Raw genomic sequence first — 56,193 nt, forward strand, 5'->3', positions numbered from 1 at the left:
CGCCCACGGCCAGAAGGTGCAGACGGCAGGCAACAACATGTCGTCCACCGACTCCGCCGTCGGCTCCAGCTGGGCCTAACCCCAAACAACGCCAACACCGTTGGCGTTCAACATTATTCGAGGCGCCGGTAGCGCCCGCACCCTGCGGGCCTGCTGGCGTTTTCGTGTGCCGCCACCGCGATGTGGTCACAAATCGTAAAAAGGGATGTCGCCTCACGCGGTGGCCCGCACGCGGGCGGTACCAGTGGTACCGGCTAATCTGAAGGGCAACCCCGCGACAAGGAGCGTGCATGGAAGGCTTTGCCGGAAAAGTTGCCACCGTGACCGGCGCCGGCTCGGGAATCGGCCGCGCGCTGGCCCTCGAACTCGGCCGCTCGGGCGCCTCGCTGGCGATCAGCGACGTCGACCTCGACGGGCTGGCCACCACCGAAGAGCAACTCAAGGCGATCGGCGCTCCGGTCCGTAGCGACCGCCTCGACGTCACCGAGCGCGAGGCCTTCCAGATCTACGCCGACACCATCAAGGACCACTACGGCAAGGTCAACCAGATCTACAACAACGCCGGCATCGCGTTCTTCGGCGACATCGAGGTCACTCAGTTCAAAGAGATCGAACGGGTGATGGACGTCGACTTCTGGGGAGTTGTCAACGGCACCAAGGCTTTTCTGCCGCACTTGATCGCTTCCGGCGACGGCCACGTCGTCAACATCTCCAGCCTGTTCGGCCTGCTGTCGATAGCCGGCCAGGGCGCCTACAACTCGGCCAAATTCGCCGTGCGCGGTTTCACCGAAGCCCTGTGCCAGGAGATGCTGATCAACCGCCACCCGGTGAAGGTCACATCGGTGCACCCCGGCGGCATCAAGACCGCGATTGCCCGCAACGGCACCGCCGCCGAAGGGGTAGACCCCGAGAAAACGGCCAATCTGTTCGACAAGAGACTGGCCAGCACCACCCCGCAGCGCGCGGCCGAGATCATCTTGGACGGCGTCCGCAAGAACAAGCCGCGGGTGCTGGTCGGCCAGGACGCCGTGGTGCTGGACGCGATCGTGCGACTTACCGGCGGTGGCTACCAACGGTTCTTCGCGCCCGTCGTCGGGCGGATCAAGCCGCCGTCGCGCTAACGGCCGAGCGGGTGTTCGCTCAGCCAGGCGTCGGCCACCGCCTGCGGATCAGCTCCCGCGCCCACCTGGCGTCGCATGTCGACCAATGCGGCGGTGTCCAGCACGCCGGCCACCTCGTTGACCGCCAGTAACTGTCGAGTCGTCAACTCGTTGCGCCGGTAGAGCGGCACCACATTCTCGGCTTGCACCAGCGCCGACTTGCCGTCGGTGAGCACCACCAGGTCGCCGGGCACGTTCGGGTCGGCCGTGGTGGTCCAGGCCGCCGTCACCTCCCCCGATTTCACGGCCGCGAAAAGCGTTGCATCGTCTGCGAATTCACGACTCTGGGGTAGCCGGCAGTCGCCGACCGCCGACGGCGTCACCGCACCGGCCACCGACCCGACCGTCAGGCCGTCGCAGTGTTTGGTCAGCACGCCGAGTTCGCTTGCGCCCCAATCCTTCGACGTGGATCCCGCGATCGCCAACGCCGGCTTGTCCTCGGCGGCGGTGGTGTAGTCGCCGGCGGCGATGCCCTCCGGCAGTGCGCCGATCATCGCCTTGTACACCTGCGCATCGGACCGCACGGTGGCTCCGGGCTGGAACGTGCGCAGCACCCGGCCGGTGAGGCTGGGGACGACGACAAACGCCCCGGAGTCCAACTTGGACAACGGGTCTGGCGCTTGCTCGGTGCGAGCCGGAAAACCGTAGGATCGCAGCGCGCCGGTGTAGACATCAGCCAGCAGCGTCGACTCGACCCCGGCTCTGGATCCGACCACCAGCTCGGCCGGGCGCTGCGCGTGGTGACCGCATCCCGCCGCCGCCAGCGCGGCGGTCAGCGCCAGCGCCGCGAAGCGGCCGGTGTTCACTCCGCGTTATCTGCAGCGGCCGCGACGGCGGCGGCGACCGCCGGCTCGACCCGCGGATCCAGCGGGCTCGGAACGATCCGGTCCCGCGCCAAGTCGTCGACGGCGACGGAGTAAATCGCTTCGGCCGCAGCCATTTTCATCTCTTCGGTGATTCGGCGAGCGTGAGCGTCCAGTGCGCCACGGAACACGCCGGGGAAGGCCAGCACGTTGTTGATCTGGTTCGCGAAATCGCTGCGCCCGGTGGCGACAATCGCCGCATGCCGCGCCGCCACATCCGGGTGGACTTCCGGGTCGGGATTCGACAGCGCGAACACGATGCTCTTGGGCGCCATCGTCGCGATCAGTTCCTCCGGAACCACGCCGCCCGAGACACCGACGAAGACGTCCGCACCTTCGAGCGCCTCGACCATGCCGCCGACGCGCTCGAGCGGGTTGGTGCGTGCCGCGAGTTCGGCTTTGACCCCGTTCATGCCGGCCCGGTCGCGATGCAGAATGCCCTGCGAGTCGAGCACGATGATGTCCGAAATACCCTTGGCCTGAAGCAGATTGGCGCACGCAATGCCAGCCGCCCCGGCGCCGGAGACGACGACCCGCAGCTTGGTCATGTCGCGGTTGAGCACGGTCGCGGCGCCCATCAGCGCGGACAGCACCACGATCGCGGTGCCGTGCTGGTCGTCGTGCATCACCGGGCAGTCCAGCGCTTCGCTGACGCGGCGTTCGATCTCGAAACAGCGCGGCGCGGAGATGTCCTCGAGATTCACCGCACCGAACGTCGGGCGCAGCCGTATCAGCGTCTCGACGATCTCGTCGGGGTCTTTGGTGTCCAACACGATCGGGATGGCGTCCAGGCCGGCGAACTCCTTGAACAGCCCACACTTGCCTTCCATCACCGGCAGCGACGCGGCCGGCCCGATGTCGCCCAGCCCCAGCACCGCGCTGCCGTCGCTGACCACCGCCACCAGCCGCCCCGACCAGGTGTAGCGCGCGGCCAGCGTGTGATCGGCGGCGATCGCGCGGCTCACCTGTGCCACGCCCGGCGTGTACGCGATCGACAGCGCGCGCTGGCTGTCCAGCGACGTCGTCAGGCCGACGGAAAGCTTGCCCCCAGAGTGCGCGTCGAAGATCTCCGCATCGGTGATCGCGTCGTCATCCATGTGGGTCTGTATCGATTCAATCAACTCAGACACAGTGCCCAGCGTACTGACTACTCATTAGTAGCCCTAATCGACGATTGCCGCTGGACGGTTCAGATCAGGCCCAGCTCGGTGACCGCGCTGCGCTCGTCGGCGAGCTCGGCGGTCGACTTGTCGATCCGGCTGCGGGAGAAGTCGTTGATCTCCAGGCCTTGCACGATGCTCCAGTCGCCGCCCTTGGTGGTCACCGGGAACGACGAGATGAGGCCCTCGGGCACGCCGTAGGAGCCGTCGGAGTAGACGGCCATCGAGACCCAGTCGTCCTTGGGCGTGCCCAGCAGCCAGTCACGGGCCGCGTCGACGGTGGCCGACGCTGCCGAGGCGGCCGACGAGCTACCGCGGGCGTCGATGATCGCCGCGCCGCGCTTGGCGACGGTGGGGATGAACTCGTCGGCGATCCACTTCTCGTCGCCGACGACCTCCGCGGCGTTCTTGCCGTTGATCTCGGCGTGGAAGATGTCCGGGTACTGGGTGGCCGAGTGGTTGCCCCAGATGGTGACCTTCTTGATGTCGGTGACCTTGGCTCCGGTCTTCTTGGCCAGCTGCGAGATGGCCCGGTTATGGTCCAGGCGGGTCAGCGCGGAGAACCGCTCCTTGGGGATGTCGGGCGCGTTGTTCAGCGCGATCAGCGCGTTGGTGTTGGCCGGGTTACCAGTGACGCCGATGCGGATGTCGTCGGCGGCGACGGAGTTCAGCGCCTTGCCCTGCGCGGTGAAGATCGCGCCGTTGGCCTCCAGCAGGTCGCCGCGCTCCATGCCCGGTCCGCGCGGGCGGGCGCCGACGAGCAGCGCCAGGTTCACGCCGTCGAAGATCTTGTTCGGGTCGGCGCCGATCTGCACGCCCGACAACAGCGGGAACGCGCCGTCGTCAAGCTCCATCACCACACCCTCGAGGGCCTTCAGCGCGGGCTCGATCTCCAGCAGCCGCAGCTCGATCGGGCGGTCGGGGCCCAGCAGCGAGCCGCTGGCCAGGCGAAACAGCAGGCTGTAGCCGATCTGGCCGGCGGCACCGGTGACGGCAACCTTCAGGGGTGTAGTGCTCACGTCGTTGGCTCCTTAAGTGGAGTGTGGGGCAGCTTGATGCGCTATGCGTCGGGTCGAAACTAGCGCACCGCCGCAGGCGGAAAATCCCTACCCCGCCTCGGTGTGAGCTGCGCCATCCGCTGCCAGGCGCTCGCCATTTAACGCGCGTAGCATGACCGAGGCTTTATCGGATTCTCGCTGCAGATGGGAGGTTACGGATGCCTTCGTTTCGAGAACTACGCGATATCCCCGAGACACTGCGTCCACTGGCACGGCCCCAGCGGGACGAGCCTCCGCATCCGCAGCCCCCGCAGGAGGGTCTGACTGCCGACCAGGCGGTCGTGGACTGTGGGATCTACGTCAACGGCGAGCGGGTGCCCGGGACGTTCAGCTACGCCGAGGCTCGCGCGAAGGTCAGCGAGCTCCAGCTCAGCGGCCTGGGAGCCTTCGCCTGGATCGGCCTGCACGCACCGACCGAGCATCAGATGCAGGAGGTCGGCGAGGCGTTCGGCATGCATGAGCTGGCCATCGAGGACGCGGTCTGCGCCCACCAGCGGCCCAAGCTGGAGCGCTACGACGAGTCGCTGTTCCTGGTGCTCAAGACGCTGAACTACCTGCCGCACGAGTCCGCTCTGTCGGCCCCTGAAATCGTCGAGACCGGCGAAATCATGATCTTCGTCAATCGGGACGTGGTGGTGACCGTCCGCCACGGCGACCACGGGCGGCTGACAGACGTTCGTAAGCGAATGGACGCCGACCCCGAGCACATGCAGCTGGGGCCGTTCGCGGTGATGCACGCGATCGCCGACACGGTGGTGGACCACTACCTTGAGGTCACCGAGTCGATGGAACGCGACATCGACGCGATCGAGGAGGAGGCGTTCGCCCCCGAACACCGCACCCGGATCGAGCCGATCTATCAGATGAAGCGCGAGGTGGTCGAGCTACGTCGATCGGTCAACCCGCTGTCGGTGCCGTTCGCCCGGCTGCAGACCGAACACAAGGACCTGATCTCCAAGGAAGTGCGGCGCTATCTGCGTGACGTCGGCGACCACCACACCCACGCCGCCGACCAGATCGCCAGCTACGACGAGAACCTCAGCTCGCTGGTGCAGGCGGCGCTGGCCCGGGTCGAGATGCAGCAGAACACCGACATGCGCAAGATGTCGGCGTGGGCGGCGCTGCTGGCGATTCCGACGATGGTGGCAGGCATCTACGGGATGAACTTCGAGTACATGCCCGGGCTGAAGTGGCACTGGGGCTACCCGACGACCATCTTCGGCACCGCGGCGATCTGCATGCTGCTGTATCGCAACTTCCGGCGTAACGGCTGGTTGTAGCGCCTAACGCGGTTGCGCGGCAGGGCGATTGGGGTCCAGGACATCGACCCCGTCGCTGCGCCATGCCTCACGCATCGCGTCGGCGCCCTTCAACCGGACCCAGGCGGCCTCGGTCGCGGTGATCGGCGTCGCGGACAAAAAGCGCACCGGATCGCGGGGCGGGTCCAGCGGCAGGTCGGCAATGTCGCTCTCGCCCAACAGCACCGCGGTGAACGGTACCCGCGCGGAAGGATGCATCCAGAGCGGGCCGCCGAGGTCGACCAGCGCGTCGGTGGTCAGCACCACGCCCTCGACCGCCGGCGACGCCGCGACGATAGCCAGGCTGCGGGCCAACCCGGTGATCGCCTGCGTATTGCATAGGCGCAGAACGACTTCGGCACGTGGGCCTAGTTCGGGATCGGCGACCATGGCGGTCGGGTCGACCATCGGATGCCGCGAGCAACCCAGCGAGACGTAGCTCACGGTGTCGTCGACGCGGTAGCGCAGCACGTCGACCGGCTCGGTGCCCAGAAACGTCACGCTGGCGACGTCGGGTTCGGCGTCGTCGAAATGCCTGTCCAGATGCGCTCGGACTCGGTCCAGCGGGCCGGTCACTTGTCGGGCGTCGCAGCGACCGTCAGGTTCACCCCGGTCTCGGGGTCGAACACCGCGATCTGCGTCGTGTCGAAAGCCAATTCGAGTTTCGCGCCCTTCGCGGCCTTGGATGCAGCCGGCACCCGGGCGACGAATTCGTGCTCCGCGGAACCGGATTCGGCGTCCAGCTCATCCAGCTCGGACAGTTGCTCGGAATGCACCGGGGGGCCTTCGGCGGTGAAGTAGACGTATTTGTCGGCGCCCAGGGACTCGACCATGTCGACGTTCACCTCGAAATTCAGCGCGCTGATGCGCTGGTAGGCGTCGATCAGCGTCGCGTCGTTCAGGTGTTCGGGGCGCACACCGACGATGACGTTCTCCGGTGCCGAGTGGGCGGCCAAGTGGTCGAGGACGGGCTGGGTCAACGTCACCTCGCCGAACGCCAGGCTCAGTCCGGTGGCGGTCAGCCGCGCCGGAAAGAAGTTCATCGCCGGCGATCCGATGAAGCCCGCCACGAACAGGTTCGCCGGCCGCTCGTACAGCTCGTCGGGGCGCCCGATCTGTTGCACCACACCGCCGCGCATCACCACCACGCGGTCGCCGAGCGTCATGGCCTCGGTCTGGTCGTGGGTGACGTAGACGGTGGTGGTACCCAGCCGTCGCTGCAGCCGGGCGATCTCGCCCCGCATCTGCACCCGCAGCTTCGCATCGAGATTGGACAGCGGCTCGTCCATCAGAAATGCCTTGGGCTGCCGCACAATTGCCCGACCCATCGCGACCCGTTGGCGTTGCCCGCCGGACAATTGCGCGGGCTTGCGGTCCAGCACCTCGACCAGGTCGAGGATCTTCGCGGTCTCCTCGACCTTCTTGCTGATCTCCGCCTTCTTCATCTTCGCCAAGGTCAGCGGGAAGGCGATGTTCTGGCGCACAGTCATGTGCGGGTAGAGCGCGTAAGACTGAAACACCATGGCGATGTCGCGGTCCTTCGGAGCTCGCTCGTTCACCCGTTCGCCGCCGATCCGCAGCTCCCCCGACGAGATATCCTCAAGGCCGGCAATCATATTCAGCGTGGTCGATTTGCCGCAGCCGGACGGGCCGACCAGGATGATGAACTCGCCCTCGGCGATGGTGAGGCTGAGCTCCTGCACGGCCTGCGCGCCGTCGGGATAACTCTTGGTCACCCGGTCCAACACAATCTCGGCCATCGCGCTACCCCTTCACCGCACCCGACGTCAACCCCGCGACAATCCGTCGTTGGAAGACTAGAACAAAAACGATAATCGGCACCGTGATGACCATTGCGCCCGCAGCGATCGACCCGGTCGGCTCCTCGAATTGCGAACTGCCGGTGAAGTTCGCGATCGCCACCGGCGCGGTGATCGCCGCGTCGGTGGCGGTCAGCGACAACGCCAGCAGCAGATCGTTCCACGCGAAGATGAAGACCAGGATGGCCGTGGTCACGATTCCCGGCGCCGCCAGCGGAGCGATCACCTTGCGGAACGCCTGGGCCGGTGTCGCGCCGTCCATCGTGGCCGCCTTCTCCAAGTCCCACGGGATCTCCCGGAAGAACGCCGACAGCGTGTAGATCGACAGCGGCAACGCGAACGTGATGTACGGGATGATCAGCCCGGCCCAGGTGTCGAACAGCCCGATCCGGCGTTCGATGTTGAACAGCGGGGTGACCAGCGAGATGGCCGGGAACATCGAAATCAACAGCACGGCACCGATCAACACTCGCTTGCCGGGAAACTCCAGGCGCGCGACCGCATACGCCGCCATCGCGCCGACCAACACCGCGATCACCGTGGTGAGCACGCCGATCCCGACCGAGTTGATCAGCGCCGAGCTGAAGAAATTACCCCGAAAGATTCCGCGGTAGTTGTCGAGCGTCGGCGACGACGGAATCAGCCTGCCGTCCTTGACCGTTGACGTCGGCTTGAGTGAGAGGCTGAGAATCCACAGCACGGGGACCAGTGCGTAGCTCAGGACCAGGGCGTCGACGACCACCCAGCCGGCGGCGCGCCTAGCGCCCATCGCCACCTCCCGGGGCCGCCGCGCCGAAGACCTTGACGAACAGTAAGGCGATCAGGGTCGCACAGCAGAAGATCAACACCGAAATCGCCGATCCGAGGCCGACATTGAAGCCCTTGAACAGATTGTCGTAGCCGAGGATCGACACCGAGCCGGTGTTGCCGGTGCCACCGGTGAGCACGTAGATGTTGTCGAAGATCCGGAAAGCGTCCAGCGTGCGGAACAGCAGCGCGACCAGGATCGCCGGCTTGATCAGCGGCAGGGTGATCGACATCAGCCGCCGCCACGCGCCGGCGCCGTCGACTTCGGCGGCCTTCAGCAGATCGGTCGGCACCAGCGCCAGCCCGGCCAGCAGCAGCAACGACATGAACGGGGTGGTCTTCCACACCTCGGCGATCACCACCACGCCCAACGACGAAAACTGGTGTGTCAGAGGCGCACTGCCGTGCGGCAGCAGGTTGGCCAGATAACCGGTGCCCGGCGTCCAGGCGTAGTACCAGCTGTAGGACGCGACCACGGTCACGATGCCGTACGGGATCAGTACCGCGGTGCGCACCAGGCCCTTGCCGACCAGAGTGCGGTGCATCGCCAGCGCGAGCGCCAGGCCGAGCACGAACTCCATCGACACCGACGCAACCGTGATCGCCAGCGTCACCGCGAGCGCCATCCACCAGTAGCGGTCGGTCAGGATCGTCTGATAGTTGCCGAGCCCGATGAACCGGGTGTCGTCCGGCGCGGTCAAGTTGTTGCGCTGCAGGCTCAGCCACACCGCGTAGCCGATCGGGTACGCGGTGACGGCCAGCATCAGCAACGCGGCGGGCGCGACCAAGACGAAGGCGAGTCGGCGCTCGCTCATGGCGCCGCTCACGGCAGTAAACCCTTGCCGTCGACCGCTTTTCGCACTTGCGTCGCGAGTTCGTCGGCCGTGCGCTCCGGATCGATCCGGGTGATCGGTGCCAGCGTGGCGGCGATCCGGGTCGACACCGACTGGTAGGCCGGCGTCGCCAACCGGACCGCGGGGTCGGTGAGTTGGCTGCGGATGATCTCGTACATCGGATATTTCGCCTGGAATTGCGGGTCGGCGTACAGCGAGGTACGCACGGCCGGCAGGCCGCCAGCCAGCGAGACGTACTTCTGGTTGACCGGGTTGCGCAGGCACCGGATCGCAAGGTAGGCCTCGGCTTTGTGGCGGCTGGCCGCCGATACCGCGAGGTTGAGCCCGCCGATCGTCACCTTGGCAGGCTCGCCCGGCTGCACACGCGGGTAGGGCGCGAAGCCGAAGACCTGTCGGCTGGCGTCGTATGCCTCGCGGAACTGCCGCTCGGTGGGGGTGAACGAGCCGACGCCGTTGATGCTGCCGGCCAGGTCGGGTCGACGGTTCAGCGGCAGAAACGGCACGCCGCCCTTCACCGCGTTCTCCAGCATCGACGCCAGCGCGTAGGGCCAGTTGACCTCGAGCGCGGAGCGGCCCTGCTCGAAGGCCAGCCGCGCGGTGCCGGCGTCGCTGCGGGTCACCGACGGGTCGGCGCCCGGCGCGGTGGCCACCGATTTCATGATCTGCAGCGCCTTGACGGTGGCGGCGCGGTGTTGCGGCGTATCGGTGAGCGTGACGATGCGGCCGTCGTCGGAAAGCACCTGTCCCCCAGCGCTTTCCAACAACGTGTTGAACCACACCACGACGGCCTCGTTCTGGTTGGCCTGCACCCCGATCCAGCTGGGCCCACCGGCGGCATGCAACCGGGTGGCCTCGCCGACCATGCCGTCCCACGTCGCCGGTGGCTTCTCCATCAAATCCGGCCGGTACCACAGCAATTGGGTGTTGGTGGTGACGGGCGCGGCGTACAGCCGGTGCCGCCACGTCGCGGTGGACAGCGGCCCCGCCAATGTGTCGGCGGTGGCGTCGGCCTCCGCGCGGTGCGCCGGATCGTCGGACAGCGGCAGCACCCAGCCCGCGTCGGCGAACTCGGCGGTCCAGATCACGTCCATCGCGATGATGTCTATCGCGTGGTCGCCGGCGCTGAGCCGACGGGCCAGCTGGATGCGCTGGTCGTCGGTCGACCGCGGCAGGCTGAAATGCCGGATGCTGAACCGGCCGCCGAACTCCTCAGAGCAGCGCTGCGCCAGCGTCGTGAACGTCGCGGCGTCGCCGGCCGGGGTATAGAAGCTGATGATCCGACCGTCGTCGCGGGCACAGCCGGGTAGCACCGAGGCGGCCGACAGCACCGCCAGCGCGACCGCGCCCAACCGGCGACGCACGGCTCAGATGGCCAGGCGGGCCAGCAGATCCCGGGCGTGCTCGGCGTTTTGCGGGTCGCAGAGCACGTCGTATCGGCCGGCCACCAGTTGCAGCGTCGAGCTGAAGTCCCGGGTGCCGCGCGCCATCGAATACGGAATCGCGGAGGTGATCAGGCCGAAGAACACGCCTGCCACCAGACCGGTGGTCAACGCCTGCAACGGATGCGGGCTGGAGAACAGCAAGCTGAGCATCAGCCCGATGAACAGGCCCAGCCAGGCCCCGCTGAGGACACCGCCGCCCAAGACTTTCGGCCACGTCAGCCGCCCGGTCACCCGTTCCACCTGCATCAGGTCGACGCCGACGATGGTGACCTGCTGCACCGGGAACTGCTGATCGGACAGGTAGTCGACCGCGCGCTGCGCCTCGGCGTAGGTGGGGTACGACCCGACCGGCCAGCCTTTCGGCGGCGTCGGCAATCCGGGAGCGCGCCGACTCCCGGCCGGGGTGCCGGGCCCGGCACCGGGAACCTGTCCTGGCTGAAATGGGCTGCTCATGGGTTTCATTGTGCTCTGTCTTGCTCCACCGGGGGTGGCCCGTGTCGACGAACGTGCGGCTAGCTTCACGCTCGGCAACCACCGTGCGGCTAGCTTCACGCTCGTGCGCAGCGAAGTTGTCACCGTCGAAACCCGGCCCTGCCAGCTGCGCGAACGCCTGCCAAGCCGGTCGCCACGCTAGGTTGAACACCATGACAGCTCCGGGCGGCGGTGAGCCCTACCGCGATCAGCCGGGCCCTTGGCAGCCGTACCAGCATCCGCCGGTCGACCCGCAGGCGCCGGTGAACTACCCGGAGTACCCCTACCCGTCGCCGTATGGGAGCTATCCCGCACCACCGCCGTACCCGGGCCCGCCTGGTTACCCGAGCCCTCCGCCGTACCCGGGCGCCTACGACCCGTATCTGGGTTACCAGACGCAGCAGACCAACGGCCTGGCCGTCGCGTCGCTGGTCACCTCGATCGCGGGCGTCGTCTTCGGGATTCCGCTGGCCATCTTCTGCTACATCGGGTGGTTGATTCCCGTCGTCGGCGCGGTGCTCGGCGGCATTGCGCTTGGCCAGATCAAACAGCGCGGTCAGCAGGGCCGCGGGATGGCCATCGCGGGGATCGCGATCGGCTCGGCCACCGCGGCGCTACTGGTGCTGTTCATGGTCGTCGCCGCGGCCGCGGCGTTCCATGCGCCGATGTTCGGGGTCGTCTAACCGGCTCAGCCGGCCGGCGGCTCGAACTTCTCGCCCTGCCGTTGCATGCCCGCCGCGCGTCCCTTTGCGGCAATCACCAGAGCCATCTTGCGGCTGGCCTCGTCGAGCATCTCGTCGCCGAGCATCACCGCGCCGCGGGCGCCGCCGGCCGCCGAGGTGTGCCACTCGTAGGCCTCCAGGATCAATTCCGCGTGATCGTAATCGGCCTGCCGCGGGCTGAAGATCTCGTTGCCCGCGGCGATCTGGTCCGGATGCAGCACCCACTTGCCGTCGTAGCCCAACGCCGCCGATCGCCCGGCCACCCGCCGGAATGCTTCGGTGTCACGCACTTTCAGATACGGCCCGTCGATGGCGGCCTTCCCGTGCGCACGGGCGGCCACCAGGATCGTCATCAGCACGTGGTGGTACGCGTCGCCCTCGGTGTAACCCTCGGGCTGCTCGCCGACCACCAGGGTGCGGGTGTTCAGGTTCGCCATCAGGTCCGCCGGTCCCAGCACCAACGCATGCACCCGCGGCACCGCGGCGATCGCGTTGATGTTCGTCAGACCGCGGGCGTCTTCGATCTGCGCGTCGATGCCGATCTCACCGACCGGCAGCCCGTGCACCGTCTCCAATTGGGTCAGCAACAGGTCGAGCGCCTGAACATGCGACACGTCAGACACTTTCGGCAGCACCACCACGTCGAGCCTGGCGTCGGGCGCCGCGCCGACGGCGGAGACCACCTCGATCAGGTCGGCGTGCGTCCACGGCGACGTCCAGTCGTTGACCCGCACCCCGCGCAACTGCTCAGCCCAGCCGGGCGCGGCGAGCGCGGCGGCCACCCGGCCGCGGGCCTCGGCCTTGGCGTCCGGCGCGACGGCGTCCTCGAGGTCGAGGAAGACCTCGTCGGCCGGAAGGCCTTTGGACTTGTCGATCATCTTCTGGCTACTACCTGGCACGGACAGACACGTGCGACGGGGCCGGTACGCGTTGTTCACACCTCACTCCTACCCTTTGAACCATGGCCTCGATCAACAGGGTGTACGCCGCGCGGCTGGCGCGAATGCAGGTCCTGGGCCCAATGGGCGAGGCCCTCGGCCGAGTTCGCGACGTCGTGGTCAGCATCAGCATCGTTCGCCAGCAGCCTCGCGTTCTCGGACTTGTCGTCGAAATGGCCTCGCGCCGAAGGATTTTCGTACCGATACTGCGGGTCTCGGCCATCGAGCCGAACGCGGTGACACTCAACACCAACAACGTCTCGATGCTGCGGTTCGAGCAGCGTCCCGGCGAAGTCCTGGTGCTGGGCCAGATCGTCGACACCAAGGTGCGGGTCACCGACCCCGAACTGCCCGAGCTGGCCGACACCGACGTCGTCGTCACCGACCTCGGTCTCGAGCAGGCCCGGACCCGCGACTGGATGGTCACCCGGGTGTCGGTGCGGGTGCCCCGACGGCTCGGGCGGCGTAGCACCACCCACATCGTCGGCTGGCGCAACGTGCAGGGGCTGACCCCGTCGGCGCTGGCCATGCCCGGCCAGGCCGTCGCGCAGCTGCTGCATCAATTCGAGAAGTGGCGGCCGATCGAGGTGGCCGACGCGGTGCGCGAGCTGCCGGCGAAACGGCGCCACGAGGTGATCGCGGCGCTCGACAACGACCGGCTGGCCGACATCCTGCAGGAGCTGCCCGAGGACGAGCAGGCCGAGCTGCTGATGCAGTTGGGTGACGAACGGGCGGCCGACGTCCTCGAGGAGATGGATCCCGACGACGCCGCCGACCTGCTCGGCACGATGACGCCGACGCTGGCCGAGCGGCTGCTGCGGCAGATGGACCCTGAAGACTCCGACCCGGTGCGACGGCTGTTGAAGCACTCCCCCGACACCGCGGGCGGGCTGATGACCTCCGAGCCGGTGGTGTTGACGCCGGACACGTCGGTCGCCGAGGCGCTGGCCCGCGTTCGCGATCCCGACCTGACGCCGGCGTTGGCGTCGCTGGTGCTAGTGGTCCGGCCGCCGACGGCGACCCCGACCGGCCAGTACCTGGGTTGCGTGGCGATCCAGCGGCTGCTGCGTGAACCGCCGTCGATGCTGGTCGGCGGCATCGTCGACGCCGACCTGCCGTGGCTGGAGCCCGACACGTCGCTGGCCATGCTCACCCGCTACTTCGCCGCCTACAACCTGGTCTGCGGGCCTGTGGTCGACGCGCAGCACCATCTGCTGGGCGCGGTGACCGTGGACGACGTGCTCGACCATCTGCTGCCGCACGATTGGCGCGACACCACCGAAGAACCGGCGCTGGGCACCGCGGGAGGCCAGGCATGAGCAAGTCCGCGCCACCGCGCTCGCGGCTCTACGAGCCACGCATCTCGCGGCTGTCGGCGCCGCGGCTGGACTCCGAAGCCGTCGGCCAGTTCACCGAGTCGATTGCCCGCTTCTTCGGCACCGGCAGCTACCTGCTGATCCAGACGATTGTGGTGGCGGTGTGGATCATGCTCAACGTCTTCGCGGTGGGCCTGCGCTGGGATCCGTACCCGTTTATCCTGCTCAACCTGGCGTTTTCGACGCAGGCCGCCTACGCCGCGCCGCTGATTTTGCTGGCCCAGAACCGCCAGGAGAACCGCGACCGGGTCGCGCTGGAGCAAGACCGGCGACGCGCCGAGGAAACCAAGGCCGACACCGAATACCTGGCCCGCGAACTCGCCGCGCTGCGGCTGGCGATCGGCGACGTCGCAAAGACGCGCGAACACCTGCGCCGCGAGCTGGAAGACCTGCACGGACTGCTGGAAGGGCGACTGCCCGAAGGGTCCGGTAGCCGCGCCGACATCGACGGCGACTCAGAAAGACGCGCCGCCTCGTCTAATTGACACATATGCGCTGACGCGGTGTTTTCACAGGCAGAGACTCCGCCATTGTTGTCACCGGAGCCACCGGCGTTATGTATGGTGACCTAGTTCACGAGGCTCACGCGGTAATCGCGGGCCCCACAACGCTCGAGGACGAGGCGGGTCGAGTGCGGGTAGGGGAACGCTCGGGCGTACGGCCAGCCCTTGCAACCATGCGGCAGCGGGTACTCCGTGCGCCAAAAGCCCCGAAAATGCCTGCCGCCGTTGCCAATACGGCGTCAAGCGTGCGCGACGCCGCGGTTCGCGCAGCGGAGGCCGTCAGGATTCCGGTGGCACTGGCCGCCATCGCGGCAACCTCGCAGTCCGTCAGCGCGTCCGTCCAGCAAACTCTGACGCGCACCGGAAAGTCGCCGGCGTTCGGCGTGGCGATGATCGCCTGCCTGATCTACCCCAGCGTCGACGGCGCCGGCGCCCCGCCGTTTCCGTTGGCCAAATCGACAGTGCACGACGCCGCGATCACCCCGGTCGCGGCCGTCGCGCGGGCCTCGACCGATCCGACCGGCCCGCTGGTGGTTGCCGTCGAGCACCCGAAGATCGGCTTCCATATCGGCGAAGCCGCCGCATCCGCTCCCCCGCCGACGCTCGTGGTCAATAGCCCAGGTGCGCTGGGCATTCCCGCGGTCGCGTTGACCGCGTACCGCAACGCCGAGCGGATGATGGCCGTCACGGACCCGGGTTGTGGCATCAGCTGGAACCTGCTTGCCGGAATCGGTCGCATCGAGTCGGGGCACGCCAGCGGTGGCGCCACCGACGCCCGTGGCACCGCGGTCCGGCCTATCTACGGGCCGACCCTGGACGGCACGCTGCCCGGCAACGAGGTGGTGGTCCAAAGCACCACCGCCGGACGCGTCGCCTACGCCCGCGCGATGGGGCCGATGCAGTTCCTGCCGGGCACCTGGGCGCGCTACGCCTCCGACGGTGACGGCGACGGGGTGGCCGATCCGCAGAACCTGTACGACGCCACCTTGGCCGCCGCCCGCTACCTGTGCAGCGGCAACCTGAACCTGCGCGACCAGCAGCAGGTGCTGGCGTCGATCCTGCGCTACAACAACTCGATGCCGTACGCCCAAAACGTGCTGGGCTGGGCGGCGGCCTACGCCACCGGCGTCATCCCGGTCGACCTGCCGCCGATCACCGGGCCGCCGCCACCGCTGGGCGACGCCCACCTGGAGAACGCCGAAGGCCTCGGGCCGAACCTGCCGCTGAACATGCACGGCCTGTCACCGGCTGACCCGATGGCGCGGACACCGCTGATCGACCTCAGCGGCAACCCCGGCAACGGTCAGCCATGGTCGGCGCAGGGGCCGGTCGGCTACGGCCCATCCTGCACGGTGATCTGCATCGGCGACCAAGGTCCCGGTCCCATCCAGAGTTTCAACACCCCGCCGCTTAACGCTTTGGCGCCGCAAGGCCCGCCCGGTCTGGTGCCGCCGCAGGTCGCGCCCGCGTTCTTGCCGCCGCAGGCGCCCGCGTTCTTGCCGCCACAGGCGCCTGCGCCCATCGCCGCGCCTCCGCCTCCTGCCGTGGTGCCGCCAGTCGCGCCCCCGCCTGCCGCTTCTGAATTACCGCCGCCGACCGGCCGACCGCCCGGCCCCCCGGCCTGACCGGCCGTTTCTGCCCGTCACACGCGTCGCCGTTGCTGATGGTGCCGCTCCGCAGCGGGCCGTCTCGGCCCGCGTCGTCACAGCACTAGACTCGGCGGTGATGTCTGATTCGACCGCAAGCATTCGCGCCGCGCTGGCCAAGGTGATCGATCCCGAGCTGCGCCGTCCCATCACCGAGCTCGGGATGGTCAAAAGCATCGAGGTGGACCCCGGCGGCGACGTGCACGTCGAGATCTACCTGACCACGGCCGCGTGTCCGAAGAAGACCGAAATCAGCGACCGGGTGCGCCAAGCCGTCGCCGACGTACCGGGCACCGGCGCCGTCAAGGTCAGCCTCGACGTGATGAACGACGAGCAGCGCACCGAGTTGCGCAAGCAGTTGCGCGGCGACTCGCGCGAGCCGGTCATCCCGTTCGCCCAGCCCGGATCGCTGACCCGGGTGTACGCGATCGCCTCCGGCAAAGGCGGCGTCGGCAAGTCGACGGTGACGGTCAACCTGGCCGCGGCGATGGCCGCGCGCGGGATCTCGGTCGGCCTGCTCGACGCCGACATCCACGGCCACTCGATCCCACGAATGATGGGCACCACCGACCGACCCACCCAGGTGGAGTCGATGATCCTGCCGCCGATCGCGCACGAGGTGAAGGTCATCTCCATCGCGCAGTTCACCAAGGAAAACACCCCGGTGGTGTGGCGCGGGCCGATGCTGCACCGGGCGCTGCAGCAGTTCCTGGCCGACGTGTACTGGGGCGATCTGGACGTGCTGTTGCTCGACCTGCCGCCGGGCACCGGCGACATCGCGATCTCGGTCGCCCAGCTGATCCCGAACGCCGAAATCATCGTTGTGACAACGCCGCAAGTTGCCGCGGCCGAAGTCGCCGAGCGGGCCGGCAGCATCGCGCTGCAGACCAAACAGCGCGTGGTCGGCGTGGTGGAGAACATGTCCGGGCTGTTGCTGCCGGACGGTTCGACGATGCAGGTGTTTGGCGAGGGCGGCGGCGCTCAGGTCGCCGAACGACTGACCCGCGCGATGGGCGCCGATGTGCCGCTGCTGGGCCAGATTCCGCTGGACCCGGCGCTGGTGGCCGCGGGCGACGCCGGAGTGCCGGTGGTGCTCAGCGCGCCGGACTCGCCGGTCGGCAAGGAGTTGCAGAGCGTGGCCGACGGCTTGTCGGCTCGGCGCCGCGGCTTGGCCGGCATGTCACTGGGATTGGACACCAGCCGACACTGAGCTCAGGCGACTATGTCCGGCTCCTCCTCATCGCTGCGCTCTGCATCGGTCACCGGACTAGGTCGCGTCGGTGTCGAACGGCGCCGGCCCACTGACCGGCTGCGTCGACGGCGGTGGCGTAACCGGTTGCTGCGCAATGTGTTCCGCGGGGCCGCCGATCGGCCGGTCGAACGCCCTGAACAGAGAGTCGTCGCCGTCCAGCAGATGCTTGGTCAGCGCCGCCCGCGGCGTCATGCTGCGCAGCTTCTGCAACTCCGAGAGCGGCTCGCGCAGGTCGTCGAACTCCGGGCCCATGTCCTCGCGCAGTTGGGTCGTCATGCCGCTGAGGTAGTCGCGGGCCTGCCGCAGTGCGGTGGACGTCCACCGGATCGCGCCGGGCAGGCGTTCGGGGCCGAGCACCACCAGGCCGACCACGATGAGGACCAGGATCTCACCCCAGCCGACATTGGCGAACACTAGCCGCCGTCCGGCCCCGGGGTCACGGTGAGCGTGACGTGGCGACCGTCGCGGACCACCTCGACCGGCGCCGGCTGCCCAACGGTCAACTGCCGCACGGCAACTACGAACTCGTCGGCGTCGGCGACTCCGCGGTTGCCGACCTTGACCACCACGTCGTTCTCCTTGATCCCACCCTTTTCGGCGGGGCCGCCGGCCTTGACGTTGGCGACCTGTGCGCCCTTGGCGATGGCGTTGCTCACCGACCGGGCGCTCAGGCCCAGTGTCGGGTGGACGATCTTGCCGTCCTTGATCAGCGTCTGCGCAACGACTTTCGCCTCATCGATCGGGATCGCGAAGCCCAGCCCGCTGGCGCTGTCGGACAGCGACTTGCCGGCGGTGTTGATGCCGATCACCTGAGAGTCCATGTCGATCAACGGGCCACCGGAGTTTCCGTGGTTGATCGACGCGTCGGTCTGAATTCCGTCGATCACGGTGTCGGTGTCAGAACCCTCCCCCGACAACGGAATCGGGCGATGCAGCGCGCTGACGATGCCGTGTGTGACGGTGCTGCGCAGACCCAGCGGCGCACCGGCGGCCAGCACTTCGTCGCCGACCCGCACCTTGTCGGAGTCACCCAGTTTCGCAACCGAGAGGTTGTTGACATTGTCGACCTTGAGCACCGCCAGGTCGGTCTTGGGGTCGCGGCCGACCAGGTTGGCGGGAACTTCCTTGCCGTCGTTGAACACCACGGTGGTCTTGAACTGGCTCGGGTTGTTGGCCGCTTCGGAGATCACGTGGTTGTTGGTGACGATGTATCCGCGTCCGTCGACCACGAAGCCCGAACCCTGCATGCCCTCCTGGTCGCTGACCGACTGGATCGTGACCACTGAATCCGCCACTGCCGCTGCAACTTTGGCGAAGCGACCGGCAGGTGACTCGCTGTTGTGATTCGTCGAGAGGGTCACCTTGGAGGTGGTGAACGCCTCGACGACCTCGGCCGTCTTGCGTCCGACCACACCGCCGACCAAACCGATCAGCAAGGCGAGAACCGCGAGCACCAACAACGCCAGGTATGAGACCCGGCCGCCGAACAGCACGTCACGCACCCCGAGCACGTCGCGGACGGCTTCGGAGCGCTGGGTTGACGGCATAACCGCGGGCTCACCCAGCGCCGCGGCGGCGCCCGGGTCACGCCAGGGGTCTTCGGGATCCTCGAGTTCGTACTTTGCTTTGCCGTCGTCGAGTGCGCCGGCGTCGGCTGGGTGGCGCTGCAGCGACTCGACTCCCGGGAAGGGACGACCGAACGCCTCGGTCAGAACCGGGTCGGCGGGCTGAGTGTGGGGGGTGAACTCTGCGGAGTCGCGGAACTTCGACGGACGCACCCGGTCGGCGACGAACGAGCCCTGCACGCCGTCGGGGCGGCCGAAGGCCTGTCGTGATGCGGCGTCGACCGGCGGACGGGACACGGGACGCGGCGCCAGCCGAGGGGCGCCGTTGTTGTCTTGATCGGAGCTCACGTCATCCTCTTCCGAGCGCTAAACACACGAGCGCTATGGATTCGAGCACGGCGCCGCGCACCGGCTTGGGCAAACTGGTAACCACCCTACCGAGGCTCTGGGCGATCGCGCCTGCTGCCGTCGGAGAATCGATCGCGCATCGTGGGCGGTTCCCCACGGTGCGGCGGCGGGCCGCTGTTGCCTCGTGTGCCGGGGTCGCGCTGCCCGGATTCCGTTTCGTCCTCGGGCGCGCAGTGCGGGATCTGGGACAGCAATCCCAGCAGCGCGTTGGGGACCCGGATCGGGTGTGAGTCGCGCAGTGCGGCGCGGGCCCGCCGGTGGCCGTCTACTTCGGCGGCGCACTCCGGGCACAGCGAGATGTGGTGCGCGGCGCGCAGGTGCGCGTTCATCCGCAACTCGCCGTCGACGAACGCGGAGATGGCCTCGATCGACAGATGCTCGGTGGAGCCGAATTGCCGGGGCGCGCCCACCGGCGCATCGCTCTGCGAGGCGAACTGGGTGGGTAGCCAGGAGAAGGCTCGGCGGAACACGTGTCCCCGCTCGACCATCACCAGCTCCTCTCGGTATCGCGTCAGGTGTCGCGGCACTACCTCGAATGTAGCGCGCCGACCGATACCGAACACCAATGAACAGCCGTTGAGGCTGCGTGTCTTTTAGCTCTCAGCAGCCACGGAGCTGTCCGAGTGCGCGGCCAGATAGTCGCGCAGCGCTTGGCGCCCGCGGTGGATCCGGCTACGCACGGTTCCCAGCTTGACGCCCAGCGTGGCGCCGATTTCCTCGTAAGACAGCCCTTCGATGTCACACAGGACGACCGCGGCACGGAATTCCGGCGGTAGCGAGTCCAGCGCCGCCTGCAGGTCAGGACCCAGCCGCGCGTCGTGGTAGATCTCTTCCGGGTTGGGCTCGTCGGCCGGCACCCGGTCGTAGTCGTCGGGCAGCGCTTCCATCCGCACACGGCCGCGACGCCGCACCATGTCCAGAAACAGGTTGGTGGTGATGCGGTGCAGCCAGCCTTCGAAGGTGCCCGGTTGGTAGTTCTGCACCGAACGGAACACTCGAATGAAGGTTTCCTGGGTCAAGTCTTCGGCGTCGTGCTGATTGCCGGAGAGGCGGTAGGCCAGCCGGTAGACTCGGTCGGCGTGCTGGCGAACCAGCTCGTCCCACGACGGCATCGCCGTCTTGTCGCCGGTCGCGTCGAACACCGCGGTGCCGTACGGCTCGTCGGCGGGCTCGACCCAGTCAGCGTCGCGGTACTGCTCGGGGTGCGACATGCTGGACGGGCTCATCAGGGTGGTGATGTTGAAATCCTCCGGGTTCAGACTGCCGTCGAAACTAGGCAATTCATCACCGCGCGCAACGCGAAATTTGCGGGATGTATTCCCGGACCAGCGGCCTCCACGCTCCATGGGAGATACCGTCGTCCATCGGCGTGTGTGCGGTATGTGATCGCACTGAGCTTTGGCTAAGAACTGCTCCGGCACCCGCGTTGCGCTGCGCATATCGATCACATCACGTTTCGATCACACCGATTCGTTGAGCGTGTCGCGGGCCCGCCTGAGCGCCCCGGGCGGCCGTTGGACTTACGCTCACGCCATGGCCACGACCGACCACACGCCCGGCCCGCCGGCGAAGAGTCTGGCCGAGTCCCTCTCGGAGCACGCCGAAGGTTCGATTTCCGAAGACGCCGTGCTGCAGGCCGCCCGCGACCGCGCCGCCGACATCGGCGCCGGCGCCATCACACCGGCCGTTGGGGCGCTGCTCAGCCTGCTGGCCAAGCTCAGCGGCGGTAAGGCCGTCGTCGAGGTAGGCACCGGCGCCGGGGTGAGCGGCCTGTGGTTGATCTCCGGCATGAGCGACGACGGCGTGCTGACCACGATCGACATCGAGCCCGAGCACCAGCGGATCGCCAAAGAGGCGTTCGCCGACGGCGGCATCGGCCCGTCGCGGACCCGGTTGATCAGCGGCCGCGCCCAGGAAGTCCTGACCCGGCTGGCCGACGACTCCTACGACCTGGTGTTCATCGACGCCGACCCGCTCGACCAGCCCGACTACGTGGTCGAGGGGGTGCGACTGCTGCGTTCGGGCGGCGTGATCGTCGTGCACGGGGCGGCGGCAGGCGGACGGGCCGGCGACCCGGCAGCCCACGACGCCGAGGTGGCCGCGGTGCGCGAGGCGGCACGGCTGATCGCCGAGAACGAGCTGCTCACCCCGGCATTGGTGCCGCTCGGCAACGGCCTGCTGGCCGCCGTGCGCGACTAGGTTCGCAACCCCTCTCAGAAATTGGAGACGCATTCGTGCGGGATGGATGCTTGACGTTCGCCTGAACGAGTGTTTAGTCTTCTGAACATGCGTTCAGCTGACGATCTCACCGCGGTGGCCCGGATCCGCGACGCGGCGATCCAGCGGTTCGGTGAGCAGGGTTTTGGGGTCGGCCTGCGATCGATCGCCGAGGCCGCCGGCGTGAGCGCGGCACTCGTGATCCACCACTTCGGATCCAAGGACAGGTTGCGTAAGGCCTGCGACGACTACGTTGCCGAGGAGATCCGCAGCACCAAGTCCGAGGCGATGAACTCCAGCGACCCGGCGACCTGGTTCGCGCAGTTGGCCGAGATCGAGGAATTCGCACCGATCACGGCCTACCTGGTGCGCAGCATGCAAGACGGCGGCGAGCTAGCGAAGACGTTCTTTCGCACGATGATTGACAACACCGCGGGCTATCTGGACGAGGGCGTCCGCAGCGGGCTCTTGAAGCCCAGCCGGGATCCGGCGGCCCGGGCCAAGTACATGGCGATCACCGGCGGCGGTGGCTTCTTTCTCTATATCCAAATGCATGAGACCCCAACCGATCTGCGGACCGTGCTGCGCGACTACGCCAACGACATGATGTTGCCGGCGCTCGAGCTGTACACCAACGGTCTGATGACCGACAGCCACATGTACGACGCATTTCTGGCTCAAGCCGAAGAAGGAGATGGTGATGCACCCGATTGAGATTCACGACCTGACAAAGGCTTTCGGCAAGGCCCGGGCGCTGGACGGCCTGGAGCTGACCGTGCGCGAGGGCGAAGTGCACGGCTTTCTCGGGCCCAACGGCGCCGGGAAGTCGACCACGATCCGGATCCTGCTGGGCGTGGTCAAAGCCGACGGCGGCACCGTGCGCCTCCTCGGTGCCGACCCCTGGGCCGACGCCGTCGACCTGCACCGCCACCTCGCCTATGTGCCGGGCGACGTCACGCTGTGGCCCAACCTGACCGGTGGCGAGACCATCGACCTGTTGGCCCGTATGCGCGGCGGCATCGACGAGAAGCGGCGCGCCGAGCTGATCGAGCGCTTCGAACTCGACCCGCACAAGAAGGCCCGCACCTACTCCAAGGGCAATCGGCAGAAGGTCTCGCTGATCTCGGCCTTCTCGTCGCGGGCCCGGCTGCTGCTGCTCGACGAGCCGAGCAGCGGGCTGGACCCGTTGATGGAGAACATCTTTCAGCAGTGTGTCGCCGAGGCCCGCGATCGCGGCGCCACGGTGCTGCTGTCGAGCCACATCCTGGCCGAGACCGAGCGGCTGTGCCAGCGCGTGACGATCATCCGCGCCGGCCGGACGGTCGAAAGCGGAACCCTGGAATCGATGCGACACCTCAGCCGCACGACCATCACCGCCGACTTGCTGCGCGACCCGGGCGACCTCACCCACATCCGCGGTGTCGAGGACGTCAGCTACGACGGGACCGTGCTGCACGCCCATGTCGACGGCGAGGGCCTGCGTGAGCTCATCCGGGTACTCGGTCACACCGGCGTGCGCAGCCTGGTCAGCCAGCCGCCCACGCTCGAAGAACTCTTCATGCGGCACTACGGCGCCGACGGTCAGCGTGAATTGGCGCGCTCATGACCACCACGCTGGAACGACCGCCCGCGCCGGCGCCGGCACACCGCTCGTCGTTCACCGGCACTCTCGGGATGCAACGGCTCTATCTTCGCCGCGACCGAATCGTGTTGCCGCTCTGGGTGTTACTGCTGTCGATGCCGCTGGCCACCGTGTACGTCGGCAGCATCGAAAAGGTCTACCCCGACCAGGCGGCCCGGGCCGGCTTCGCCGCGATGATCATGGCCAGCCCGGCCCAGCGGGCGCTGTACGGAAACATCTACAACGACAGCCTCGGCGCGACCGGCATCTGGAAGGCCGGCATGTTCCATCTGCTGATCGGCGTGGCGGTGATCCTCACTGTCATCCGGCACACCCGTGCCGACGAGGAAACCGGCCGCGCCGAACTGATCGATTCGACCGTGGTGGGCCGCTATGCGAGCCTCACCGCCGCCCTGCTGCTGTCGTTCGGGGCATCGCTGCTCACCGGCGTGATCGGGGCAGCGGGCCTACTCGGCACCAACGTTCCCGCGGCCGGGTCGCTGGCCTTCGGCGCCGCGCTGGCCTGCTCGGGCTTGGTGTTCACCGCGGTAGCCGCTGTGGCAGCACAGCTTTCGACGAGCGCGCGATTCTCGCGCGGGGCCGCCTTCGCCGCTCTGGCCGCCGCTTTCACGCTGCGCGCCGCCGGCGACGCCGGGTCCGGAGCGCTGTCGTGGTTCTCGCCGCTGGGCTGGTCACTGCAGGTTCGTCCGTACGCCGGCGACCGGTGGTGGGTGCTGCTGCTACACCTCGCGACTACGGCGCTACTGACCGCGCTGGCCTACCGACTGCTCGCCGGGCGCGACGTCGGTGCGGGCCTGATCGCCGAGCGACCCGGTCCTGGCGGCGCAACGGCGTTGCTGCGCAACGCTTTCGGTTTGTCCTGGCGATTGGACCGCGGCGCGCTGCTGCTGTGGGCCGTCGGGCTCTGCCTGTACGGGCTGCTGATCGGCAGCATCGTGCACGGCATCGGCGACGAACTCGGTGGCAACACCGCGCGTGACATCGTCGTCCGGATGGGCGGCAGCCAGGTCGTGGAGGAGGCGTTCGTCGCCGCGGCGTTCGGCATGCTGGGCATGATGGCAGCCGCGTTCGCCGTCTCGCTGACGCTGCGACTCCATCAGGAAGAAGCCGGTCAACGCGCCGAGACGCTGTTGAGCGGATCGGTGAGCCGAAGCCGTTGGCTGACCGGGCATCTGGTGCTCGCGCTGGCCGGCTCGGCGCTGGCGATCGTGCTCGCCGGCGCGGTCGCCGGGCTGACCTACGGCATCGCCGCCCACGACGTCGGCGGGAAGCTGCTGATGGTCGTGGGCACCGCCCTGGTCCAGTTGCCGGCGGTGTGGCTGCCCGCCGCGGTGGCCGTCGCGCTGTTCGGGTTGGCGCCTCGACTCAGTCCGCTGTCTTGGGGCGTGCTGGTCGGGTTCGTCGCGCTGTATCTGATCGGAGAGCTGGCGGGCCTTCCGCAGTGGGTGCTCGACCTGGAGCCGTTCGCCCACATCCCGTCGGTGTACGGGCATGCCTTCACCGCGGTTCCTCTGGTCTCGCTGTTGGCGATCGACGCCGGGTTGATCGCCGTGGGATTGGCGGCTTTCCGCCGCCGGGATGTGCAAGCGTAATGGAAGTCACGATGAAAACTGTTGTCAAAGGCCTGCTTTCGGCCACGCTCGGCCTGACCGCTTTCGGGTTGCTGCTGTTCGTGCCGGCCGGCACCACGCACTACTGGCAGGGCTGGGTGTTCCTCGCGGTGTTCGCGCTGTCCACCTGGATCCCCACGGTGTATCTGCTACGCACGAACCCGGCCGCACTCGAACGGCGGATGCAGGTTGGGCCAAAAGCGGAAACCCGGCCGCTGCAAAGGATTCTCATCACCGTCATCTTCATCGCGTTTCCGGCGACATTCGTCGTCAGCGCCCTGGACTGGCGCTACGGATGGTCGATGGTACCGGTGCCGGTGTCGGTGATCGGCGACGTGCTGGTCGCGATCGGGCTCGCGGTGGCGATGCTGGTGATCATCCAAAACGGCTACGCGGCAGCCAATGTCCGTGTCGAGGAAGGCCAGACGCTGGCCTCGACCGGCCTGTACGGGTTGGTGCGCCATCCGATGTACACCGGAAACGTGGCGCTGCTGCTCGGCGTCCCGCTGGCCCTCGGCTCGTACTGGGGATTGTTCCTGCTGGCTCTCGGCGTACCGGTGCTGGTGCTGCGTATTCGCGACGAGGAAGAGCTACTGACCGAGGAACTCAGTGGGTATCGCGAGTACACCGAGCGAGTGCGCTACCGGTTGCTGCCTTACGTGTGGTGACGCGTCGCGGAGCTAAATCCAGATGCCCTTGCCCACGGCGACCACGCCGCCGGCGCTGATCGCGAAGCGCTCACGGTCCTTCTCCAGATCGACCCCGACCATTTCGCCGGGCCCGATCACGACGTTCTTGTCCAGGATGGCGTGCCGGACCACGGCGCCGCGGCCGACCCGCGCGCCCGGCATGATCACGCTGCCCTCCACGATCGCGCCGTCGTCGACCACGACGTTCGACGACAGCACCGAGTTGCGCACCGACGCGGCCGAGATGATGCTGCCCGCGCCCACGACCGACTCCTGGGCCGAGCCGCCGTTGACGAATTTGGCCGGCGCCAGGTTCTCCGAAGCGCCCAGGATCGGCCAGCGCCGGTTGTAGAGGTTGAACACCGGATGCACCGACACCAGGTCCATGTGGGCGTCGTAGAACGCGTCTAGCGTCCCGACGTCGCGCCAGTAACCGCGGTCGCGGTCGGTGGCACCCGGCACGTCGTTGTCGTTGAAGTCGTAGACGGCGGCCCGGCCGTCGGCGACGAGCCGCGGGATGATGTCGCCGCCCATGTCGTGATCGGAGTGATCCTCGTCGGCGTCGGCGCGGATCGCGTCGATGAGCACCTTGGTGGTGAAAATGTAGTTGCCCATCGAGACGTACGTGGCGTCCGGATCGTCGGGAGTGCCCGGCGGATCGGCGGGCTTCTCGATGAAGCCGCGGATGCGCCCGAACTCGTCGGCGTCGATGCAGCCGAACGCGCTCGCCTCCGCGCGCGGCACCCGGATGCCGGCCACCGTCGCGCCGGCCCCGCTCTCCACGTGGAAGCGGAGCATCTGCTCGGGGTCCATCCGGTAGACGTGGTCGGCGCCGAAAACCACGATGTAGTCGGGATCCTCGTCGTAGATCAGGTTGAGCGACTGATAGATCGCGTCAGCCGAACCGGTGTACCAGCGCGGACCGAGTCGCTGCTGAGCAGGGACCGGCGTGATGTACTCACCCGCCAGGCCCGACAGCCGCCAGTTCTGCGAGATATGACGGTCCAGTGAATGCGACTTGTACTGCGTGAGAACGCAGATCCTCAGATAGCGGGCGTTCACGAGGTTGGACAACACGAAGTCGATCAAGCGATACGCACCGCCGAAGGGAACGGCCGGCTTGGCCCGGTCGGCGGTCAACGGGTACAGCCGCTTACCCTCACCCCCGGCCAGGACAATGCCCAGCACGTGCGGCGCTTCCCTCATGCGTCAAACCTAACGGCCGTCGTGAACCCCTGCCAGATCAAACCCAGGAATACCCACGCTGAGGGACTGTCCATCAACCAATTTGGATCGTTGCGACGAGACGGTACTCACATGTCGGCGAGGGGTCGGCCCCTGCGGTGTTCGGTGGCGACTACTACGGTGCCGGATATGCGCGTGGCGATGATGACTCGGGAGTATCCGCCGGAGGTCTACGGCGGAGCCGGGGTACACGTGACCCAGCTCGTCGCGCACCTACGCAACCTGTGCCGCGTCGACGTGCACTGCCAGGGCGCGCCGCGACCCGCGGCGTTCGCCTATCAGCCCGACCCCCAACTCCGCGGAGCGAACCCGGCGATGTCGACGCTGTCGACCGATCTGGCGATGGCCAGTGCCGCCGCGGACGCCAACGTCGTCCACTCCCACACCTGGTACGCCGGGATGGCCGGGCATCTGGCGTCGCTGCTGCACGGCGTGCCGCACGTACTGACGGCGCACTCGCTGGAGCCGCTGCGGCCATGGAAGGCCGAGCAACTCGGCGGCGGCTACCGGATCTCGTCCTGGGTCGAGCACACCGCGGTCAACGCCGCCGATGCGGTGATCGCCGTCAGCTCGGGCATGCGGGACGACGTCTTGCGCGTGTACCCGACGGTCGATCCGGGCCGAGTTCACGTCGTACGCAACGGAATCGACACCGACGTCTGGTATCCCGTCGAGCCGGCCGCGGGTGCGTCGGTGCTGACCGACCTCGGCGTCGATCGCAGCCGACCGATCGTCGCGTTCGTCGGGCGGATCACCCGGCAGAAGGGCGTCTCGCACCTGCTAGCCGCGGCCCACCAATTCGATCCGGGCGTGCAGTTGGTGCTGTGCGCGGGGGCGCCCGACACACCGGAAATCGCCGCCGAAGTGCGCCAGGGAGTCGCCGCGCTGGCCGATGCGCGCTCCGGGGTGTTCTGGGTCCGGGAAATGTTGCCGATCGCCAAGATTCGCGAAATACTCTCGGCGGCAGCGGTTTTCGTCTGCCCGTCGGTGTACGAGCCGCTGGGGATCGTGAACCTCGAGGCGATGGCATGTGGTACGGCGGTGGTCGCGTCCGACGTCGGCGGCATACCCGAGGTGGTCGATGACGGGGTGACGGGTTCGCTGGTGCACTACGACGCGGGTGATGCGGCGGGCTACCAGAGCCGGATCGCGCAGGCGGTCAACGCGGTGGTCGCCGACCGGCAACTCGCGGAGCGCTACGGCCATGCGGGACGGCAGCGCTGCATCGCGGAGTTCTCCTGGGCGCAGATCGCACAGCAGACCTTCGAGATCTACCAGAAAGTGTGCACATAACGCCGGGCGTCACGTGCAAGTGATGCGGCGGGCTGCTAGCTCGTGACGCCTTTGAGTTCGTCGCCCAGTGCAGCGGCTTCATCTGGTGTCAGCTCGACGACGAGTCGGCCACCGCCTTCTAGCGGTACCCGCATCACGATGCCGCGCCCCTCCTTCGTCGCTTCCAGTGGACCGTCACCGGTCCGGGGCTTCATCGCCGCCATCGAGCGCTCCCTCCGAATTCGAGCTGGCCCGTCAACTGCACATTCACCACTCCATTGTTCCCTATCCGCGTGGATTGCTGAACATGACCTCCGGCTCGGCGTTTCAGGCAGCCGTCGGAGGCACCCAGCATGACCGCACGTGATCATCGACCATCCCGGTCGCCTGCATCAGTGCGTAGGCGGTTGTGGGGCCGACGAAGCGGAACCCCCGGCGCTTCAATTCGCGTGCCATTGCGGTGGATTCCGGCGTAACGGCCGGGACGTCGGACAGCGTCGCGGGCCGGACTCGACGCGCTGGAGCGAATGACCACAGCAACTCCGACAAGTCGCCTACCTCCGCGACGGCGCGGGCGTTGGCGATTGTCGCCTCGATCTTGGCCCGGTTGCGGACGATGCCTTCGTCGGCCATCAGTCGGGCCACGTCTTTGTCGGTGAACCGCGCGACCTTCTCGGGCTTGAAACCGGCGAACGCCTTCCGGAAATTGTCCCGTTTCCGCAGGATGATCAGCCAGGACAGGCCGCTCTGGAAAGCCTCCAGGCTCATCCGCTCGAACAGCGGGATCTGGCCGCGCAGCGGCCGACCCCATTCGTTGTCGTGGTAGTCGAGGTAGAGCTGGAAGTCGGCGCTGCCGGGCTTGCCGACCGCCCAGTCGCACCGGATCAGGCCGTCGTCACTCATGGTCACCGTCGTCCGCGTCTTGGGGCGCTGCGTCGGTGGCGGCCGCGGCATGCACGGACGACAGCTGGCCGCGCAGCAGGTCGAGCTCTTGGCCGAGCCTTTCCAGCACCCAGTCCACCTCGCTGGTCTTGTATCCGCGCAGCGTCTGGGTGAACTTCACCGCCTCGACGTCGGAGCGGGTGACACCGGAGGCCGGCAGCACCGTCGGCGTGGTCCCGCGGGGCAGCGGCGGCAGCGGCTCGCCGCGGCCGAACAGCAGGCTGGCCACGCCGAACAGCACGATCGCGATCAGGACCAAGACCACCACGTACAGCAACACCAACGCCACGGCACCGATATTGCCCTATGGGTCCGACGACGGAGTGCAGACCTGTTAGCGGCGGGGTCGACCGGGCCTATCGGTGGCGACCCGCCACGCTGTTCATCGGCGGCCGGTCGGCCAGCGACACCGCCGAGGTGCGCGGCGTATATCCGTCACCGTCGACGAAGAACTGGGTCAGCCCGACGCCGGAGTCGGGGATGCCGCAGCGCGACAGCAGCGTCGCGACGACCTGCCGGCTCATCGGACCCAGCTCGGCCAGCGGACGGTTGCGGTGTGCCCGCACGCCGAGGTTGACCTGGGCGATGGCGTCGAGCCCCAACCGGTCGTAGGTGTCGACCAGCAGGCCGATCTCGACGCCGTAACCGGGCGCGAACGGCACCGATGTCAGTAGCTCGCGAGTGGCCGCGTATTCGCCGCCCAGCGGTTGCAATACGCAGCCCAGCTCGGGGCGCAGCGCCGCCAGCAGCGGACGCGCGACCAGTTCGGTGACCCGGCCGCCGCCGGTGGCGCCCTCGCGGCCGCTGGGAGCGTCCCCGATGTTCAAAGGCCGCCGATAAAAGCTCTTGACGAGGTGAATGCCGTCCTCGGTGAGCAGCGGGCCCAGCAGCCCCGGCACGAACATCGGGTGCGGCTCGATCAGGTCCGAATCGACGAAGACGACGATGTCCCCGCTGGTGGCCGCCAGCGAACGCCACAACACCTCGCCCTTGCCCGGCCGGGGCGCGATCTCGGGCAACGCCTGCTCGCGGGTGACGACGCGGGCTCCGGCGGCGATCGCCCGGATCTCGGTGTCGTCGGTGGATCCCGAATCGAGCACGATCAGCTCGTCGACGAGCCCGCCGACCAGCGGTGAGATGCTCTCGATCACCGATTCGACGGTGTCTTCCTCGTTGAGGGCGGGCAGCACCACGGAAACGGTTCGGCCGGCCTTGGCCAGTTCCAGCTCCTCGACCGTCCACTGCGGACGGGTCCAGCTCCGGTCGGCCAGCCAGATGTCGCCGGGCGCCGCCGCGAGCGCTCCCTCGGCGGCGAGATCGACCAGCTCAGATGCCGTCATGCCAGTCCTCTCACCGTGCGCGCCGGCGGGCGTTGCCCGTGTATCGACGCCACCATCTCCAACACCCGTCGGGTGGGCCCGACCTCGTGCACCCGGAACATCCGGGCCCCCGCCGCAGCGGCCAGCGCGGTCGCGGCCAGAGTTCCCTCCAGCCGTTCGGTCAGCTCCACCCCAAGAGTCTCCCCGACGAAATCTTTGTTGCTCAACGCCATCAACACCGGCCACCCGGTGTTAACGACATCTTCCATGTGCCGCAACAGCGCCAACCCGTGGAAGGTGTTCTTGCCGAAATCGTGCGTCGGGTCGATCAGAATGCGATCGCGAGCCACCCCGGCGGCGACAGCCCGCTGCGCCGCCGCGCTGACCTCACCGATCACGTCGTCGACCACCCCGCGGGTGCTGGTTCCGTAGCTGACCCGGAACGGACGTGTCCGCGGCCGCGCACCGCCGGTGTGCGAACACACCAGTCCGGCGCCGAATTCGGCCGCTACCTCGGGCATCGCGGGATCATAGCCGCCCCAGCTGTCGTTGATCAGATCCGCGCCCGCCCGGCACGCGAGCCGGGCCACCTCCGACCGCCAGGTGTCGATGCTGACCAGTTGGTCGGGATAGGCGTCGCGCAGCCACTCGATGAACGGCACCACGCGGGCGATTTCGGCCTGCGCGTCGATGCGCTCCCCCGGGCCCGCCTTCACGCCGCCGACATCGACCACGTCGGCGCCCTCGGCGATGAAGCGGTGCACGGCCGCCCGGGCGGCGTCGTCGGCGAAGTTGGCGCCGCGGTCGTAAAACGAGTCCGGGGTGCGGTTGACGATTGCCATGATCAGCGCGCGCTGGCCGCTCACCGGGCGACCGCACAGGGTGGACTGCACTAGACCATGGTGCCTGCTGGCATCAACGAGCGCTCAGCAGCCTCACGCGCCGCCGTGATATCGCATGCGATCACGATTTCAAAGAAGAGTGGCACCCAGGAGAAGGTGCTCGAGTGACTTCTGGTGCCTAGCCCTGCGGCCGCTTGCCGCCCGCGACATCGTCGGGATAGTCGGGGTAAAACGGCACATAGCCCTCGTCGCGGCCGGCCAGCACGTACAGCGGGTCCTCGACGTCGGCGCCGTAGCCCTGCTCGCGCAGGTCGACCTTGCGGCTCTTGAACGTGGTGGTGTGTTCCATCGAATCCACCAGTCGCACGAACAGCGGCATGGCGTACGCCGGCAATTCCTTGTAGACGGTCTCGGCCATGGCCTTGCCGTCGAAGTCGCTGCCCTCGCGCAGCTTGACCGCCGCCATTCCGGCGCGGCCACCGGTGCGGGGGATCTCCACACCGAAGACGGTGCATTCCTCGACGGCCTTGTTGGACGCCAGCGCCCGCTCCACCTCGGTGGTGGCGACGTTTTCGCCCTTCCACCGGAAGGTGTCGCCGAGGCGGTCGACGAACGCGGCGTGGCCCATGCCCTGCGGGCTCATCACGTCGCCGGTGTTGAACCAGCAATCCCCATCGCGGAAAGCGTTGCGCACCAACTTCTTTTCGCTCGCGCTCGGGTCGGTGTAACCGTCGAACGGCTGCAGCCGGGTGACCGGGCTGAGCAGCAGACCGGGTTGACCGGTGGGCACCCGCTGCACGCGACCGTCGGCGCCGCGCAGCGGCGCGCCGGTGTCGGTGTCGTACTGCACGTAGGCCGTCGGCATCGGCGCACACCCGGCCGACTTCGGCACGTTGAACATGTTGATAAAGGCCGTGTTTCCCTCGCTGGCGGCGTAGAACTCACACACCCGGGCGATGCTGAACCGCGAGGTGAACTCGTCCCAGATCTCCGGCCGTAGCCCGTTGCCGGCGATCAGCCGCACCTTGTGCGACCGGTCGGTCGGCTTTTCCGGTTGGTTGAGCAGGTAGCGGCAGATCTCGCCGATGTAGATGAAAGCCGTTGCTTCACTGGCGATTACCTCGTCCCAGAACCGCGACGCCGAGAACGACTTGCCCAGCGCCAAGGTCCCGCCCGCATTGATCACCGATCCGACCGCGACGGTCAAAGCGTTGTTGTGGTACAGCGGAAGACAGCTGTACAGGGTGTCAGAACCCTTGAGCCGCAAGCCAAGTCCGCCGAATGCGGCCAGCGCCGCCAGCCATCGCTTGTGGGTCATCACGCTGGCCTTCGGGTGGCCGGTGGTGCCCGACGTGAAGATGTAGAACGCAGTGTCCTTGGCCAGCACGGCCGACGCCGACGGCGGGTTGGTGGTCGGCGCGGTGGCCGCCAGCCGCTCCATCTCCTCGATGGTGGTCGGTTCGATCTCCAGGCCGCCGCACTCGTCCACCGCTTCGATGAGATCGGCTTCGGCGACAAGCACTTTGGCGTTCAGCAGGCCCAGGCTGTGGGCCAGCACGTCACCACGCTGATGGTAGTTGAGCATCCCGGCGATCGCACCGCACTTGACCACGGCCAACATCATCAGCACCGCGTTGGGCGAGTTGCGCAGCATGACGCCGACGACGTCGCCGCGGCCGACGCCGCGAGCCGCCAGCACGGCCGCGTAGCGGTTGACGGTTTCATTGGCCTCGCGGTAGGACAGCTGCTGGTCGCCGAACCGGAGGAACACCTTGTCGCCCAACTTGGCGGCCCGGTCCTGGAACACCTTGCCGATCGACGTCTTGGACGTCGGCCGCGCCAGCAGCCCGGTAACCACCCCGCGGACGATCACTGGGGTGTCGGCCAGCAGACTCGGGAGCTGGGTTGCGATGTCGAGCAGCCCGACCGACTTGTGGGCACCCGAGTTGTGTTCCGGCATGGCGGCCAGCCTAGCGATGCGCAGCAAATGCCCTCAGCGGGGTGTGCAGGCCGCCACGGCCGCCGCGACCTTGTCGACGACCGCCAGCCGATCCATCGCGATCTGCGACACGTATCCGGAGTCGACGAGCCCGGCCAACCACGCGAGCAGGACGTCGTAATGGCCACCGGGATCCAGCATCACCAGCGGCTTGTCGTGTACGCCGAGGTACCCCCCGGTCCAGGCCTCGAAGAACTCCTCGAGCGTGCCGATGCCACCGGGCAACGTGATGAACGCGTCGGCGCGGTCCTCCATGATCTGTTTGCGCTCGCGCATGGTGTCGGTGACGATCAGCTCGTCGGCGTCGTGGTCGGCGACCTCGCGCCGGACCAGCATCTTGGGAATGACACCGACGGTCCAGCCGCCACGTGCGCGGGCGGCGGTGGCCAGCGCGCCCATCGCCGAGACATTGCCGCCACCCCAGACCAGGGTCCAGCCGCGGTCGGCGATCGCCTCGCCGAGTTCGGCGGCCAGCGCCAGCAACTCCGGATGCGTGGGCCCGGAGGCGCAGTACACGCAGACCGCCCATGGACGAGACACACACGAAACGTAGACCACCCTTGCCGCCAAGCGCATTTGGGCCTAACCGCATGCGGCCCGGTGTGCGCGCCATAAAATCCGGCCGTGCCAAGTGCTTGGGCTGCCGCGCCGCCAGAGGCCGTACTGCGCGACGTCGTCGCCGCCCTGGACGATCCGCAGCGGGCCGGCGTGGTGATCCTCGGCGCCGACGGCGTCGGCAAAACCGTCCTCGCCCGCCGCGCCGCCTCGCCCGCCGCCCGCTGGGTGGTCGGCACCGCCACCGAGCACGCCATTCCCTTCGGCGCCTTTCGCGCGCTGCTGGCCGGCATCGACGTCAGCGGTACCGCCCGACCGGCCGAATTGCTACGGGCCGCGCAGGACAGGCTTACCGGAGAGCAGAGCCTCTTCGTCGTCGACGACGCCCATTACCTCGACCGGCTGTCCGCGACGCTGGTCTACCAGCTGGCGTTGAGCGGGTCGGCGCGGCTGATCGTCACGGTCCGATCCGGTGCCGAGGTGCCCGAAGCGGTCGAGGCGTTGTGGGCCGACGGGTTGTTGAACCGGGTCGAGGTCGGCGCGCCGGACGAGGCGGCAGCACTGCCGGGCCGGGTCGACGACTACCTGGCCGGACTGCCCGCGGCCGCGCGCACGACGCTGGACTTCCTGGCGCTGGCCGAGCCGCTGCGGCGCGACGACCTGACGGCGTTGGCCGGCGAGGACGCCGTCGGGCAGGCCGAAGCCACCGGTGCGGTGATGGTCGACGACGCCGCGATGGTCTACGCCGCCCATCCGCTCTACACGGCCCGCGCGCGGGCGGCGCTGGCGCCCGACACGGCGCGGGCGGTGCGGACGTCACTGGTCGAGCGGCTCGCGGCGGGCCCGTGTGATCACGTCGGCGATCAGCTGCGGCTCGCGGCGCTGGCCGTCGGCACCGACGCTCCCGGCGACACCCCCGACATCGAGCTGGTCAGCGCGGCCCAGCAAGCGCTGCGCTTCGGCGAACTCACGCTGGCGGAACACCTCGCACGGGCGGCACTGGATCGCTCCGAGGGGCTGGCCGCACGGTTGGCGCTCGGCTACGCGCTGGCCTGGCAGGGCCGCGGACGTGAAGCCGATGCCGCGCTGAGTGCCGTCGACCCCGACCAGCTGTCGCCGCCCGAGCTGATGGCGTGGGCTTTGCCGCGGGCGGCCAACCAGTTCTGGATGCTCGGCGAACCAGCGCAGGCGACCGCGTTTCTGCAAACCACCCGCAACCGGGTCGACTCGCTGGGCGCTCAAGCGACGCTCGACGCGCTGACGGCGACGTTCGCGATGAACTCCGGCACGCCGCTGCGGACCCTGCGCATCGCCAACGAGGTGCTGGCGTCACCGCACGCCGACGGGGTTGCCATCGGATGGGCGGCCTCGGCGGCGGCGCTGAGCTCGGCCCGCACCGGCCAATTCGACGACGTCGAGGCGCTGGCCCGCCGGGCGACCGCCGCCGACCATCCCGGGCTACTCCGGTTCACCAGCGGCTTCGGCCGGATCACCGCGCTGATGATGGCAGGCCGGCTGGCCGAGGCCCGCACGCTGGCCCAGCGCTACACCGACTTCGCCGAGCTGCAGCAGCCGGGCCGGGCGATCGGCGAGACGCTGGTGGGCTATGTCGCGATCGCGCAGGGTGATTTCGACGCCGCGGTGACGCTGCTGAGCCGGGCCGCCGGCCCGCTGGCCCGCACCGGATATTCCTGGGGCCCGCTGTCGCTGATGCTGCTGGCCCAGGCGTTCGGCCAGCAGGGCGAACAACAGCGCGCCGCAATGGCTTTCAGCCGGGCCGAGTCGCTGCACGGGCTCAAGTCGTCGCTGTTCGCTCCCGAGTTGGCGTTGGCCAAGGCGTGGTCGAAGGCGGCGCACGGCGACACCGCGGGCGCGATCGAAGCCGCGCGCGAAGCGATCCAGACCGCCGAGCGCGGCGGACAGTCGGCGATCGCGTTGCGTGCGTTGCAGGACGCGACGCGCCTCGGCGATGTCCGCGCCGTGCAGCGGGCCGGTCGGCTGGCCGGCGAAGTGGACTGCGTGCTGGGACGACTGACGCTGGCACACGCCCGGGCGCTGGCCGCCGGTGACGCCGCGGCGCTAGCCGACGTGGCGGCCGACCTGGCCGATCGGGGCCTGCATCCCGCGGCCGCCGATGCCAGAGTCCAGGCGCAGCGCGGTTAGCTGCTCAGGTAGGCCCGAAGCATGGTCACGGCATCGGTGATCTGGTGGATGGGCACCGACTCGTCGCGGGTGTGCGCAAGGTTGGGGTCACCGGGTCCGTAGTTGACCGCGGCGATGCCGCGGGCCGCGAACCGGGACACGTCGGTCCAGCCGTACTTCGCCCGCACCTGCCCGCCGGCCGCCTCGACCAGGCCTTTAGCCGCCGGGTTGGACAGGCCCGGCAGCGCTCCGGCAGCGGAGTCGGTCTGCTCAATCCGCACGTCGAGGCCGTCGAACACGTCGTGGACGTGTTGCAGCGCGGCCTGCGCCGACCGGTCCGGCGCGAAACGGAAGTTCACTGTGACCGACGCGGCATCGGGTATCACGTTGCCGGCCACCCCGCCGTCGATGCGTACCGCCGACAGCCCCTCGCGGTAGACACATCCGTCGATGTCGACATCGCGGGGCCGGTAACTCTCGAGGCGCTGTAGCACCGCCCCCAGCTTGTGAATCGCGTTGTCCCCCAGCCATGCTCGCGCGGAGTGTGCGCGAGTTCCATTGGCGCTCACCACAACTCGCAGTGTGCCCTGACAACCCGCTTCGATGTAGCCGCCGGTCGGCTCGCCCAGGATCGCCACGTCCGCGGCAAGCCATTCGGGTAATTCGCGTTCGATGCGACCCAAACCGTTTGCCGAGGACTCGATCTCCTCGCAGTCGTAGAACACCAGGGTCAGGTCGTGCGCCGGCTCGGTGACGGTCGCGGCCAGATGCAGGAAGACCGCGTCACCCGACTTCATGTCGGTGGTGCCGCAACCGTGCAGCGACTCGGCGTCGCGGCGGCTGGGCAGGTTGCCGGCCACCGGGACGGTGTCGAGGTGACCGGCCAACAACACCCGGGTGGGGCGGCCCAGCGCGGTTCGGGCCAGCACCGCGTTGCCGTTGCGTAGGATCTCCCAGCCCACAGAAGGGGGAGTTTGGGTCCGGAGGGCGGCCTCGACCTCGGCGGCGATGCGCTCTTCGTGCCGCGACTCGCTGGGAATATCGACCAGAGCAGCCGTCAGCTCGACCGGGTCACCGTGTAGGTCCAGCACGGTCTCAGCGTAGTGGGTGGGTAGCGTGGGACCCGTGACTGCAGCTTCAGGTATCGGCCTTGCGACCGTGGCCGCCAATGGATCGGTTCTCGACACCTGGTTCCCCGCACCGGAACTGATCGAGGCGGGCGAGACCGGCACGACGCGGTTGTCGGTGGCCGAGGTGCCCGACGAGTTGGCGGCGCTGGCCGGCCGCGACGACGATCGCAACGTCGAAACCGTGGTGGTACGCACGGTGATCGGCTCGCTCGACGACAAAGCCGTCGACGCCTACGACGGGTATCTGCGGCTGCACCTGCTCTCGCATCGCCTGGTGGCTCCGCACGGTCTCAACGCCGACGGGCTGTTCGGGGTGCTGACCAACGTGGTGTGGACCAGCCACGGGCCCTGCGCCGTCGAGGATTTCGAGACGGTACGAATGCGACTGCGCCGCCGCGGACCGGTCGCCGTCTACGGCATCGACAAGTTCCCGCGGATGGTCGACTACGTCGTGCCGAGTGGTGTACGCATCGCCGATGCCGACCGGGTGCGCCTTGGCGCGCATCTGGCTTCGGGCACGACGGTGATGCACGAGGGCTTCGTCAACTTCAACGCGGGCACTTTGGGTGCCTCGATGGTCGAGGGCCGCATCTCGGCGGGCGTGGTGGTCGGCGACGGCTCCGACGTCGGTGGCGGGGCTTCGATCATGGGAACGCTGTCCGGCGGTGGCACCGAGGTGATTTCGCTCGGCAAGCACTGCCTGCTCGGCGCGAATTCCGGGTTGGGCATCCCGCTGGGCGACGACTGCGTCGTCGAAGCCGGCCTGTACGTCACTGCCGGGACGAAAGTCATGCTGCCCGAAGGCAATTCGGTCAAAGCCCGCGAGCTAGCCGGTAGCAGCAATCTGCTGTTCCGCCGCAACTCGTTGACCGGCGCGGTGGAGGTGGTGTCGCGTGACGGCCGCGGGATCGCGCTCAACGAGGACCTGCACGCCAACTAGTAGTTCGCTCAGGGCACCCATCGTTTGGTGCAGAACGCTCCGATCCTCGCCGGCTGGCAGGAGATCGTGAGGTGCTTTCCGGCGTGCGGGTCCGGCTGCACGGCCTGCGCCTGGTCGGCACATTGAACTGCGGCGTCGGCCACGCATTCCGGTCCCCCCGCGGTGGCCCGTGGCACAGCATCCGTTGAGCCGATGATCACCAACGTTCCCATCGCCGCGATCGCGGCCCGCCGCGCGATTGTCTGCACTGCTGCCCCATTTCCACCACCCGCCGCTCAGGCGGGGCGTCAGACTCCGATGTCGGACGTTAGTTCACTAAAGTGAACCAAAGTAGTGAAATGTAGCTATTGGTCCTGTAATGTTGCTGTGCGTCTACGGATCCGGGTTATTGTCTACTCATGGACGACTCCGATAAGGATCCTGCCGTCGTGCTGCCGTACCTCGTCGGCCGCCCCCTTGCGGCCACCGAGGTTTACGAGGCGTTCGGCTACCGCAAATCGGCGTACTACAAGGCGGTACGCGAAGGTCGGCTGGTCACTGCCGACAGCCTGCTGAAGGCGGCGAAATATCTGCGGTTGAATCCCGTCGACCTGCTTGTCCGGTTCGGCCTGATCCAGCACGAGACGGTCATCGAATACCTGGCATCGACGCGTGCCCTCCCGAAACTGCGTGACCTCCGCCCCGATCCGGGTAAACCGCCAGTCTGATCGCCGCAGAGGAGTCGCTCGCGACAATGATGTCCGCACTCATCATCGCCACCCTGATCGTCGTTTTTTCCAGCCTGTGGATCCGCCGGCACACCTGGCGCTCCCGCTGGGAAGCCGACGCGAGTCTCAACATCGCCCTGCAAGGCTGTGCCGTGCTGTTGATGTCACCGTGGGCGTCGGAGACTCTCGGCCCGCCGCTGCACCACGTCTTCGGGTACTGGAACATCGAAGACCTCATCGGCCACATCTGCCTGATGTTCGCGGCCGCGGCCATTGTCGAGCACGGGCTTGCACGACTCGGGGACAGCCAGCAATGGCGCCGAATCTTCCGGCGACATATCGAAGCACCATTGTGGCTGGGCGTTCCGGCACTCGTCGCGGTGTTCTTCGCCGCGGACGAGTCATACCACCCCGATCTGTTTCCGGCGCACGTCAGCACCGCATGGTTCGGCGCCTACTGGATCGTGTTGGGGATTCTGCTGGTGTATCTGTTCGGCTACGCGGCCAGAGTCATGCTGATCGTGCGCAACGATCCTCGCTCGACCGTGACGGCCACCCTGTACCTGATCTCGGCCGCATTCGGGTTGGCAGCGACCGTAATTCAGGTCACGACGGCCGAGGCCGGTATCGACATCACGCTGCCGGTCTGGTTGTGCGCATGCCTGGGCGCGGTCGGCTTCGCCTATGGCTCCGCCCGATCCTGGCTCGCCAAAATCGCGTGGTTCAACGACGGCAGAGTCGCACCGCCACCGCGAAACGACCACTGAGACGGCATGCACGCGATGGCGGCTGCCGGTCGGCCCGCCGTTAAGAAGTCGTCAACGATCTCCACGCCGCGTGTCCGCGGCGCCCGATTCGGGAATGCGTCGTCCCAAAGCTGTTCCCGCACAACACCTCAGGAGGCCGGCTGACAACCACGCCCTCGATCCTTGTCCTTCGTCACGCAATTACAGAGGAGAAAAACCGTGTCTTTCGTAACCACGCAGTCGCCGGCGTTGCTGGCTGCGGCGGCCAAACTGCAACACCTCGGCACCGCGATGGCCGCTCAGAACGCGGCCGCGGCGACCCCCACCTCCGACGTGACTCCCGCTGCGGCGGACGGCGTGTCGGCGATGCAGGCCATGCAGTTCTCCGCGTACGGCACCTGGTACCAACAGGTCAGCAAGCAAGCCGAAACGGTACATCAGATGCTGGTCGACACACTCGACTCCAACGCCGGTTCCTACGGCGACGCCGAGTCGACCAACCAGGCCACTACCGGATCCAATTCGCTGACAGGACTGCTCAATTCGCTCACCGGAGGCGGTTCGTCGGCCGCTAGTGGCGACTCGGGAATCTCCTCCAACGCGGGCGCGGCCATCGGCACGCCGTTCAACTGGGCACAGAACGTCTCCGCCGCGTCGTCGGACATGTTCGACCTCGCACAAGGCCAATACGCCCCGACCGGCGCGGTCGACACGACGTCCGACATCAGCGTGTTGAGCGCGCTCACCGCCACACCGGCGACTGCGGCGGCCCCCGCCGGCGCCGGCGGACTGGGCGCGACGGCGGTGACGGCGGGCGTCGGTCAGGCCCCGTCGATCGGCGCGATGTCGGTGCCGCCGGCCTGGGCCGCGGGTGCGCCCGCAGCGGTCAACCCGGCGCCCACCACGATGCCGGCAGCCAGCTGGGCCGGCCCGACCGCGCACGCCGGACAGGTCAACACCCTGCCCGCCGGTGCCCCGTCGGTGGCGTCCACGCAGCGCGGTGGCCTCGGCGTCGGCGCGCCGCGCTACGGCGTCAAGCCCACCGTGATGCCTAAGCCGACCGTCGTCTAGCCCTAAACGCCCACGAGAGAACAGGTTCGACAGCAATGGTTTTCGACTTCGCAGCAATGCCCCCGGAGATCAACTCCATCCGCATGTACACCGGTCCCGGCTCGGGCCCGATGATGGCCGCCGCCGCAGCATGGAACAGCACGGCCGCCGACCTGAGTACGACGGCGGCCGGCGCCCAGTCGGTGATCGCCGAACTGGCCGGCGGCGAGTGGCTGGGGCCGTCGTCGGTGGCGATGGCCGCCGCGGTGGCGCCCTACATCGACTGGATGGAAACCACCGCCGGGGAACTCGCACAGGCCGCTAGCCAGGCGATGGCGTCGGCGGCCGCCTACGAGGCAGCGTTCGCGATGACGGTGCCCCCGCCGGTGATCGCCGCGAATCGCGCGCAGCTCGCGGCCCTGGTTGCCACGAACATCCTGGGCCAGAACACCCCGGCGATCATGGCCACCGAGGCTCTCTACGGCGAAATGTGGGCCCAAGATGCCGCCGCGATGTACGGCTACGCCGGCTCGTCGGCCAGCGCCGCGGTATTGAGTCCGCTATCGCCCCCCCCGGAGACCAACAACCCAGGTGGGCAGGCGGCACAGTCGGCCGCAACGGCACAAGGTGCGGCAACCGGTTCGCAGACAGCGGGTCTCAACGCGCTGGTGTCCAACATGCCCGGCGCCATGCAGTCGATGTCCTCGCCGCTGGCCGCGGCGGCAGCTGACAGCCCGATCGACGACTTCTTCTCCAACAGCCTGGTGGCGAACATCCCGAACGGCATCATCGACACCGCCGCCTGGCAGATGTTCGCCGCGATCCCATCCGGGATCTTGTATGCGAAGGTGGTCGGCGACAACGCCGCCGCCGCGGCGGGCGGCCTGGCCGCGGGTCTGGCCGGCAGCAGCACCGCCGCGGCACCGGCCGCGGCCCTCGCCGGCGCGGGCGGGTTCGCCGGCACGCCGATCGTGGCGGGGCTCGCCTCGTCGTCGACGGTCGGCGGTCTCTCGGTGCCGGCCGGCTGGGCTGCAGGCACAACCCCGTCGGCGGGCAACTCGCTGGTGGCCGGGTCGGGCTGGACGGCACCGACCGAGGAAGGCATGGGGACGACGAATGTGGCAGCCGGCATGCCAGCGGTCGCGTCGGCCGGGCGCAATGGCTACGGCTTTAGCACTCCCCGGTACGGCGTCAAGCCGACGGTGATGCCGAAATCCGTTCTGGTGTAAGCAACGACGACGTTTTGCCACACACGTGGCCGCGCACCTTCGGGTGTGCGGCCACGTTGCCTTTCCCGTCGGCAAACGCGCTCCAGATGTCACCCCGCCAGCGCCGTGGGTCTGCTGAAATGGACAGAGGTCAACCAAAGTGGACAACCGAAGGAGCGGCGCGATGTCGTATGTGACCACACACCCTGAAGCGTTGGAATTCGCGGCGGGCAAATTGGAGGGCATCGGTACGGCGTTGGCCGCCCAGAACGCGGCGTCCGCCACGTCGACGGCGACCGTGGCTCCCGCTGCCGCGGATGAGGTTTCCGCGTTGCAGGCAACACAATTCAGCGCCTACGGCAACCTCTACCAACAGATAAGCGAGGAGGCGACGGCAATCCATCAGGCCTTCGTCCAGATGCTCGGGACCAGCGCGGGATCCTACGGCGACACCGAGGCCGCTAACTCGGCCGCGACCGGCACGGCGAGCCTGGGCGGATTCGACCTGCTCGGTCAGCTAACTCAATTCGGCCAGTTCGGCATCCTGCCGGGCGCCCTGAGTAACAGCGCCCTCGGAGCCCTCGTGGGCGGGTCGAACTTCGGCTCGGCGGCATCGGACTTCATCCCGCTGTCCAACACTCCCGGGGTGGTACTGGCCGGCGACGCGCCAGCCGCCGGCGCGGGCGAACTCGCGCCGGTGCCGACCGCGGCGCCGGCCGCCGGCGGAGGGCCGATGTTGGCCAGCATCAGCCAGGCCTCGACGGTCGGCGGAATGTCGGTGCCGCCCGGCTGGGCCGGCGGCCCAGTGTCGGAAGCCGCTCCGGCCCCGGCGACGTTGGTCGGCGCCGGGTGGACGGCCGCGCCGCACAGCCCGCAGGTTTCGACGGTGCCCGGCGGGTTGCCGTCGGTGGCCTCCAACGGCCGGACGTCCGGCTTGGGTGTGCCGCGATACGGCATCAAGCCCAAGGTCATGCCCAAGCCCACCGGCGTCTGAACCGCCTTCCGCTACTACCGAACAGGATTGATGACATGGTTTTCGATTTCGCAGCACGCCCACCCGAGGTCAACTCGGCCCTGATCTACTCCGGCCCCGGGGCGGCGCCGATGATGGCCGCCGCCGCCGGTTGGAACAACCTCGCGGCCGAATTAACCACGGCCGCAGCCTCTTACGAGTCGGTGATCTCCGAACTGGCAGGCGGCGAGTGGCTCGGCCCCGCCTCGCTCGCGATGGCCACAGCCGTCGAGCCGTATGTGGCGTGGATGAACAGCACCGCCGCAGCCGCCGAGCGGGCCGCGGCACAAGCCAGCGCGTCGGCGGTCGCCTACCAGAACGCCTACGCGATGACGGTGCCGCCGCCGCTGATCGCGGCGAACCGGGCACAGCTGGCCGCGTTGGTCGCCACCAACATTCTGGGCCAGAACACCCCGGCGATCCTGGCCAACGAGGCCCAGTACGCCGCGATGTGGGCTCAGGATGCTGCCGCCATGTATGGCTATGCCGCCGCGTCGGCCAGCGCCGGAACGTTGAACCCGCTCAAGTCACCGGCGGCGACCACCAATCCCGGCGGCACCGCCGCACAGGGCGCGGCGGTCTCGACGGCCGGCACTCAGAGCCGGCTCAACCAGCTGGTCTCCAGCCTCCCCGGTGCGGTGCAGGGGTTAGCCACCCCCGGCGCGGGAATCTTCGACAGCCCGGACGGTTTCCTCAACGACATCATCGCCTCGGGCAGCAACATCGGTATCTGGAACGACGGCGTCGCGCTGTTGGGAGCGGGGACAAACGCCGCGGCCTGGAACGGGTTCCAGGCGATCGTGACCGGTGTGCAGTCGAACATCGCCACCCCTGCCACCGCCCCCGCCCTGGGCGCGGGATTGGCCCCGGCCCTGGCCGGTTCGGTGACACCGGCGACCGGCGCGGGCGCGACTCCGGTGGTGGCGAGCGTTGGCCAGGCGTCGACGGTCGGCAGGATGTCGGTGCCCACCGCCTGGTCGGCGGCCGCGCCGGAGTCAACCGCCGAGCCGTTGACCGCCGCCGCCTGGACGGGCGACGTCGACGAGGGCGGCGTGACAAACGTCGCCACCGGGATGCCCGCCACGGCCACCACCGGACGCGGCGGCTACGGCATCGCCACTCCGCGCTACGGCGTCAAACCGACGGTGATGCCGACTCGAGTCCTGGTGTGACGGTAGGCGATTGGAGCACGGTGTCCTTGGTCTCTGGCAGCAGATAGGTACACCCGAAACTGGCCACGGCCATCACGGTCAGCAGCGGGCCGATCGCCCAGCTGCCGTAGGTGGCCTGCAGCGTTCCGGCGATCAACGGGGGTAGTGCACCACCGAAGATGCCGGCCAGATTTACCGCCAGCGCCGATCCGCTGTAGCGGTAGCGGGTCGCGAACAACTCGGGGATGAACGCGCCCGTCGGCCCGGAACCGATCGCGGTGATCCCGAACATGCCCACGATCGCGACCCCGTACAGGATCGGTTTTCCGGTGTCCAACAACGGAATCACCACGAGCGACCACATCACGCAGCCGGCCCAGCCGAACAACATCATCCGGCGACGTCCTACCCGATCACTCAGGACGGCCGACACAGCGACCGACGTCAGGCTCGCCACCCCGCCGACCGCCCCGACGGACCAGATGAAGGTGCGGCTGTAGCCGAGATGGGCATGGGCGTACAGCGGCATGAACGTATTGCCCATGTACACAAAGCACATGCCGCTCAAGATGCTGCCTCCGGCCAGCACGATCTCGCGCCGCTGCAGGCGCAACAACTCCGCGATCGGCGCCTCGGGGACCAGATTCCGGTTCTGCTCCTCGACGAACACCGGAGTCTCGTCGATCCGCAATCGCACATACAGCGCGATGCCGATCAGCACGGCGCTGATCAGGAACGGGATTCGCCAGCCCCACCGCATGAACGCCAGGCTGCTCTCGCCAATGCTGACGTTGACGCCCAGAAAGGTCAGGCAGGTCAGGATCGTGGCAGTCCCGCCGCCGAGCAGGGTGAACATGCCGTAGCGGCCGCGTTTACCGGCCGGCGCGTACTCCGCGCTCAGCAGCACCGACCCGGCCCACTCGCCGCCGGCGGCGAACCCTTGCACCAATCGCAGCCCGACCAGAATCAGCGGTGCCGCGGCTCCGATCGACGCCGTGGCGGGCACCAGACCCACCGAGATGGTGGCGAAGGCCATGATCAGCAACGTGGCGATCAAGGTCCGCTTACGGCCCAGGCGATCGCCGAAGTAGCCGAACGTGGCCCCACCAATCGGCCGGGCGACGAACGCGCTGGCGAACGTGCCCATTGAGGCAACGGCCGCCATGGTCGGGCTCAGACCTGGAAAGAACACGGTGGGAAACACCAGCGCCGCGGCAGTACCGTAGATCAAGAAGTCGTAGAACTCGATCGCCGAGCCAACCCAGCAGGCGGCGGCGACCCGTCTGAGCGATGCCGCTTCGGATGTCCGCACGGTTACGACGGTAAGAGAAACCGGCGCCGCTGTCACACTCGCCGCGCGGTCAACCCTGACTCAGCAACTGCTTCTTGAGCACCTTACCCATCGCGTTACGGGGCAACTCGTCGACGACCCGAACCTCACGCGGTCGCTTGTGCACCGAAAGCTGTTGGGCCACATAGTCGATCAGCTCCTGCGGCTGTGCATCGCCGACGATGAACGCGACGATGCGCTGGCCCAGGTCGTCGTCGGGCAATCCGACCACCGCAGCCTCGGCCACCCCCGGGTGACCCAGCAGCACGGTCTCGATCTCGCCGGCGCCCACACGGTATCCACCGGACTTGATCAGGTCCACCGATTCGCGGCCGACGATGCGGTGCATGCCGTCGCCGTCGATCACCGCGGCGTCGCCGGTTCGGTACCAGTCGTCGGCATCGAACGCCTCCGCCGTCGCATCCGGCCGATTCAGGTAACCGTTGAACAGCGTGGGACCCCGAACCTGTAGTCGGCCAATGGTTTCCGCGTCGTGGGGCACCGGGTTGCCGTCGTCGTCGACCAGGCGCGACTCGATCCCGGCCAGCGGCAGGCCGACCCATCCGGGACGGCGTTCACCGTCGACCCGGGTCGACAACGTGATCAGCGATTCGGTGGCGCCGTACCGCTCGACGGGCGCATGCCCGGTGAGGCGGACCAACTGGTCGAACACCGGTACCGGCAGCCCCGCACTGCCGGACACCAGCAGCCGCGCCGAGCGCAGCGCCTCGGCGGCGGACGCGTCGGCCACCACCCGCGACCACACCGTCGGCACCCCGAAATACAGGGTCCCGTGAGCGCCCGCGTAGGCCTCCGGCGTCGGTTTTCCGGTGTGCACGAAGCGATTTCCGACCCGCAGCGATCCGAGCAGTCCGAGCACCAGACCGTGCACGTGGAACAGCGGCAGGCCGTGCACCAGGGTGTCGTCGGCGGTCCACTGCCAGGCCTCGGCGAGCGCATCGAGGTCCGCGGCGATCGCCCGGCCACTCAACTGCACGCCTTTGGGCGGGCCGGTGGTACCCGAGGTGTAGATGATCAGCGCGGTGTCCTGCGGCGACGGCTCTGGCTGGTGGTGCCAGGACCGCGCGCCCATTCGGACCGGAATGTGCGGCAGCCCTTCCGGTTCGTCGGGCACCGGGCCCAGCCACGCCTGCGCGCCGGAGTCGGTGAGGATGTGCCGGCGTTCGGTCTGCCCGACGTCGGCCGGCACCGGCACCACGGGCACGCCGGCAATCAGGCAACCGGCGATGGCCAGCGCGGTCGGCGCGGTCGGGGTGGCCAGCACGGCGATCACGCCGGCGCCGCGGACGCGTTCGGCGACAGAGTTCGCGGCCCCGACGACGTCGCTGCGGCTGAGCGTGACGTCCCCGAACCGGACGGCGTCCGCGAGATCGTGGCCACCTGCGACAACGGAAGGGTCCAACGAGGTCAGCAGCACGTCAGCAGGCTAGCCCATCGGCCATTTCGCACTGCTGGTGCCGTAGGGCCTGTCAGCAGTAGACGTTGGACCCTACGCCTGGGACGTCGAAATCCCGACGCTTGCTATGAGAGCTCCGCCCATCAATAGCGGTGCCGGAAGTCTTGTGAGCGAACACAATACGGAGGTCGACAGATGCCAACTACTACCCTCGACAGCGCCGTCATCCACGATGCGGTGACCTCGGCCTGCCGCGCCCCGTCACTGCATAACAGTCAGCCCTGGCAGTGGGTTTACCGCGACGGTGAGCTCCGGCTGTTCCTCGACTCGAGCCGGGTCATGGATGCCGACCAATCGGCACGCGAAGCGCTGATTGGCTGCGGTGCAGCACTGGATCATCTACGGACCGCGATGGCCGCTGCCGGCTGGCAAGCGTTCATCGAGCGACTGCCCAACCCGGAACGCCCCAATCATCTGGCGACGATCAACTTCGCGCCGGTCGACTTTGTCACCGCGCACGACCGCCTGATGGCTGATGCGATCCAAACGCGTCGCACCGACCGCTTACCGTTCAGCGCGCCCCCCAACTGGGGGTCGATTTCCTCGACGTGGGCAAACGAGACCGGTGGCACGCCGGTTCACGTCGACGCGATTCCCGACAGCCTGGTGTCCACGTTGACAGACGCGGCCCAGATGGCGGAGTCGCTACGGCTGTACGACGCCGCCTACCATGCCGAACTCGACTGGTGGACAGCACCATTCGAGGAAGCAGAGGGCATACCGCACAGCGCCTTGATCTCGGCCGCCGAAAGCGACCGAGTCGGCATCGAACGCGTGTTTCCGGTCATCCGTGGCGCCGAGCGTCGTACCGAGATTTCGGAAGATCACGCCATGATTGTGCTGTTGTCCACCGAAGGCGACAGCCGCGCCGACGCTCTGGCCGCCGGCGAGGCGCTTTCGGCGACTTTGTTGAATTGCACGGTGGCCGGACTGGCCACCTGCACGGTAACCCACCTCACCGAGCTACCCGCGACCCGCGACGTTATCCGCTCACTTGTGAATCACGATGGCGTGCCACAGGTTCTGGTCAGAATCGGCCTTGTGCCTGTCGCTGAACGCACACCGAAACCCACCCCCCGACGGCCGCTTTCAGAAGTCTTGCGGACCAGAGCGTTCGACTGACACCCGCCACATCGACGGGCACTAGGGGCCTCGACCGGTAGACGTTGGGCCCTACGCATGTGCCGGGCGAATTGCGACGCTGGGTACCTCAGCAACACCGAGATGAGGCCATCACCATGGAGATGCATATGTCCACTCCGGAAACCAGTTTCGGCATCGTCGTCGGTGTCGACGGGTCGCCCGCCGCTCAGTACGCCGTCGATTGGGCCGCGCGAGATGCCTCGATGCGCAGAACCCGGCTCACACTCGTTCACGCCGTGCGCCCGATCGGGCTCACTCAGCCACCGTTGGCGTCGGTAACGACTTTCTCGCGCTGGCAGGTCGAGCATGGACAGCGGGTTCTCGACGAGGCCGTCCGACTCGCGCACGAGGTCGCTTCCAATGGCGGACCGGAGCGGATCGACCCCGACCTGTTGTTCGCGCATGCCGTTCCGACACTGATCGACATGTCCAAAGACGCCGACCTGGTAGTCGTCGGTTCTCGAGGCCGTGGGCCAATCGCCCGAAGCGTGTTGGGCTCGGTGAGCTCGAGCCTGATTCGGCACGCGCATTGCCCGGTGGCGGTCATTCACGACGAAGATCCGCTGATGCCGGATCCCGCGCACGCGCCGATTCTGGTCGGCATCGATGGCTCGCAGGCGTCTCAATCGGCAACCGCGATCGCATTTCTGGAGGCGTCGTTGCGCGGCGTCGACCTCGTCGCCCTGCACGTGTGGAGCGACGTCGAAGTCGACGATTTTCCCGCCATCGACTGGCCGGCCATGAAGCCGGCCGCCGAAGAGGTGCTCGCCGAGCGGCTGGCCGGTTGGCAGCAGCGCTATCCCGACGTGACCGTCCGGCGACTGGTCGAATGCGACCATCCGACATACCAACTCATCCGGCACTCGGAATTGGCCCAACTGGTGGTCGTCGGCAGCCACGGTAGAGGCGGATTCGCCGGCATGCTGTTGGGTTCGGTGAGTAGTTCGGTGGCCCACTCGGCACGGATGCCGGTCATTGTCGCTCGTCAACCATGAGCACAGCGGACAGTCACACGAAGCGGGAGGCCGTAGCGGATCACCTTCTGGGGCTTCGATTTTCGTGATATCAGCGCCGAGGTCGACGAGCAGTACGGACCGGAGATTTCGTCGGCAGTCTCGACAACTGTGAGCCCGCCGAGAGCCGTCACAGCGGCAATCCCATGGCCTTCGGCTCCATGTACTGACGAATTCCGACGATGCCGCCGCTTTCCCGGCCGATCCCACTCTGCTTGAAGCCGCCGAACGGCGCGCCGCCCGGGCCAAACCCGTTGACCGCGATCTGGCCGGTGCGTACCTTGCGTGCCACCGCCAGCGCACGGTCGACATCGGCGCCCCACACCGCACCGGACAGCCCGTACTGCGAGTTGTTCGCGATCTGCACCGCCTCGTCGTCGCCGCGGTACCGCAGGACCGAGAGCACCGGCCCGAACACCTCTTCCTGCGCGATCGTCGAGTCGGGCGTGACGTCGGTGAGGATCGTCGGCTCGAAGTAGAAGCCCTTGTCCAGACCCGCCGGCCGACTACCCCCGGTGACCACCTTGGCGCCGTCGTCGAGCGCCCGATTCACGTGTGCCTGAACGCGTTTGCACTGTGCATCGCTGATCAGCGGTCCCATGGTGACGTCGGGATCGGTGGGGTCGCCGACCTTCACCGACTCAGCCAGCGCGACCAGCCGGTCGACGATCTCGTCGTGAATCGGGTCGGGTAAGAGCAGCCTGCTGTGCAGAATGCAGGCCTGGCCGGCGTGAAACGAGCACGAATCGAACAACATTCGCTGCAACGTCTCGTCGTCGAGGGACGCGTCGTCGAGGACGATGCTGGCCGACTTGCCGCCGAGTTCGAGCAGCAGCCGCTTCATGCCGGCTCCGGCCGAAGCCATCACCTCGCGCCCGACCACCGAGCTGCCGGTGAAGCTGACCATGTCGATGCGGGGGTCGACGGTCAGCAGCTTGCTGGATTCGACGTCGGTGGGGGTCACGACGTTTACCACACCCGCCGGAATATCGGTGTGCTCGTCGATGATTCGCGCGAGCGCCAAGCCCGCCAGCGGTGCCAGCGGTGACGGCTTGAGCACGACCGTGTTGCCCGCGGCCAGTGCGGCGCAGACTTTCATCACGTTGAGGGTGTGCGGGAAGTTCCACGGCGTCAGGATCGACACGACGCCCAGCGATTCGTAGCGCAGCAGCGTCTTTCCGGCGGCGCCGAACGCATCGATCGGCTCCTCGACGGGATGGGTGGCCAGTTCCGCGGCGTTGAGCGCCGCGAACGCCGGGCCCTCCACGTGGATAACGCGCTCGTTGGAGGTGCAGCCCCATTCCTGTTGCGCGAGTTCGTAGAACGCGTCGGCGTGTGCCAGCAACGCCTCACCGAGCTGGTTGAGGTAAACCGCCCGCTGCTCGGGACTGGTGTCGGCCCATGGCCCGGAATCGAATGCCGCCCTGGCGGCCGCGACCGCGGCGGCGACCTGGGCGTGGCTGGGGTCGGGCGCCGAGGCGATCACCGCCTCGGTGGCCGGGTTGACGTCGTCGTAGTGGGCCCCGTCTCCGTCGGGGTCGACCCATTGGCCGTCGATGTAGACCGCATAGGTGTCGATCAATGAGCATGGGTCAGCCATGTCTTGTCCTTCCGGCGGCTCAACATTCGGTCTACACCCGTCAGCCCGCTGTCGTCAACGTTCGACCTGGATACGGGCTATTTCAGTTCAACAGCAGGCATATTGACAGCATCGCTGCCGCAAGGGTAGACAGAATCGGCCAGACAGATCGAAGGCATTTGTATGATTGCGGCCGTCGAGGAGGCCGGGGTGTGCAGGGGATCCCGCGGGGCGTACAGCTCGCCGAGAAACAAGGAGGATCCGCTCAGTGACCGATACTGACTTGCACGCCAAACTCAAGGCACTCGTCGGCAAGCCGACCGGTGGCGCAGACAAGCCCACGCTGGCCCCGGATCCGGTGAACCAGCCGATGATCCGGCACTGGGCGTACGCACTGAACGACATGAACCCGGTCTACCTCGATCCGGAGTTCGCGGCGAAATCCCGGTTCGGCGGCATCGTGTCGCCGCCGGTGATGCTGCAAACCTGGACAATGCCGGCACCGAAACTCGAAGGGATCGGCGAACGCGGCGGCTCCCCGGTCGAGATCACCAACAATCCCACCGCGTTTCTCGACGAGGCCGGCTATACCAGTATCGTGGCGACCAACTCGGAATTCGAGATCAACCGCTACCCGAAGCTGGGCGACGAGATCAGCGCCACCTCAGTGTACGAGGACGTCTCCGACGAGAAGACCACGGCGTTGGGTACTGGTTTCTTCGTGACCTGGGTGCTCACCTACACCGACCAGCACGGCGAAGTGCTTGGCAAGCAACGCTTCCGGGTCCTGCGATTCAAGCCGGCGAACTGATGGCGACCCGACTGGCACCGGCAGTCAGCCCGGACACCGAGTTCTTCTGGAACGGGCTGCGCGAGCACAAGCTGTTGATCCAGCGCTGCAACGGATGTGCGGCGGTGCGCAATCCGCCGCAACCGATGTGCCCGGCATGCCGCTCGCTGGAATGGGAAGCGATCGAGTCGTCGGGTCGCGGCACCGTCTACAGCTTCGTGATGCCGCACGAACCGAAGTTTCCGTTCTTCGACTATCCGTACATCGTCGCGCTCGTACAGCTCGAGGAGGACGTCCGGATCGTGTCGAACCTGACCGGCGTCGACCCCGCCGATGTTGAGGTCGGAATGCCGGTCGAAGTGTACTTCGCCGAATTCGACGGAGGCCTTGTGCTGCACCAGTTCCGGCCGGAAGGACGGCCATGACGACCGCCAAAGCCCGCACCTCGACATTGAAGTGGGCCGACATCAACGTCGGCGACGAGGTGACTCCAATGGAGATCCCGGTGACGACCACGATGATCGTCGCGGGCGCCATCGCATCGCGCGACTTCATGCCGGTGCACCACGACGCCGTCTACGCCAAACAGCAGGGCTCGCCCAACCTGTTCATGAACATCCTCACCTCGAACGGGTACTGCGTGCGGTTCCTCACCGACTGGGCCGGCCCCGAGGCGATGGTCACCAAGCTGGCGATTCGCCTTGGTGTGCCGTCGTTTCCGGACGACCCGCTGCGCTTCACCGGCGAGGTCACCGGCAAGAACGAGGGGGCGAACGGTGAGAATTTCGTCGAGGTCAGCTTCCAGGCCGCCAATAGCCTGGGCAACCACGTCACCGGGACCGCGGTCCTGAGCCTGCTCGACGGGAGCGGCTCATGAGCGTGTCGTTGTTGGCCGGGACAACCGCCATCGCCGGCATTGGTCAGACCGAGTTCTCCAAGGAATCCGGCCGCAGCGAACTGCAATTGGCATGTGAGGCGGTCAGCGCCGCGCTCGACGACGCGGGCCTGGCGCCGAGCGACGTCGACGGCATGGTCACGTTCACGATGGATTCCAGCGACGAGATCGAGGTGGCCCGCAACGTCGGCATCGGCGATCTGACCTTCTTCTCCCGGGTTCCGCACGGCGGCGGTGCGGCAGCGGGCACGGTCGCGCACGCGGCTATGGCGGTGGCCGCGGGGGTCGCCGATGTGGTGGTCTGCTACCGCGCCTTCAACGAACGGTCCGGGATGCGCTTCGGCGGCAGCGGCCGCACCAGCGCCGAGACCCCGCTGTTCATGGCGCATTACGCGCCGTTCGGCCTGCTCACCCCCGCGGCGTGGGTCGCGCTGCATGCTCAGCGCTACATGTCCACTTACGGTGTGACCAACGAGGACTTCGGCCGGATTGCCGTCGTCGACCGCGCCCACGCCGCCACCAACCCCGACGCGTGGTTCTACGAGCGTCCGATCACCCTGGAAGACCACCAGAATTCGCGGTGGATCATCGAACCCGTTCTGCGGCTGCTGGATTGCTGCCAGGAGAGCGACGGCGGTGTCGCGCTGGTCGTCACCAGCGCCGAGCGCGCCCGCGACCTCAAGCAACCTCCGGCGATCATCTCCGCTGCCGCCCAGGGTGCCGCGTTCAACGGCGAGATGATGACCAGCTACTACCGCGAGGACATCACCGGCCTACCGGAGATGGGCGTGGTGGCGGACAAGCTGTGGCGCGACTCGGGACTCAAGCCCAGCGATATCCAAACCGCGTTCATCTACGACCATTTCACGCCGTTTGTGTTCACCCAGTTCGAGGAGCTCGGGTTCTGCGGGCGCGGCGAGGCCAACGACTTCGCCACCGTCGAGCGGCTGTCGCTGGGCGGCGAGCTGCCGATCAACACCAACGGCGGACTGCTCGGCGAGGCCTACATCCACGGGATGAACGGCATCACCGAAGGGGTGCGCCAGGTTCGGGGCACATCGCACAACCAAGTCGACGACGTCGAGCATGTGCTCGTCACCTCCGGCACCGGGGTGCCTACCAGCGGGCTGATTCTCGCCACGGACTGACCATGACACACGCCACCGCGACTGATACCCGCCAACTCATCATCGAGTCCGCCTACGCCTGCTTCCGCAAGCAGGGACTGCAGAAGGCGACAATCGTCGATATCTCTAGGGCGGCAAGGGTTTCCCGCAGCACGATCTACGAGTATTTTCGCGACAAAGCCGCGATCGTCGAAGCCTGCGCCGAGCACACGTCCGAAGAGTTCTACCGGCAGATGTCCACCGCGATGGACCGCGCCGGTTCGCTGGAGGAGAAGCTGGTTCGCGCAGCGGTTTTCGTCACCCAAGCGCGCCGGGCCATCGCCTCCCAGAAGTACTTCGACGAGGAAGCGGTCAGCCTGCTACTGACCAAGGACGCCGCCGTGCTGCTGCGCGAATGTGTCGACTTCCTGGCTCCGCACCTGGCGGCCGCCAAGCTCACCGGCGAGGTGCGCAAGGATCTCGACATTCAGGCCAGCGGCGAGTGGTTCGCGCGAATCCTGTTCTCGTTGTTCAGCACACCGTCGTCGACACTGAACATGGACGACCCGGAAGTGGTCGCCGATTTCGTGCGCGCCCACGTTGTTCAGGGGTTCGCCAACGACCGTTCACGCACCCGACGCACAGCCGACACCCGCTGACGCCGGGCGGCCATCCGGAGCCGCAGATCGGGACCAAAGACCCATGGCACGTGGCCGATGCCGCATTAGCGTTCTCCTCGACGAAAGGAGACCACCATGGTTTCGACAACCAAGCCCCTCGGCATCATCGTCGGCGTCGACGGATCACCGGAATCCGATGCCGCGGTCGAGTGGGCCGCGCGCGATGCGGCCAGCCGTGGTCTAGCGCTCACCCTCGTGCACGTGGCGAGTCCCGCCGATGCGACCTGGTCGCAGGCGCCGACCCTCGAAGAAACGCCGGAAGAGCAACGGGCCGAGGGCCGCAGCCTTCTCGCGCACGCGTCGACGATCGCCCGTGCCGCCATCGCCGACACCGAGCAGATACACATCAACGGCGAATTGTTGTCGTCCGCCGCCATCGTCCCGACGCTCGTCGACCAATCGAAGGACGCTGAGCTCGTCGTCGTCGGGTCCCGTGGACGCGGGGCATTGTCCCGCAGCATTCTCGGCTCGGTCAGTTCAGGACTCATTCGGCACGCGCATTGTCCCGTTGCGCTCATCCGCGAGGACGAGACGCAAATGCCCCATCCCGCAAGGGGTCCCGTGGTCGTAGGAATCGACGGCGCGACCTCGGAACTCGCCACGGAGATCGCGTTCGAGGAGGCGTCGCTTCGCCATGCTGACCTGGTAGCGCTGCACGCGTGGAATGACGTCGATATGAATGCGATTCCGGGGTACGACTGGTCGCCGACAACCGCCAAGGAAGGCCGGGTCCTGGCCGAGGCGCTGGCAGGCTGGCAGGAGCGTTATCCGGAGGTCTTGGTGCACAACCGCGTCGTCAGTGATCGAGCCGCGCACGCGCTCGTCGACGCATCGGAATCCGCCCAACTCGTCGTCGTCGGAACGCATGGGAGCGGTGCGCTTGCCGGCATGCTCTTGGGTTCGGTCAGCAACGCAGTGGTTCAGGCGGTGCACACGCCGGTGATCGTGGCGCGCCCGTCGTGAGCGTCAACTAGCGACCGGGGAATGGCTTTGGTCATCGTGTCTCAGGGCCGCAACATCACCTTTACCGCGCCGTCCTGCTTCTTTTGGAAGATGTCGTAGGCGTGCGGCGCCTCGTCGAGCGGCAAGACATGGGTGGCGAAAGTGTCGACGCCGAGCGGATCGTCGTCGGTCAATAGCGGCATGATGTCGTCCGACCAACGCTTGACATTGGCCTGACCCATCCGCAGCGTGATCTGTTTGTCGAACAGCGTTAGCATCGGCAGCGGGTCGGCCATGCCGCCGTAGACACCGATCAGCGAGATCGTTCCGCCACGCCGCACGATGTCGATCGCCGAGTACAACGCGCCGAGCCGGTCGACACCGGCGGTCTGCATCAGTCGCTTGCCGAGCATGTCCGGCAGCAGGCCGGTGACCTGTTGAGCCGCCTTGGTGATCGGCGACCCGTGAGCTTCCATCCCGACCGCGTCGATCACCGCGTCCGTGCCACGCCCGTCGGTCCACTCGCGGATCACGTCGCCAACCGGGTCGTCGGTCTGGCTGAGGTCAATGGTCTGGATGCCGCGCTCCGCGACGCGGGCCAGCCGTTCGGGCACCAGGTCGACGCCGATCACCCGGTAGCCGAGGTGATCGGCGATGCGGGCGGCCATGTCCCCGATGGGGCCGAGTCCCAGCACGGTGACCGAGCCTCCGTCGGGGATGTCGGCGTAGGCCACTGCCTGCCATGCCGTCGGAAGCACATCCGAGAGGTACACGAAACGCGAATCAGGCGGTCCCTCTGGGACTTTCATGTGGGTGAACTGCGCTTGCGGTACCCGCAGGAGCTCGGCTTGGCCACCGGGCACTTCGCCGTACAGCTCGGAGTAACCGAATAGCGCCGCCCCCATCCCTTGGTCGCGTACCTGGGTGGTTTCACACTGCGTGTAGAGCTGCTGGTTGCAGGTCCAACAGTTCCCGCAGGAGATCTGGAATGGAATCACCACCCGATCACCGACCCTCAGGTCGCCGGTTTCGCCGCCGACTTCGCGGACAATACCCATCGGTTCGTGACCGAGGATGTCACCGGGTTTCATGAACGGTCCGAGAACCTCGTAGAGGTGCAGGTCCGAGCCGCAGATGTTGGTCGAGGTCACCTCGATGATGGCGTCCGTCGGCATTTCGATCGTGGGGTCGGGCACCGACTCAACGCGGACATCGCGTTTGCCGTGCCAAGTGACAGCTTTCATCTCCAGGTCGTACCCGTCTGAGGATTGCCGAAACAGTCCGGTGGGTCTGATGGCCTTGGGCTGATGACCTATGGCCCTGCCGACGGGGCTGCAGCTTCACGAGGCTGAAGACAGCCGACATCGGAGGTCGATTATGCCTGCCACCATCGTTGAGACCGGAGTCATCGAAGACGCGGTGACGGCGGCCTGCCGCGCCCCGTCATTGCACAATAGCCAGCCGTGGCGCTGGGTGC

At 67.6% G+C, this 56,193-nt stretch carries 58 protein-coding genes and 1 pseudogene (1 of these 59 only partly in view); 31 read left to right on the plus strand and 28 right to left on the minus strand.

The annotated features are described in order from the left end of the window. Both A5658_RS15720 and A5658_RS15725 read left to right on the plus strand, forming a co-directional pair. Window positions 1-79 (plus strand): annotated as a pseudogene (locus tag A5658_RS15720) (type VII secretion protein EsxI); the annotation flags it as partial. Window positions 80-290: 211 nt separating this feature from the next. Continuing rightward, a complete protein-coding gene (locus A5658_RS15725) occupies window positions 291-1,121 on the plus strand; it encodes an SDR family oxidoreductase (RefSeq protein WP_067336847.1) in 831 nt (276 codons plus the stop codon). Here A5658_RS15725 and A5658_RS15730 read toward each other — a convergent pair. The 3 genes from A5658_RS15730 to A5658_RS15740 are packed head-to-tail and all read right to left on the minus strand — an operon-like array spanning window position 1,118 to window position 4,202. Continuing rightward, window positions 1,118-1,966: a glycine betaine ABC transporter substrate-binding protein gene (locus A5658_RS15730; protein WP_067336850.1), complete on the minus strand. Its 849-nt coding sequence runs from the start codon at window positions 1,964-1,966 to the stop codon at window positions 1,118-1,120. The genes A5658_RS15725 and A5658_RS15730 overlap by 4 nt on opposite strands. Beyond that, window positions 1,963-3,153 carry an NADP-dependent malic enzyme gene (locus A5658_RS15735; protein ID WP_067336852.1) on the minus strand — a complete coding sequence of 397 codons (1,191 nt, stop codon included), beginning with the start codon at window positions 3,151-3,153 and terminating at the stop codon, window positions 1,963-1,965. Before A5658_RS15735 ends, A5658_RS15730 begins: the two co-directional genes overlap by 4 nt. Window positions 3,154-3,212: 59 nt before the next feature. Beyond that, window positions 3,213-4,202, minus strand: a complete 990-nt coding sequence (locus A5658_RS15740) for a malate dehydrogenase (RefSeq protein ID WP_067336855.1) — start codon at window positions 4,200-4,202, stop codon at window positions 3,213-3,215. A 197-nt stretch (window positions 4,203-4,399) separates the two neighbouring features. Here A5658_RS15740 and corA point away from each other — a divergent pair, with 197 nt between their 5' ends. Further along, complete coding sequence (gene corA, locus A5658_RS15745) at window positions 4,400-5,521, plus strand: magnesium/cobalt transporter CorA (RefSeq protein ID WP_067336858.1); 1,122 nt, start codon at window positions 4,400-4,402, stop codon at window positions 5,519-5,521. Window positions 5,522-5,524: 3 nt separating this feature from the next. On the opposite strand, the gene A5658_RS15750 is transcribed toward corA, so the two are convergent. From A5658_RS15750 to A5658_RS15775, 6 genes are read right to left on the minus strand one after another with little or no spacing between them, the layout of a single operon-like run. Continuing rightward, window positions 5,525-6,115, minus strand: coding sequence for a suppressor of fused domain protein (locus tag A5658_RS15750; protein WP_067336862.1), 591 nt, complete (start codon window positions 6,113-6,115; stop codon window positions 5,525-5,527). Further along, window positions 6,112-7,299, minus strand: coding sequence for an ABC transporter ATP-binding protein (locus tag A5658_RS15755; protein ID WP_067336865.1), 1,188 nt, complete (start codon window positions 7,297-7,299; stop codon window positions 6,112-6,114). The genes A5658_RS15750 and A5658_RS15755 overlap by 4 nt, the downstream gene beginning before the upstream one ends. Before the next feature lie 4 nt (window positions 7,300-7,303). Further along, window positions 7,304-8,128, minus strand: a complete 825-nt coding sequence (locus A5658_RS15760) for a carbohydrate ABC transporter permease (RefSeq protein WP_067337007.1) — start codon at window positions 8,126-8,128, stop codon at window positions 7,304-7,306. Further along, window positions 8,118-8,981 (minus strand): carbohydrate ABC transporter permease, encoded by an 864-nt coding sequence (locus tag A5658_RS15765; RefSeq protein ID WP_082993202.1) that lies wholly within the window; start codon window positions 8,979-8,981, stop codon window positions 8,118-8,120. The genes A5658_RS15760 and A5658_RS15765 overlap by 11 nt, the downstream gene beginning before the upstream one ends. Window positions 8,982-8,989: 8 nt before the next feature. After that, a complete protein-coding gene (locus A5658_RS15770) occupies window positions 8,990-10,381 on the minus strand; it encodes an extracellular solute-binding protein (RefSeq protein ID WP_067336874.1) in 1,392 nt (463 codons plus the stop codon). A 3-nt stretch (window positions 10,382-10,384) separates the two neighbouring features. Next, window positions 10,385-10,915 carry a general stress protein gene (locus A5658_RS15775; RefSeq protein ID WP_067337004.1) on the minus strand — a complete coding sequence of 177 codons (531 nt, stop codon included), beginning with the start codon at window positions 10,913-10,915 and terminating at the stop codon, window positions 10,385-10,387. Between the two features lie 191 nt (window positions 10,916-11,106). Here A5658_RS15775 and A5658_RS15780 point away from each other — a divergent pair, with 191 nt between their 5' ends. After that, window positions 11,107-11,616: a DUF4190 domain-containing protein gene (locus A5658_RS15780; protein ID WP_067336878.1), complete on the plus strand. Its 510-nt coding sequence runs from the start codon at window positions 11,107-11,109 to the stop codon at window positions 11,614-11,616. A 5-nt stretch (window positions 11,617-11,621) separates the two neighbouring features. Here A5658_RS15780 and A5658_RS15785 read toward each other — a convergent pair whose 3' ends face one another. Continuing rightward, entirely contained in the window at window positions 11,622-12,593 is a 972-nt protein-coding gene (locus A5658_RS15785; RefSeq protein ID WP_082993199.1) for a CoA ester lyase, read from the minus strand. Window positions 12,594-12,616: 23 nt separating this feature from the next. Here A5658_RS15785 and A5658_RS15790 point away from each other — a divergent pair, with 23 nt between their 5' ends. The 4 genes from A5658_RS15790 (at window position 12,617) to A5658_RS15805 (ending at window position 17,328) form a co-directional block, all read left to right on the plus strand. Continuing rightward, a complete protein-coding gene (locus tag A5658_RS15790; protein ID WP_067336884.1) occupies window positions 12,617-13,912 on the plus strand; it encodes a magnesium transporter MgtE N-terminal domain-containing protein in 1,296 nt (431 codons plus the stop codon). Further along, window positions 13,909-14,454 carry a DUF1003 domain-containing protein gene (locus A5658_RS15795; protein ID WP_067336886.1) on the plus strand — a complete coding sequence of 182 codons (546 nt, stop codon included), beginning with the start codon at window positions 13,909-13,911 and terminating at the stop codon, window positions 14,452-14,454. Before A5658_RS15790 ends, A5658_RS15795 begins: the two co-directional genes overlap by 4 nt. Window positions 14,455-14,861: 407 nt before the next feature. After that, window positions 14,862-16,097 carry a lytic transglycosylase domain-containing protein gene (locus tag A5658_RS15800; protein WP_082993203.1) on the plus strand — a complete coding sequence of 412 codons (1,236 nt, stop codon included), beginning with the start codon at window positions 14,862-14,864 and terminating at the stop codon, window positions 16,095-16,097. Window positions 16,098-16,197: 100 nt separating this feature from the next. Beyond that, a complete protein-coding gene (locus A5658_RS15805; protein WP_067336890.1) occupies window positions 16,198-17,328 on the plus strand; it encodes an Mrp/NBP35 family ATP-binding protein in 1,131 nt (376 codons plus the stop codon). 57 nt (window positions 17,329-17,385) lie between these two features. Here A5658_RS15805 and tatB read toward each other — a convergent pair whose 3' ends face one another. The 4 genes from tatB to sigE form a co-directional block, all read right to left on the minus strand. Further along, complete coding sequence (gene tatB / locus A5658_RS15810; protein ID WP_067336893.1) at window positions 17,386-17,784, minus strand: Sec-independent protein translocase protein TatB; 399 nt, start codon at window positions 17,782-17,784, stop codon at window positions 17,386-17,388. After that, window positions 17,784-19,283, minus strand: coding sequence for a S1C family serine protease (locus tag A5658_RS15815; protein ID WP_067336896.1), 1,500 nt, complete (start codon window positions 19,281-19,283; stop codon window positions 17,784-17,786). The genes tatB and A5658_RS15815 overlap by 1 nt, the downstream gene beginning before the upstream one ends. 86 nt (window positions 19,284-19,369) lie before the next feature. After that, window positions 19,370-19,831, minus strand: a complete 462-nt coding sequence (rseA, locus tag A5658_RS15820) for an anti-sigma E factor RseA (RefSeq protein WP_082993204.1) — start codon at window positions 19,829-19,831, stop codon at window positions 19,370-19,372. A gap of 105 nt (window positions 19,832-19,936) precedes the next feature. Further along, on the minus strand, window positions 19,937-20,689 hold the full coding sequence (gene sigE / locus A5658_RS15825) for an RNA polymerase sigma factor SigE (protein ID WP_067336899.1): 753 nt from the start codon (window positions 20,687-20,689) through the stop codon (window positions 19,937-19,939). A 187-nt stretch (window positions 20,690-20,876) separates the two neighbouring features. Between sigE and A5658_RS15830 the strand changes: the two genes are divergently transcribed. From A5658_RS15830 to A5658_RS15850, 5 genes are all read left to right on the plus strand, one after another. Beyond that, entirely contained in the window at window positions 20,877-21,542 is a 666-nt protein-coding gene (locus A5658_RS15830) for an O-methyltransferase (RefSeq protein ID WP_067337013.1), read from the plus strand. An 87-nt stretch (window positions 21,543-21,629) separates the two neighbouring features. Further along, window positions 21,630-22,274, plus strand: a complete 645-nt coding sequence (locus tag A5658_RS15835) for a TetR/AcrR family transcriptional regulator (RefSeq protein ID WP_067336902.1) — start codon at window positions 21,630-21,632, stop codon at window positions 22,272-22,274. Beyond that, entirely contained in the window at window positions 22,261-23,166 is a 906-nt protein-coding gene (locus A5658_RS15840) for an ABC transporter ATP-binding protein (protein ID WP_067337016.1), read from the plus strand. The genes A5658_RS15835 and A5658_RS15840 overlap by 14 nt, the downstream gene beginning before the upstream one ends. Further along, window positions 23,163-24,794 (plus strand): ABC transporter permease, encoded by a 1,632-nt coding sequence (locus A5658_RS15845; RefSeq protein ID WP_197503138.1) that lies wholly within the window; start codon window positions 23,163-23,165, stop codon window positions 24,792-24,794. The genes A5658_RS15840 and A5658_RS15845 overlap by 4 nt, the downstream gene beginning before the upstream one ends. Before the next feature lie 11 nt (window positions 24,795-24,805). Next, a complete protein-coding gene (locus A5658_RS15850; protein ID WP_067337024.1) occupies window positions 24,806-25,480 on the plus strand; it encodes an isoprenylcysteine carboxylmethyltransferase family protein in 675 nt (224 codons plus the stop codon). A gap of 12 nt (window positions 25,481-25,492) precedes the next feature. Here the strand turns inward: A5658_RS15850 and glgC are convergent, their stop codons facing one another. Beyond that, entirely contained in the window at window positions 25,493-26,707 is a 1,215-nt protein-coding gene (gene glgC / locus A5658_RS15855) for a glucose-1-phosphate adenylyltransferase (protein ID WP_067336906.1), read from the minus strand. Window positions 26,708-26,875: 168 nt separating this feature from the next. On the opposite strand from glgC, the gene glgA reads away from it, so the two are divergent. Next, window positions 26,876-28,039 carry a glycogen synthase gene (gene glgA / locus A5658_RS15860; protein WP_067336909.1) on the plus strand — a complete coding sequence of 388 codons (1,164 nt, stop codon included), beginning with the start codon at window positions 26,876-26,878 and terminating at the stop codon, window positions 28,037-28,039. A gap of 35 nt (window positions 28,040-28,074) precedes the next feature. Here glgA and A5658_RS15865 read toward each other — a convergent pair whose 3' ends face one another. From A5658_RS15865 to A5658_RS15895, 7 genes are all read right to left on the minus strand, one after another. After that, window positions 28,075-28,242, minus strand: a complete 168-nt coding sequence (locus A5658_RS15865) for a DUF3117 domain-containing protein (protein ID WP_003406247.1) — start codon at window positions 28,240-28,242, stop codon at window positions 28,075-28,077. Window positions 28,243-28,345: 103 nt separating this feature from the next. Then, the gene (locus A5658_RS15870; protein ID WP_067336913.1) at window positions 28,346-28,921 is read right to left on the minus strand and encodes a DNA-3-methyladenine glycosylase I; all 576 of its coding nucleotides are present in this window, start codon (window positions 28,919-28,921) and stop codon (window positions 28,346-28,348) included. After that, window positions 28,914-29,249 (minus strand): DivIVA domain-containing protein, encoded by a 336-nt coding sequence (locus A5658_RS15875; RefSeq protein ID WP_067336917.1) that lies wholly within the window; start codon window positions 29,247-29,249, stop codon window positions 28,914-28,916. Before A5658_RS15875 ends, A5658_RS15870 begins: the two co-directional genes overlap by 8 nt. A gap of 67 nt (window positions 29,250-29,316) precedes the next feature. After that, window positions 29,317-30,300, minus strand: coding sequence for a glucosyl-3-phosphoglycerate synthase (locus A5658_RS15880; protein WP_067336920.1), 984 nt, complete (start codon window positions 30,298-30,300; stop codon window positions 29,317-29,319). Then, window positions 30,297-31,121 carry a dihydropteroate synthase gene (gene folP, locus A5658_RS15885; RefSeq protein ID WP_156751496.1) on the minus strand — a complete coding sequence of 275 codons (825 nt, stop codon included), beginning with the start codon at window positions 31,119-31,121 and terminating at the stop codon, window positions 30,297-30,299. The genes A5658_RS15880 and folP overlap by 4 nt, the downstream gene beginning before the upstream one ends. A 178-nt stretch (window positions 31,122-31,299) precedes the next feature. Beyond that, the gene (gene fadD6, locus A5658_RS15890) at window positions 31,300-33,081 is read right to left on the minus strand and encodes a long-chain-acyl-CoA synthetase FadD6 (RefSeq protein ID WP_067336927.1); all 1,782 of its coding nucleotides are present in this window, start codon (window positions 33,079-33,081) and stop codon (window positions 31,300-31,302) included. 33 nt (window positions 33,082-33,114) lie between these two features. Then, on the minus strand, window positions 33,115-33,660 hold the full coding sequence (locus tag A5658_RS15895) for a TIGR00730 family Rossman fold protein (RefSeq protein ID WP_231997339.1): 546 nt from the start codon (window positions 33,658-33,660) through the stop codon (window positions 33,115-33,117). A gap of 84 nt (window positions 33,661-33,744) precedes the next feature. On the opposite strand from A5658_RS15895, the gene A5658_RS15900 reads away from it, so the two are divergent. After that, on the plus strand, window positions 33,745-35,838 hold the full coding sequence (locus A5658_RS15900; RefSeq protein WP_197503139.1) for an AAA family ATPase: 2,094 nt from the start codon (window positions 33,745-33,747) through the stop codon (window positions 35,836-35,838). Here A5658_RS15900 and dapE read toward each other — a convergent pair. Beyond that, window positions 35,835-36,908 (minus strand): succinyl-diaminopimelate desuccinylase, encoded by a 1,074-nt coding sequence (gene dapE / locus A5658_RS15905; protein WP_067336933.1) that lies wholly within the window; start codon window positions 36,906-36,908, stop codon window positions 35,835-35,837. The genes A5658_RS15900 and dapE overlap by 4 nt on opposite strands. A 25-nt stretch (window positions 36,909-36,933) precedes the next feature. Here dapE and dapD point away from each other — a divergent pair, with 25 nt between their 5' ends. After that, complete coding sequence (gene dapD / locus A5658_RS15910; protein WP_156751493.1) at window positions 36,934-37,887, plus strand: 2,3,4,5-tetrahydropyridine-2,6-dicarboxylate N-succinyltransferase; 954 nt, start codon at window positions 36,934-36,936, stop codon at window positions 37,885-37,887. 8 nt (window positions 37,888-37,895) lie between these two features. Here dapD and A5658_RS15915 read toward each other — a convergent pair whose 3' ends face one another. Continuing rightward, a complete protein-coding gene (locus tag A5658_RS15915; RefSeq protein WP_067336939.1) occupies window positions 37,896-38,135 on the minus strand; it encodes a hypothetical protein in 240 nt (79 codons plus the stop codon). A gap of 150 nt (window positions 38,136-38,285) precedes the next feature. On the opposite strand from A5658_RS15915, the gene A5658_RS15920 reads away from it, so the two are divergent. From A5658_RS15920 to A5658_RS15945, 6 genes are all read left to right on the plus strand, one after another. After that, window positions 38,286-38,594 carry a hypothetical protein gene (locus A5658_RS15920; RefSeq protein WP_067336942.1) on the plus strand — a complete coding sequence of 103 codons (309 nt, stop codon included), beginning with the start codon at window positions 38,286-38,288 and terminating at the stop codon, window positions 38,592-38,594. A 26-nt stretch (window positions 38,595-38,620) separates the two neighbouring features. Continuing rightward, window positions 38,621-39,361: a hypothetical protein gene (locus A5658_RS15925; protein ID WP_067336945.1), complete on the plus strand. Its 741-nt coding sequence runs from the start codon at window positions 38,621-38,623 to the stop codon at window positions 39,359-39,361. Between the two features lie 198 nt (window positions 39,362-39,559). Continuing rightward, window positions 39,560-40,411 carry a PE domain-containing protein gene (locus A5658_RS29215; protein ID WP_067336948.1) on the plus strand — a complete coding sequence of 284 codons (852 nt, stop codon included), beginning with the start codon at window positions 39,560-39,562 and terminating at the stop codon, window positions 40,409-40,411. Between the two features lie 35 nt (window positions 40,412-40,446). After that, window positions 40,447-41,619, plus strand: coding sequence for a PPE family protein (locus tag A5658_RS15935; RefSeq protein WP_067336951.1), 1,173 nt, complete (start codon window positions 40,447-40,449; stop codon window positions 41,617-41,619). 163 nt (window positions 41,620-41,782) lie between these two features. Continuing rightward, window positions 41,783-42,592 (plus strand): PE domain-containing protein, encoded by an 810-nt coding sequence (locus tag A5658_RS15940; protein ID WP_067336954.1) that lies wholly within the window; start codon window positions 41,783-41,785, stop codon window positions 42,590-42,592. 35 nt (window positions 42,593-42,627) lie between these two features. Next, window positions 42,628-43,782, plus strand: coding sequence for a PPE family protein (locus tag A5658_RS15945; protein WP_067336957.1), 1,155 nt, complete (start codon window positions 42,628-42,630; stop codon window positions 43,780-43,782). Here A5658_RS15945 and A5658_RS15950 read toward each other — a convergent pair. Continuing rightward, a complete protein-coding gene (locus tag A5658_RS15950; protein WP_067336961.1) occupies window positions 43,745-45,073 on the minus strand; it encodes an MFS transporter in 1,329 nt (442 codons plus the stop codon). The genes A5658_RS15945 and A5658_RS15950 overlap by 38 nt on opposite strands. Window positions 45,074-45,122: 49 nt before the next feature. Then, complete coding sequence (locus tag A5658_RS15955) at window positions 45,123-46,529, minus strand: acyl-CoA synthetase (protein ID WP_067336964.1); 1,407 nt, start codon at window positions 46,527-46,529, stop codon at window positions 45,123-45,125. A 174-nt stretch (window positions 46,530-46,703) separates the two neighbouring features. Here A5658_RS15955 and A5658_RS15960 point away from each other — a divergent pair, with 174 nt between their 5' ends. Then, complete coding sequence (locus A5658_RS15960) at window positions 46,704-47,690, plus strand: NAD(P)H nitroreductase (RefSeq protein WP_067336967.1); 987 nt, start codon at window positions 46,704-46,706, stop codon at window positions 47,688-47,690. A gap of 128 nt (window positions 47,691-47,818) precedes the next feature. Next, complete coding sequence (locus A5658_RS15965) at window positions 47,819-48,706, plus strand: universal stress protein (protein ID WP_067337031.1); 888 nt, start codon at window positions 47,819-47,821, stop codon at window positions 48,704-48,706. Between the two features lie 148 nt (window positions 48,707-48,854). On the opposite strand, the gene A5658_RS15970 is transcribed toward A5658_RS15965, so the two are convergent. Further along, the gene (locus tag A5658_RS15970; RefSeq protein WP_067336970.1) at window positions 48,855-50,324 is read right to left on the minus strand and encodes an aldehyde dehydrogenase family protein; all 1,470 of its coding nucleotides are present in this window, start codon (window positions 50,322-50,324) and stop codon (window positions 48,855-48,857) included. A 238-nt stretch (window positions 50,325-50,562) separates the two neighbouring features. Here A5658_RS15970 and A5658_RS15975 point away from each other — a divergent pair, with 238 nt between their 5' ends. The 6 genes from A5658_RS15975 to A5658_RS16000 all read left to right on the plus strand — a co-directional run bounded on the left by A5658_RS15975 (window position 50,563) and on the right by A5658_RS16000 (window position 54,737). Beyond that, window positions 50,563-51,114 (plus strand): MaoC family dehydratase, encoded by a 552-nt coding sequence (locus A5658_RS15975; RefSeq protein ID WP_369830533.1) that lies wholly within the window; start codon window positions 50,563-50,565, stop codon window positions 51,112-51,114. Further along, the gene (locus tag A5658_RS15980) at window positions 51,114-51,518 is read left to right on the plus strand and encodes a Zn-ribbon domain-containing OB-fold protein (protein ID WP_067336977.1); all 405 of its coding nucleotides are present in this window, start codon (window positions 51,114-51,116) and stop codon (window positions 51,516-51,518) included. Before A5658_RS15975 ends, A5658_RS15980 begins: the two co-directional genes overlap by 1 nt. After that, on the plus strand, window positions 51,515-51,970 hold the full coding sequence (locus A5658_RS15985; protein WP_067336980.1) for a MaoC family dehydratase: 456 nt from the start codon (window positions 51,515-51,517) through the stop codon (window positions 51,968-51,970). The genes A5658_RS15980 and A5658_RS15985 overlap by 4 nt, the downstream gene beginning before the upstream one ends. Continuing rightward, a complete protein-coding gene (locus tag A5658_RS15990) occupies window positions 51,967-53,136 on the plus strand; it encodes a lipid-transfer protein (RefSeq protein WP_067336983.1) in 1,170 nt (389 codons plus the stop codon). The genes A5658_RS15985 and A5658_RS15990 overlap by 4 nt, the downstream gene beginning before the upstream one ends. 2 nt (window positions 53,137-53,138) lie before the next feature. After that, the gene (locus A5658_RS15995) at window positions 53,139-53,753 is read left to right on the plus strand and encodes a TetR/AcrR family transcriptional regulator (RefSeq protein ID WP_067336987.1); all 615 of its coding nucleotides are present in this window, start codon (window positions 53,139-53,141) and stop codon (window positions 53,751-53,753) included. Window positions 53,754-53,849: 96 nt separating this feature from the next. Next, on the plus strand, window positions 53,850-54,737 hold the full coding sequence (locus A5658_RS16000; RefSeq protein WP_067336991.1) for a universal stress protein: 888 nt from the start codon (window positions 53,850-53,852) through the stop codon (window positions 54,735-54,737). 41 nt (window positions 54,738-54,778) lie between these two features. On the opposite strand, the gene A5658_RS16005 is transcribed toward A5658_RS16000, so the two are convergent. Next, window positions 54,779-55,960, minus strand: coding sequence for a zinc-dependent alcohol dehydrogenase (locus A5658_RS16005; RefSeq protein ID WP_067336994.1), 1,182 nt, complete (start codon window positions 55,958-55,960; stop codon window positions 54,779-54,781). A gap of 133 nt (window positions 55,961-56,093) precedes the next feature. Between A5658_RS16005 and A5658_RS16010 the strand changes: the two genes are divergently transcribed. Next, window positions 56,094-56,193, plus strand: partial view of an NAD(P)H nitroreductase gene (locus A5658_RS16010; RefSeq protein WP_067336997.1) — the start only. Its footprint extends 881 nt past the window's final position; 100 of the gene's 981 nt are visible here — the first part of the coding sequence; the start codon lies at window positions 56,094-56,096; its stop codon lies off the right edge, out of view.

Source organism: Mycobacterium sp. 1245111.1, from assembly GCF_001673405.1.
Lineage (GTDB): Bacteria > Actinomycetota > Actinomycetes > Mycobacteriales > Mycobacteriaceae > Mycobacterium.

Bases quoted from the DNA above. Each gene is read 5' to 3' on its own strand.
- A5658_RS15965 (WP_067337031.1), top strand. From the start codon at position 47,819: ATGTCCACTCCGGAAACCAGTTTCGGCATCGTCGTCGGTGTCGACGGG.
- A5658_RS15835 (WP_067336902.1), top strand. From the start codon at position 21,630: ATGCGTTCAGCTGACGATCTCACCGCGGTGGCCCGGATCCGCGACGCG.
- folP (WP_156751496.1), bottom strand. From the start codon at position 31,121: ATGGCAATCGTCAACCGCACCCCGGACTCGTTTTACGACCGCGGCGCC.
- A5658_RS15760 (WP_067337007.1), bottom strand. From the start codon at position 8,128: ATGGGCGCTAGGCGCGCCGCCGGCTGGGTGGTCGTCGACGCCCTGGTC.
- A5658_RS15800 (WP_082993203.1), top strand. From the start codon at position 14,862: ATGATCGCCTGCCTGATCTACCCCAGCGTCGACGGCGCCGGCGCCCCG.
- A5658_RS15990 (WP_067336983.1), top strand. From the start codon at position 51,967: ATGAGCGTGTCGTTGTTGGCCGGGACAACCGCCATCGCCGGCATTGGT.
- A5658_RS16000 (WP_067336991.1), top strand. From the start codon at position 53,850: ATGGTTTCGACAACCAAGCCCCTCGGCATCATCGTCGGCGTCGACGGA.
- sigE (WP_067336899.1), bottom strand. From the start codon at position 20,689: ATGGAGCGTGGAGGCCGCTGGTCCGGGAATACATCCCGCAAATTTCGC.
- A5658_RS15790 (WP_067336884.1), top strand. From the start codon at position 12,617: ATGGCCTCGATCAACAGGGTGTACGCCGCGCGGCTGGCGCGAATGCAG.
- A5658_RS15940 (WP_067336954.1), top strand. From the start codon at position 41,783: ATGTCGTATGTGACCACACACCCTGAAGCGTTGGAATTCGCGGCGGGC.
- A5658_RS15780 (WP_067336878.1), top strand. From the start codon at position 11,107: ATGACAGCTCCGGGCGGCGGTGAGCCCTACCGCGATCAGCCGGGCCCT.
- A5658_RS15795 (WP_067336886.1), top strand. From the start codon at position 13,909: ATGAGCAAGTCCGCGCCACCGCGCTCGCGGCTCTACGAGCCACGCATC.
- A5658_RS16005 (WP_067336994.1), bottom strand. From the start codon at position 55,960: ATGAAAGCTGTCACTTGGCACGGCAAACGCGATGTCCGCGTTGAGTCG.
- A5658_RS15805 (WP_067336890.1), top strand. From the start codon at position 16,198: ATGTCTGATTCGACCGCAAGCATTCGCGCCGCGCTGGCCAAGGTGATC.
- A5658_RS15870 (WP_067336913.1), bottom strand. From the start codon at position 28,921: ATGAGTGACGACGGCCTGATCCGGTGCGACTGGGCGGTCGGCAAGCCC.
- A5658_RS15765 (WP_082993202.1), bottom strand. From the start codon at position 8,981: ATGAGCGAGCGCCGACTCGCCTTCGTCTTGGTCGCGCCCGCCGCGTTG.
- A5658_RS15775 (WP_067337004.1), bottom strand. From the start codon at position 10,915: ATGAGCAGCCCATTTCAGCCAGGACAGGTTCCCGGTGCCGGGCCCGGC.
- A5658_RS15970 (WP_067336970.1), bottom strand. From the start codon at position 50,324: ATGGCTGACCCATGCTCATTGATCGACACCTATGCGGTCTACATCGAC.
- A5658_RS15920 (WP_067336942.1), top strand. From the start codon at position 38,286: ATGGACGACTCCGATAAGGATCCTGCCGTCGTGCTGCCGTACCTCGTC.
- A5658_RS15865 (WP_003406247.1), bottom strand. From the start codon at position 28,242: ATGGCGGCGATGAAGCCCCGGACCGGTGACGGTCCACTGGAAGCGACG.
- A5658_RS15925 (WP_067336945.1), top strand. From the start codon at position 38,621: ATGATGTCCGCACTCATCATCGCCACCCTGATCGTCGTTTTTTCCAGC.
- A5658_RS15850 (WP_067337024.1), top strand. From the start codon at position 24,806: ATGAAAACTGTTGTCAAAGGCCTGCTTTCGGCCACGCTCGGCCTGACC.
- glgA (WP_067336909.1), top strand. From the start codon at position 26,876: ATGCGCGTGGCGATGATGACTCGGGAGTATCCGCCGGAGGTCTACGGC.
- A5658_RS15935 (WP_067336951.1), top strand. From the start codon at position 40,447: ATGGTTTTCGACTTCGCAGCAATGCCCCCGGAGATCAACTCCATCCGC.
- A5658_RS15725 (WP_067336847.1), top strand. From the start codon at position 291: ATGGAAGGCTTTGCCGGAAAAGTTGCCACCGTGACCGGCGCCGGCTCG.
- A5658_RS15995 (WP_067336987.1), top strand. From the start codon at position 53,139: ATGACACACGCCACCGCGACTGATACCCGCCAACTCATCATCGAGTCC.
- A5658_RS15845 (WP_197503138.1), top strand. From the start codon at position 23,163: ATGACCACCACGCTGGAACGACCGCCCGCGCCGGCGCCGGCACACCGC.
- corA (WP_067336858.1), top strand. From the start codon at position 4,400: ATGCCTTCGTTTCGAGAACTACGCGATATCCCCGAGACACTGCGTCCA.
- A5658_RS15880 (WP_067336920.1), bottom strand. From the start codon at position 30,300: ATGACGGCATCTGAGCTGGTCGATCTCGCCGCCGAGGGAGCGCTCGCG.
- A5658_RS15830 (WP_067337013.1), top strand. From the start codon at position 20,877: ATGGCCACGACCGACCACACGCCCGGCCCGCCGGCGAAGAGTCTGGCC.
- rseA (WP_082993204.1), bottom strand. From the start codon at position 19,831: ATGGTCGAGCGGGGACACGTGTTCCGCCGAGCCTTCTCCTGGCTACCC.
- A5658_RS15985 (WP_067336980.1), top strand. From the start codon at position 51,515: ATGACGACCGCCAAAGCCCGCACCTCGACATTGAAGTGGGCCGACATC.
- A5658_RS15945 (WP_067336957.1), top strand. From the start codon at position 42,628: ATGGTTTTCGATTTCGCAGCACGCCCACCCGAGGTCAACTCGGCCCTG.
- A5658_RS15755 (WP_067336865.1), bottom strand. From the start codon at position 7,299: ATGGCCGAGATTGTGTTGGACCGGGTGACCAAGAGTTATCCCGACGGC.
- A5658_RS15980 (WP_067336977.1), top strand. From the start codon at position 51,114: ATGGCGACCCGACTGGCACCGGCAGTCAGCCCGGACACCGAGTTCTTC.
- fadD6 (WP_067336927.1), bottom strand. From the start codon at position 33,081: ATGCCGGAACACAACTCGGGTGCCCACAAGTCGGTCGGGCTGCTCGAC.
- A5658_RS15960 (WP_067336967.1), top strand. From the start codon at position 46,704: ATGCCAACTACTACCCTCGACAGCGCCGTCATCCACGATGCGGTGACC.
- A5658_RS15840 (WP_067337016.1), top strand. From the start codon at position 22,261: ATGCACCCGATTGAGATTCACGACCTGACAAAGGCTTTCGGCAAGGCC.
- glgC (WP_067336906.1), bottom strand. From the start codon at position 26,707: ATGAGGGAAGCGCCGCACGTGCTGGGCATTGTCCTGGCCGGGGGTGAG.